66 protein-coding genes (1 of these 66 cut by a window edge) are annotated in these 56275 nt (G+C 45.0%); 51 read left to right on the forward strand and 15 right to left on the reverse strand.

Features of this window, described 5'->3' with window-relative positions:
• The first annotated feature begins 487 nt into the window (after nt 1-487).
• The 15 genes from K1F36_RS15585 to K1F36_RS15655 all read left to right on the forward strand — a co-directional run bounded on the left by K1F36_RS15585 (nt 488) and on the right by K1F36_RS15655 (nt 12385).
• The gene (locus K1F36_RS15585) at nt 488-649 is read left to right on the forward strand and encodes a LytTR family transcriptional regulator DNA-binding domain-containing protein (protein WP_258539114.1); all 162 of its coding nucleotides are present in this window, start codon (nt 488-490) and stop codon (nt 647-649) included.
• A 125-nt stretch (nt 650-774) separates the two neighbouring features.
• Nucleotides 775-1380, forward strand: coding sequence for a TetR/AcrR family transcriptional regulator (locus tag K1F36_RS15590; RefSeq protein ID WP_220114668.1), 606 nt, complete (start codon nt 775-777; stop codon nt 1378-1380).
• Nucleotides 1377-2717 carry a TolC family protein gene (locus K1F36_RS15595; protein WP_220114669.1) on the forward strand — a complete coding sequence of 447 codons (1341 nt, stop codon included), beginning with the start codon at nt 1377-1379 and terminating at the stop codon, nt 2715-2717. Before K1F36_RS15590 ends, K1F36_RS15595 begins: the two co-directional genes overlap by 4 nt.
• Nucleotides 2698-3618, forward strand: a complete 921-nt coding sequence (locus K1F36_RS15600) for an HlyD family secretion protein (protein ID WP_220114670.1) — start codon at nt 2698-2700, stop codon at nt 3616-3618. Before K1F36_RS15595 ends, K1F36_RS15600 begins: the two co-directional genes overlap by 20 nt.
• A 26-nt stretch (nt 3619-3644) precedes the next feature.
• On the forward strand, nt 3645-4514 hold the full coding sequence (locus tag K1F36_RS15605) for a hypothetical protein (RefSeq protein WP_220114671.1): 870 nt from the start codon (nt 3645-3647) through the stop codon (nt 4512-4514).
• Nucleotides 4515-4550: 36 nt separating this feature from the next.
• Nucleotides 4551-5456, forward strand: a complete 906-nt coding sequence (locus K1F36_RS15610) for an ABC transporter ATP-binding protein (RefSeq protein ID WP_220114672.1) — start codon at nt 4551-4553, stop codon at nt 5454-5456.
• A complete protein-coding gene (locus K1F36_RS15615) occupies nt 5453-6181 on the forward strand; it encodes an ABC transporter ATP-binding protein (RefSeq protein WP_067037505.1) in 729 nt (242 codons plus the stop codon). Before K1F36_RS15610 ends, K1F36_RS15615 begins: the two co-directional genes overlap by 4 nt.
• A 12-nt stretch (nt 6182-6193) precedes the next feature.
• Nucleotides 6194-7300: an ABC transporter permease gene (locus K1F36_RS15620; protein ID WP_220114673.1), complete on the forward strand. Its 1107-nt coding sequence runs from the start codon at nt 6194-6196 to the stop codon at nt 7298-7300.
• A gap of 1 nt (nt 7301) precedes the next feature.
• A complete protein-coding gene (locus K1F36_RS15625; RefSeq protein WP_220114674.1) occupies nt 7302-8423 on the forward strand; it encodes an ABC transporter permease in 1122 nt (373 codons plus the stop codon).
• Complete coding sequence (locus K1F36_RS15630) at nt 8423-9190, forward strand: LOG family protein (RefSeq protein WP_220114675.1); 768 nt, start codon at nt 8423-8425, stop codon at nt 9188-9190. Before K1F36_RS15625 ends, K1F36_RS15630 begins: the two co-directional genes overlap by 1 nt.
• Nucleotides 9187-9579, forward strand: a complete 393-nt coding sequence (locus tag K1F36_RS15635; RefSeq protein WP_220114676.1) for a hypothetical protein — start codon at nt 9187-9189, stop codon at nt 9577-9579. The genes K1F36_RS15630 and K1F36_RS15635 overlap by 4 nt, the downstream gene beginning before the upstream one ends.
• Nucleotides 9576-10028 carry a DUF2141 domain-containing protein gene (locus K1F36_RS15640; protein WP_258539111.1) on the forward strand — a complete coding sequence of 151 codons (453 nt, stop codon included), beginning with the start codon at nt 9576-9578 and terminating at the stop codon, nt 10026-10028. Before K1F36_RS15635 ends, K1F36_RS15640 begins: the two co-directional genes overlap by 4 nt.
• Nucleotides 10029-10922, forward strand: coding sequence for a hypothetical protein (locus K1F36_RS15645; RefSeq protein WP_220114677.1), 894 nt, complete (start codon nt 10029-10031; stop codon nt 10920-10922).
• 10 nt (nt 10923-10932) lie between these two features.
• Nucleotides 10933-11775: a restriction endonuclease gene (locus K1F36_RS15650; RefSeq protein ID WP_220114678.1), complete on the forward strand. Its 843-nt coding sequence runs from the start codon at nt 10933-10935 to the stop codon at nt 11773-11775.
• Between the two features lie 16 nt (nt 11776-11791).
• Nucleotides 11792-12385, forward strand: a complete 594-nt coding sequence (locus K1F36_RS15655) for a Pycsar system effector family protein (RefSeq protein ID WP_220114679.1) — start codon at nt 11792-11794, stop codon at nt 12383-12385.
• Between the two features lie 44 nt (nt 12386-12429).
• Here the strand turns inward: K1F36_RS15655 and K1F36_RS15660 are convergent, their stop codons facing one another.
• From K1F36_RS15660 to K1F36_RS15705, 10 genes are all read right to left on the reverse strand, one after another.
• Nucleotides 12430-14313: a SulP family inorganic anion transporter gene (locus K1F36_RS15660; protein ID WP_220114680.1), complete on the reverse strand. Its 1884-nt coding sequence runs from the start codon at nt 14311-14313 to the stop codon at nt 12430-12432.
• A gap of 250 nt (nt 14314-14563) precedes the next feature.
• The gene (locus K1F36_RS15665; protein WP_220114681.1) at nt 14564-14956 is read right to left on the reverse strand and encodes a hypothetical protein; all 393 of its coding nucleotides are present in this window, start codon (nt 14954-14956) and stop codon (nt 14564-14566) included.
• A complete protein-coding gene (locus K1F36_RS15670) occupies nt 14953-15372 on the reverse strand; it encodes a GreA/GreB family elongation factor (RefSeq protein ID WP_108423174.1) in 420 nt (139 codons plus the stop codon). The genes K1F36_RS15665 and K1F36_RS15670 overlap by 4 nt, the downstream gene beginning before the upstream one ends.
• Before the next feature lie 63 nt (nt 15373-15435).
• Nucleotides 15436-16728, reverse strand: coding sequence for a Glu/Leu/Phe/Val family dehydrogenase (locus K1F36_RS15675; protein WP_072880126.1), 1293 nt, complete (start codon nt 16726-16728; stop codon nt 15436-15438).
• Nucleotides 16729-16758: 30 nt separating this feature from the next.
• Nucleotides 16759-16923, reverse strand: coding sequence for a hypothetical protein (locus K1F36_RS15680; RefSeq protein ID WP_220114682.1), 165 nt, complete (start codon nt 16921-16923; stop codon nt 16759-16761).
• A gap of 34 nt (nt 16924-16957) precedes the next feature.
• Nucleotides 16958-17578 (reverse strand): MCP four helix bundle domain-containing protein, encoded by a 621-nt coding sequence (locus tag K1F36_RS15685; RefSeq protein ID WP_220114683.1) that lies wholly within the window; start codon nt 17576-17578, stop codon nt 16958-16960.
• Nucleotides 17579-17713: 135 nt separating this feature from the next.
• A complete protein-coding gene (locus K1F36_RS15690) occupies nt 17714-18076 on the reverse strand; it encodes a hypothetical protein (protein WP_108423177.1) in 363 nt (120 codons plus the stop codon).
• A 29-nt stretch (nt 18077-18105) separates the two neighbouring features.
• Nucleotides 18106-18555: a GreA/GreB family elongation factor gene (locus tag K1F36_RS15695; RefSeq protein ID WP_220114684.1), complete on the reverse strand. Its 450-nt coding sequence runs from the start codon at nt 18553-18555 to the stop codon at nt 18106-18108.
• A gap of 210 nt (nt 18556-18765) precedes the next feature.
• Nucleotides 18766-20097, reverse strand: a complete 1332-nt coding sequence (locus tag K1F36_RS15700; RefSeq protein ID WP_220114685.1) for a sigma-54-dependent transcriptional regulator — start codon at nt 20095-20097, stop codon at nt 18766-18768.
• Between the two features lie 2 nt (nt 20098-20099).
• Complete coding sequence (locus K1F36_RS15705; RefSeq protein ID WP_220114686.1) at nt 20100-21188, reverse strand: sensor histidine kinase; 1089 nt, start codon at nt 21186-21188, stop codon at nt 20100-20102.
• A gap of 286 nt (nt 21189-21474) precedes the next feature.
• On the opposite strand from K1F36_RS15705, the gene K1F36_RS15710 reads away from it, so the two are divergent.
• From K1F36_RS15710 to K1F36_RS15720, 3 genes are all read left to right on the forward strand, one after another.
• Nucleotides 21475-21852 (forward strand): hypothetical protein, encoded by a 378-nt coding sequence (locus tag K1F36_RS15710; RefSeq protein WP_083569682.1) that lies wholly within the window; start codon nt 21475-21477, stop codon nt 21850-21852.
• A gap of 88 nt (nt 21853-21940) precedes the next feature.
• Complete coding sequence (locus K1F36_RS15715; protein ID WP_220114687.1) at nt 21941-24001, forward strand: TonB-dependent receptor; 2061 nt, start codon at nt 21941-21943, stop codon at nt 23999-24001.
• A 40-nt stretch (nt 24002-24041) separates the two neighbouring features.
• Complete coding sequence (locus K1F36_RS15720; protein WP_072880138.1) at nt 24042-24896, forward strand: hypothetical protein; 855 nt, start codon at nt 24042-24044, stop codon at nt 24894-24896.
• 121 nt (nt 24897-25017) lie between these two features.
• Here K1F36_RS15720 and K1F36_RS15725 read toward each other — a convergent pair whose 3' ends face one another.
• Entirely contained in the window at nt 25018-25449 is a 432-nt protein-coding gene (locus K1F36_RS15725; protein WP_072880141.1) for an RrF2 family transcriptional regulator, read from the reverse strand.
• 115 nt (nt 25450-25564) lie between these two features.
• Between K1F36_RS15725 and K1F36_RS15730 the strand changes: the two genes are divergently transcribed.
• From K1F36_RS15730 to K1F36_RS15815, 18 genes are all read left to right on the forward strand, one after another.
• Nucleotides 25565-26077, forward strand: coding sequence for a c-type cytochrome (locus K1F36_RS15730; RefSeq protein WP_220114688.1), 513 nt, complete (start codon nt 25565-25567; stop codon nt 26075-26077).
• Between the two features lie 5 nt (nt 26078-26082).
• Entirely contained in the window at nt 26083-26664 is a 582-nt protein-coding gene (locus tag K1F36_RS15735) for a fasciclin domain-containing protein (protein WP_072880145.1), read from the forward strand.
• A 39-nt stretch (nt 26665-26703) separates the two neighbouring features.
• A complete protein-coding gene (gene nosZ, locus K1F36_RS15740; RefSeq protein ID WP_220114689.1) occupies nt 26704-28656 on the forward strand; it encodes a Sec-dependent nitrous-oxide reductase in 1953 nt (650 codons plus the stop codon).
• 131 nt (nt 28657-28787) lie between these two features.
• On the forward strand, nt 28788-29402 hold the full coding sequence (locus K1F36_RS15745) for a hypothetical protein (RefSeq protein WP_220114690.1): 615 nt from the start codon (nt 28788-28790) through the stop codon (nt 29400-29402).
• A gap of 7 nt (nt 29403-29409) precedes the next feature.
• A complete protein-coding gene (locus K1F36_RS15750) occupies nt 29410-29850 on the forward strand; it encodes a nitrous oxide reductase accessory protein NosL (protein WP_220114691.1) in 441 nt (146 codons plus the stop codon).
• Between the two features lie 10 nt (nt 29851-29860).
• Complete coding sequence (locus K1F36_RS15755; RefSeq protein WP_220114692.1) at nt 29861-30160, forward strand: cupin domain-containing protein; 300 nt, start codon at nt 29861-29863, stop codon at nt 30158-30160.
• A 5-nt stretch (nt 30161-30165) separates the two neighbouring features.
• Nucleotides 30166-30600, forward strand: coding sequence for a CopD family protein (locus K1F36_RS15760; protein ID WP_119639766.1), 435 nt, complete (start codon nt 30166-30168; stop codon nt 30598-30600).
• A 26-nt stretch (nt 30601-30626) separates the two neighbouring features.
• Nucleotides 30627-31847, forward strand: a complete 1221-nt coding sequence (locus K1F36_RS15765; RefSeq protein WP_119639811.1) for a nitrous oxide reductase family maturation protein NosD — start codon at nt 30627-30629, stop codon at nt 31845-31847.
• Complete coding sequence (locus K1F36_RS15770; protein ID WP_072880156.1) at nt 31844-32566, forward strand: ABC transporter ATP-binding protein; 723 nt, start codon at nt 31844-31846, stop codon at nt 32564-32566. Before K1F36_RS15765 ends, K1F36_RS15770 begins: the two co-directional genes overlap by 4 nt.
• The gene (locus tag K1F36_RS15775; RefSeq protein ID WP_220114693.1) at nt 32550-33332 is read left to right on the forward strand and encodes an ABC transporter permease; all 783 of its coding nucleotides are present in this window, start codon (nt 32550-32552) and stop codon (nt 33330-33332) included. Before K1F36_RS15770 ends, K1F36_RS15775 begins: the two co-directional genes overlap by 17 nt.
• A gap of 32 nt (nt 33333-33364) precedes the next feature.
• Nucleotides 33365-34567, forward strand: a complete 1203-nt coding sequence (locus tag K1F36_RS15780) for a hypothetical protein (RefSeq protein ID WP_220114694.1) — start codon at nt 33365-33367, stop codon at nt 34565-34567.
• A 140-nt stretch (nt 34568-34707) separates the two neighbouring features.
• Nucleotides 34708-35142, forward strand: a complete 435-nt coding sequence (locus tag K1F36_RS15785) for an RrF2 family transcriptional regulator (RefSeq protein WP_072880162.1) — start codon at nt 34708-34710, stop codon at nt 35140-35142.
• A 65-nt stretch (nt 35143-35207) separates the two neighbouring features.
• Entirely contained in the window at nt 35208-35936 is a 729-nt protein-coding gene (ric, locus tag K1F36_RS15790) for an iron-sulfur cluster repair di-iron protein (protein ID WP_220114695.1), read from the forward strand.
• Nucleotides 35937-35943: 7 nt separating this feature from the next.
• Nucleotides 35944-36405 carry a hemerythrin domain-containing protein gene (locus tag K1F36_RS15795; protein WP_072880166.1) on the forward strand — a complete coding sequence of 154 codons (462 nt, stop codon included), beginning with the start codon at nt 35944-35946 and terminating at the stop codon, nt 36403-36405.
• Entirely contained in the window at nt 36362-36709 is a 348-nt protein-coding gene (locus tag K1F36_RS15800; protein ID WP_258539112.1) for a hypothetical protein, read from the forward strand. Before K1F36_RS15795 ends, K1F36_RS15800 begins: the two co-directional genes overlap by 44 nt.
• A 250-nt stretch (nt 36710-36959) precedes the next feature.
• Nucleotides 36960-37409: an anaerobic ribonucleoside-triphosphate reductase activating protein gene (gene nrdG, locus K1F36_RS15805; protein WP_072880170.1), complete on the forward strand. Its 450-nt coding sequence runs from the start codon at nt 36960-36962 to the stop codon at nt 37407-37409.
• An 8-nt stretch (nt 37410-37417) separates the two neighbouring features.
• On the forward strand, nt 37418-39280 hold the full coding sequence (nrdD, locus tag K1F36_RS15810) for an anaerobic ribonucleoside-triphosphate reductase (RefSeq protein WP_220114696.1): 1863 nt from the start codon (nt 37418-37420) through the stop codon (nt 39278-39280).
• A 164-nt stretch (nt 39281-39444) separates the two neighbouring features.
• Nucleotides 39445-41253 carry a hypothetical protein gene (locus K1F36_RS15815; RefSeq protein WP_220114697.1) on the forward strand — a complete coding sequence of 603 codons (1809 nt, stop codon included), beginning with the start codon at nt 39445-39447 and terminating at the stop codon, nt 41251-41253.
• Nucleotides 41254-41370: 117 nt separating this feature from the next.
• Here K1F36_RS15815 and K1F36_RS15820 read toward each other — a convergent pair whose 3' ends face one another.
• Genes K1F36_RS15820 through nadA form a run of 3 tightly spaced genes read right to left on the reverse strand, consistent with a single transcriptional unit; the run spans nt 41371 to nt 44544 of the window.
• Nucleotides 41371-41979, reverse strand: a complete 609-nt coding sequence (locus K1F36_RS15820) for a thioredoxin family protein (RefSeq protein ID WP_220114698.1) — start codon at nt 41977-41979, stop codon at nt 41371-41373.
• Nucleotides 41976-43571 carry an L-aspartate oxidase gene (nadB, locus tag K1F36_RS15825; protein ID WP_220114699.1) on the reverse strand — a complete coding sequence of 532 codons (1596 nt, stop codon included), beginning with the start codon at nt 43569-43571 and terminating at the stop codon, nt 41976-41978. The genes K1F36_RS15820 and nadB overlap by 4 nt, the downstream gene beginning before the upstream one ends.
• A 7-nt stretch (nt 43572-43578) precedes the next feature.
• Nucleotides 43579-44544: a quinolinate synthase NadA gene (gene nadA, locus K1F36_RS15830; RefSeq protein ID WP_220114700.1), complete on the reverse strand. Its 966-nt coding sequence runs from the start codon at nt 44542-44544 to the stop codon at nt 43579-43581.
• 190 nt (nt 44545-44734) lie between these two features.
• Here nadA and K1F36_RS15835 point away from each other — a divergent pair, with 190 nt between their 5' ends.
• Nucleotides 44735-45181, forward strand: coding sequence for an RrF2 family transcriptional regulator (locus tag K1F36_RS15835; protein ID WP_220114701.1), 447 nt, complete (start codon nt 44735-44737; stop codon nt 45179-45181).
• Between the two features lie 100 nt (nt 45182-45281).
• Here K1F36_RS15835 and K1F36_RS15840 read toward each other — a convergent pair whose 3' ends face one another.
• A complete protein-coding gene (locus K1F36_RS15840; protein ID WP_220114702.1) occupies nt 45282-45860 on the reverse strand; it encodes a 5-formyltetrahydrofolate cyclo-ligase in 579 nt (192 codons plus the stop codon).
• 134 nt (nt 45861-45994) lie between these two features.
• On the opposite strand from K1F36_RS15840, the gene K1F36_RS15845 reads away from it, so the two are divergent.
• The 14 genes from K1F36_RS15845 to acnA form a co-directional block, all read left to right on the forward strand.
• Nucleotides 45995-46375 carry a group III truncated hemoglobin gene (locus K1F36_RS15845; RefSeq protein WP_220114703.1) on the forward strand — a complete coding sequence of 127 codons (381 nt, stop codon included), beginning with the start codon at nt 45995-45997 and terminating at the stop codon, nt 46373-46375.
• Nucleotides 46376-46384: 9 nt separating this feature from the next.
• Nucleotides 46385-46690 (forward strand): hypothetical protein, encoded by a 306-nt coding sequence (locus K1F36_RS15850; protein ID WP_220114704.1) that lies wholly within the window; start codon nt 46385-46387, stop codon nt 46688-46690.
• A 128-nt stretch (nt 46691-46818) separates the two neighbouring features.
• Nucleotides 46819-47499, forward strand: a complete 681-nt coding sequence (locus tag K1F36_RS15855) for an RNA polymerase sigma factor (protein ID WP_220114705.1) — start codon at nt 46819-46821, stop codon at nt 47497-47499.
• Between the two features lie 99 nt (nt 47500-47598).
• Nucleotides 47599-47961, forward strand: a complete 363-nt coding sequence (locus K1F36_RS15860; protein ID WP_220114706.1) for a hypothetical protein — start codon at nt 47599-47601, stop codon at nt 47959-47961.
• A gap of 261 nt (nt 47962-48222) precedes the next feature.
• Nucleotides 48223-48540 (forward strand): hypothetical protein, encoded by a 318-nt coding sequence (locus K1F36_RS15865; RefSeq protein WP_220114707.1) that lies wholly within the window; start codon nt 48223-48225, stop codon nt 48538-48540.
• Nucleotides 48541-48588: 48 nt separating this feature from the next.
• Entirely contained in the window at nt 48589-50394 is a 1806-nt protein-coding gene (locus tag K1F36_RS15870; RefSeq protein WP_220114708.1) for a cbb3-type cytochrome c oxidase subunit I, read from the forward strand.
• A gap of 11 nt (nt 50395-50405) precedes the next feature.
• Nucleotides 50406-51419 (forward strand): cbb3-type cytochrome c oxidase subunit II, encoded by a 1014-nt coding sequence (locus K1F36_RS15875; protein WP_220114709.1) that lies wholly within the window; start codon nt 50406-50408, stop codon nt 51417-51419.
• A gap of 3 nt (nt 51420-51422) precedes the next feature.
• Nucleotides 51423-51710, forward strand: a complete 288-nt coding sequence (locus K1F36_RS15880) for a hypothetical protein (RefSeq protein WP_220114710.1) — start codon at nt 51423-51425, stop codon at nt 51708-51710.
• The gene (locus K1F36_RS15885; protein ID WP_220114711.1) at nt 51697-52119 is read left to right on the forward strand and encodes a cytochrome C; all 423 of its coding nucleotides are present in this window, start codon (nt 51697-51699) and stop codon (nt 52117-52119) included. The genes K1F36_RS15880 and K1F36_RS15885 overlap by 14 nt, the downstream gene beginning before the upstream one ends.
• The gene (locus K1F36_RS15890) at nt 52119-52502 is read left to right on the forward strand and encodes a group III truncated hemoglobin (RefSeq protein ID WP_220114712.1); all 384 of its coding nucleotides are present in this window, start codon (nt 52119-52121) and stop codon (nt 52500-52502) included. The genes K1F36_RS15885 and K1F36_RS15890 overlap by 1 nt, the downstream gene beginning before the upstream one ends.
• 1 nt (nt 52503) lies before the next feature.
• Nucleotides 52504-52941: a hypothetical protein gene (locus K1F36_RS15895; protein WP_220114713.1), complete on the forward strand. Its 438-nt coding sequence runs from the start codon at nt 52504-52506 to the stop codon at nt 52939-52941.
• Nucleotides 52942-52944: 3 nt separating this feature from the next.
• Complete coding sequence (locus K1F36_RS15900) at nt 52945-53856, forward strand: tryptophan 2,3-dioxygenase family protein (protein WP_220114714.1); 912 nt, start codon at nt 52945-52947, stop codon at nt 53854-53856.
• 2 nt (nt 53857-53858) lie between these two features.
• A complete protein-coding gene (locus tag K1F36_RS15905) occupies nt 53859-54152 on the forward strand; it encodes a cupin domain-containing protein (protein WP_220114715.1) in 294 nt (97 codons plus the stop codon).
• Nucleotides 54153-54300: 148 nt separating this feature from the next.
• Nucleotides 54301-56275 carry the 5' portion of an aconitate hydratase AcnA gene (acnA, locus tag K1F36_RS15910; RefSeq protein ID WP_220114716.1) on the forward strand. It continues 794 nt past the right edge of the window, so the window shows 1975 of its 2769 coding nt (coding positions 1-1975); the start codon lies at nt 54301-54303; its stop codon lies beyond the right edge, outside the window.

Raw genomic sequence — 56275 nt, forward strand, 5'->3', positions numbered from 1 at the left:
TATACTATCTCCGGCGTTTCCACGTTTAGCAATGTTTAATGCATATTGAGTTGCATTGTTCGCTAATTCAGAAAAGTCGGTCAGTAGTAATATTTTGTTAATGGCTTTCATACTATATGGATTTATGTACCAAGTAATGAAGTGATCTAAAGTACTTACATAAGTTAGAGAAAAAAAGGATCTTATAATAGCCTAGTAAAAACAATTTTAAATGCCAGTAGCACATGCCTTATTAAGTTTGACTAATGCTTCAAAAAAATAACTTTTCCGATTGTTTGTGCCCATACTGCTGGAAACGCTGGACACAGTTTACCACTTTAGCTGGCAAAAAATATCAACAAACAGTTGAACAATAATCTTCTAAGACAAAACTTGCAACGGTTCAACACATCCGCTTTTAGTTGTTCTCTATATTCATCCTTTTCAGGATCCACGTCAAGATAGAAGTAAAAAAACAATACTTACCTTATTGAACTTCAAACAGCTCATGGAAAAGTTGCCGGACAATCAATTTCTCCGGGCGCACCGGTCCTTTGTCGTGAACATTGCATATATAACAGCGTCCAGCGCAACAAGATCATCATCGGGGACATTCGAATCCCCATCGGAGAGAGTTACAAGGAAACATGCCTTAAACGATTGGGTATAGACTGAACGTAGATTCAATTTCCATATAAATCCAAAAGCCCCTATTACAATGAATTGCAAAATTTATGTTAACAATTTTATATTTATTAACCATTTGGTTAAATTTACTGGTTAACATATAGTATTATGATACATACAGATACTGAAAAAGCAATATTACAAGCCGCGAAGACCGTGTTTTATAAAAAGGGTCTTGCCGCAGCACGGATGCAGGAAATAGCTGATGAGGCCAATATCAATAAGGCTATGCTCCACTATTATTTTCGAAGCAAGGAGAAACTATTTGGAGCAGTTTTTCTACAGGCCTTTGGAGAATTGGCTCCTTTTCTGAACTCCATTTTCAATTCGGACAAACCTGTTTTTGAAAAAATCAGGGAGTTTGTGGACGGCTATATCACCTTTGTGGTCGACAACCCATATTTACCCACTTTCATCATCCAAGAAATGAACATCAACCCACAGTTTGGTGAAACATTTTTCAGGAATCATGTGACTCCTGACCCATCCAAATTTGAAGAACAAATAGCTCGGGAGATCGAACATGGAAATATTAGGCCCATTGATCCCAAACAATTGGTTTTGAACCTTATTTCCCTGACCGCATTTCCATTTGTAGGCAAAGGCTTGGTCATAGGTATTCTAGACCTGGATGAAATAGCCTTTAAAACCCTCATGGAGGAACGAAAAAAATTGATTCCTGAAATGATCATTAATACAATCAAAGTACAATGAAGCATCTGATCGACAGCATACAACATGTATCATGGAAGCTGGTATTGCCTCCTCTAAACAAGGATTCATTCCTGTTAGTGGTCCTCCTTTCATTCCCATTTATAATCCAGGCCCAAGAAACGATATCTTTGGACAAATGTTTGAGACTGGTCCATATAAATTATCCGTTGGCCAAGCAAACATCGCTGTTGACCGAACAGTTGGGACTGGATATTGATGCGATCAAGAAGGACCGCTTGCCTAAATTGGATCTCAATGGCCAGGCCACCTACCAATCCGAAGTAACAAGTCTTGGGGGGCAATTGATGAATGTTACCATTGACCCCCCAAATAAAGATCAATACCGCACGACATTGGATGCCAACCAATTGATTTACCATGGAGGTCTGATCGATGCTTCGATCAAAGCTAAGGAGACCAAGGCCGCCATTGGGCAACAGGAAGTTGAGATTTCTTTATATGGGCTGAAAAACCGTGTTAACCATTTGTATTTCTCCTTGCTTTTGTTACAGGAAAACCAAGATTTGTTGCGTGCAAAGGAATCCCAATTGACCGCAAGGCTTGAAGAGGTCAGGGCCGGTGTAAAATATGGCACCTTGCTTTCCTCATCAGCGGATGCATTGGAGGTCGAACTCATCAAAATCCAACAGCGAAACACAGAATTTTCACTGTCCAAATTGGATTTGCTTCAGCAACTCTCCATTATGATAGGCACCGACCTGCAACCACAGGTTGTATTACAGCGTCCAGAGGTTTTTCCCGTGGTTCCCGACCAGACATCCAAAAGACCGGAACTTTTGCTTTTTGAGCTACAAAAATCCCAAGTCGATCTGTCATCGGATCTTTTGGAAAGGTCCAAACTTCCAAAGATCAGTGCTTTTGCACAGGGCGGGTATGGGAATCCAGGGCTCAACATGCTGGACAATACCTTCAACTCCTTTTTCGTGACCGGTGTAAAACTCCATTGGAATGTCTTTGATTGGGACAAAAACCGAAAAGAACGACAGTCTTTACAGATTGACCGAAATATTGTCGATTCCCAAAAAGAAACCTTTGAATTGAACAATGACTTGGAACTGGTCAACCTGCAATCCGAAATAGACAAAATGGAGGAGCTCATCCGATATGATGAACAGATCATTCCCCGGTTTGAAAAAATGGTCAAGACGGCAGAATCCCAACTAAAAAACGGTGTGATAACCTCCTCGGCATATATCACCGAGTTTACAAATTTATTTGAGGCCAAGAGCAACCTTGCCCTCCATAAAACCCAAAAACTACTGAACCAGATTCAATATCAAATTACGCAAGGTACTTATGAAAAGAGCAGCAACTAATGTCCCTATGACCAAAAAAGCCCTAACAATATTGTCCATTTCAGCCCTGATCGTTTCACTTACATCCTGTAATGGTGGAGGGAATCTTGCCGATGGTTATGGAAATTTTGAAGCGACGGAGACCACCATCTCCGCCGAAGCCAACGGTAAAATCCAATTTCTGGATGTGACAGAAGGAAACCTCCTTGAAAAAAATGAAGTTGTCGGGGTCATCGACACCATCCAATTATCGTTGAAACGCGATCAATTGAAGGCCGCAAAACAAACCATTTACTCAAAATCAACAAACGTGCTCTCCCAGCGGGACGTGTTACAAGAGGAATTGCAGGTAGCCCAAAACGACAAGAAGCGCATTGAAAGCTTGATCAAGGAGAATGCGGCCACCCAAAAGCAATTGGACGACATCCAGGGCAAGGTACGCATCCTCCAACAGCAGATCAAGAGTGTCGAAACCCAGAACGCCCCCATTATCAATGAAGTCAAGGGCATTGAGGTCCAGATCGAGCAGATCGAGGACCAAATTGCAAAAAGTATCGTAAAAAGTCCATTGGACGGTACGGTATTGGTCAAATATGCCGAACCTGGCGAAGTCGCTGTCTTCGGAAAGCCCTTGTTCAAAATGGCCAACCTTGATGAAATGGAACTCCGGGTATATATCAGTGAAACACAACTGCCCAACATCAAGATCGGTCAACAGGTCACGGTCAAGATCGATGATGTGGATTCAATGAGATCGTATGAAGGCACGGTATCCTGGATATCCGCATCTGCGGAGTTCACGCCCAAGATTATACAGACCAAAGAAGAACGGGTGAACTTGGTGTATGCTGTGAAGATAAAGGTCAAAAATGATGGAAGCCTCAAAATTGGCATGCCTGCCGAAATGTGGATTGCGAACTAATCTATTTAACCCATAAAAGACATCCTATGAAACTACAACATTTTATTGCAATGATCCTAGTATTCCTGTTGGGCGCCGTTTCCTTGATAATGGGAACTTTGGTACTTCTTGGCATCCACGAAGCAGGCCATGTTGTCCTAAAGGGACTGTTGGTCTATAATATCGTGCTAGGTGCCCTGTCATTACTGGTAGCTTACCTTATTTGGAATCGATCTATGTCGACCTCAAGTTCTGTACTCCTGTTACTGTTGTCCCATATCTCCGTCCTGATCTTCCTCGTATTGTTTACAAACCATGTGGCCAAAGAAAGCATTAGGGCCATGGAAATCAGGGCCATCATCTGGGTATTGGTATTCTTGCTCATCCAATGGGGCTCCTTCAAAAGGTCAAGTCTACTGACCAGGAGTTGGAGAGGCATGGCAGTGCTGTTGGGTGCATCAACCATTTTCCTCAATTCCTGCAAAAATAATCCGAACAGACAAAGTTCTGATTCGCAAAGCAACCCAGGTCAAATACAGGTAGAAGAAGTCTCCCCAAATGTATCGGTGGCCCACGATGCATGGTCCGATGAAATCCAACTGGACCATGGATCCAAATGGCTGGCGAATATAGAGACCACTCTAGGGGTATCCAAGATGCTCACTGCCCTGAACGGCTTCAACGGCGGTTCCGTATCAGCGTACCAAGCATTGGGGGATGACCTCAACGAACTTAAAAATACCATTGTAAAGGAATGTACCATGACCGGGCCTTCCCACGACAATTTGCATGTCTGGCTTCATCCCCTAATCGAAAAAATCGAAGCCCTGCAAAATACCGACAGTGAGGCATCAGGAGTTCAAAGGGTACAGGACATTGAACAGCATTTAAATGGCTATTATGAATTTTTTGAATAGCTGTCCAGATTTAAGAAACAAAAGCAACCCATACCCATGTCCATTCGTATAGATCATATCAGCAAATCCTACGGAAAGGTCAATGCCTTGGATGACATTTCCATTCAAGTCGACCCAGGGGAACTGTTTGGGCTGATCGGACCTGACGGTGCTGGTAAGACCACCCTTTTTCGGATACTGACCACCTTGCTCTTGCCCGACCACGGGTCGGCATCCGTTGCAGGGTACGATATCATTGCCGATTTTAAGGCCATTAGAAAACAGGTCGGGTACATGCCCGGGAGATTTTCACTATACCAGGACCTCACGGTCGAGGAAAACCTTCGTTTTTTCGCCACGATTTTTGGGACGACCATCGCAGAGAATTACGATTTGATCCGGGACATCTATGTTCAGATAGAACCTTTCAAAAATCGAAGGGCGGGCAAATTGTCCGGTGGTATGAAGCAAAAATTGGCACTTTCCTGTGCTTTGATCCATAAACCCAAGGTGCTGTTCCTGGACGAACCCACAACGGGTGTTGACCCGGTTTCAAGAAAAGAATTCTGGGAAATGCTCAAAAGATTACAGGCCAAGGGAATTACCATTCTCGTGTCGACCCCCTATATGGACGAGGCCGCCCTATGTGATCGGATCGCACTCATCCAAGATGGAAGGATCCTTGAAATCGACACCCCAAAAGCCATTGTGGAGCACTATCCCAAACCCATTTTCGACGTTGGGGCCCACAACACGTACCTATTGATCGAAAAATTGAACGCCTATGTCCATAAACACAGTGTATTTCCCTTTGGGGAATACATCCACTATACGGATCAACGGGATGGGTTCGATCCTTTGGAGCTCAGGGCATACTTAAAAAATGAAGGGCTGCAGAACATCCATATCGAAAGGACCAAGGCAACGATTGAGGACACATTTATGGAATTGGCAAAACAATGAAGGAAGAAACAGTAATAAAAGTAGAGGGACTCACCAAGGTTTTTGGTGATTTCACCGCGGTGAACAAGATCAGTTTCCATGTCAGGAAAGGGGAAATCTTTGGTTTTTTGGGGGCCAATGGCGCCGGGAAGACCACTGCCATGAAAATGCTGATTGGCATTTCCTCTCCCAGTTCGGGTTCGGCCAATGTGGCGGGATTCGATGTATATACCCAAACAGAGGACATCAAGAAGAGCATCGGGTACATGAGTCAAAAATTTGCCCTGTACGATGATCTGACCGTCAAGGAAAACATTCGTTTTTTTGGGGGTATCTATGGGTTGTCCAAGAATAGGATCTCTCAAAAATCGAACCTGCTCATTGAGGAGTTGGGCCTGGAGAAAGTCGCCCATAGTCTGGTGGGATCCTTACCATTGGGATGGAAACAGAAAATCGCATTTTCAGTATCCCTATTGCACGACCCAAAAATCGTTTTCTTGGATGAACCCACAGGAGGGGTGGATCCCATTACCCGAAGGCAATTTTGGGAAATGATCTATAAGGCTGCCAACAATGGCACGACCATTTTTGTGACGACCCACTACATGGATGAGGCAGAATACTGCGATCGGGTATCCATTATGGTGGATGGCAATATCGAGGCCTTGGACACCCCAAAAAACCTAAAGACCCATTTTGGTTCGGATTCCATGAACGATGTGTTCTTAAAATTGGCAAGAAGTTAAACAGGTTACCATATGAAACGCTTTATCGGGTTCGTACAAAAAGAATTTTACCATATTTTCAGGGACAGAAGATCCCTGTTCATCCTATTCGGGATGCCCGTCGCACAAATCATGCTTTTTGGGTTTGCCATCACCAATGAAATCAACAATGTTGACATCGCGATTCTAGACCGGTCCCAGGATGCCTCTACCAAAGAGATCATCTCAAAAATATCGTCGTCGGAGTATTTCAGTATCCTCCAACACATAAAGGAGGAAGCGGAGATTGAGGAAGTTTTTAAAAAAGGGAAGGTAAAGGCCGTGCTCTATTTTGAAAAGGAATTCAGTAAAAAACTGATCAAACAACACACGGCCAAGGTTCAAATTGTGACGGATGCGACCGATCCCAATGTGGCCAACACCATCAGTAACTATATCAATTCCATCCTTTCCCATTACCAAGAGGAACAGAACCGGGCCATAACGTTGGACTATCAGATCGTTCCCCAATCCCGGATGGTCTTCAACGCGGAACTGAAAAGTGTCTATATGTTCATACCGGGGGTCATGACCGTCATCCTCATGTTGGTATCGGCCATGATGACCTCGATCTCGATAACCCGGGAAAAGGAATTGGGCACTATGGAGATTTTATTGGTATCCCCTTTGAACCCCTTTCAGGTAATCATTGGAAAGGTGTTCCCCTACATCTTTCTCTCTATCATCAATGCTGCCGCCATTGTTATACTGAGCATTTTCGTCTTCCATGTCCCCGTCAATGGCAGTCTGTTCCTGTTGGGCCTGGAAAGTGTGCTGTTCATTGTCACCTCCTTGGCACTGGGGATATTGATCTCCACTATTTCGGCCACCCAGCAAACGGCCATGATGATCTCCTTGATGGGGCTGATGTTACCGGTGATCCTTTTATCGGGCTTTATATTTCCGATTTCCAGCATGCCCGTTCCCCTTCAGGTCATCAGCAATATCGTACCGGCAAAATGGTTCATCATCATTGTCAAGGGAATCATGCTCAAAGGTGTGGGCATCAGCATTGTTTGGAAAGAAACCTTGGTCCTCTTGGGGATGACCCTTCTTTTCATTGGACTTAGTGTAAGAAAATATAAAATAAGATTGGAATAGCATGCGGGTAATCCTATATATCATAAACAAAGAATTCAGGCAGATCTTTCGGAACAAGGGCATGTTGCCCATCATTTTCATACTGCCGCTACTGCAATTGGTCATTCTTTCCAATGCGGCCACCTATGAGATCAACAACATTTCCTTTGGATATGTTGACAATGACCACACCCATACCTCCCGCGCCCTGATAGATAAGTTCCGTGCATCCACCTTTTTTGATGTTTCCCAGGTATTCCCCCATCCAAAAGAAAGCGACCTGGCCATGTTACAAGGGGAGGTCGATGTGGTATTGACCATCCCCGAGCACTTTGAACGGGATTTGTGGAAGGACAAAAATATCGATCTTGGGGTGACCATCAATGCCATCGACGGAGCTGCCGCAGGGGTTGAAAATGTCTATATCACCCAGATAATCAAAACATTCAACAAGAATCTGTCGGTAGACATGGTCCAGCTGTCCAATAACACAGTACGACCCGTTCTCATCGAGGGCATCCCCCTATTTTGGTACAACAAAACCTTGAACTATAAAACCTTTATGGTCCCCGGGATCTTGGTCCTATTGGTGACCATGATCACCTTGTTCCTTTCGGGCATGAACATTGTCCGGGAAAAGGAAATAGGCACCTTGGAACAAATCAATGTCACCCCTATTAAAAAGCACCACTTTATCATTGGGAAGCTTTTTCCTTTTTGGGTCATTGGTATGGGCTTGCTGACCATTGGCCTGGTATTGGCCAAGCTCATTTTCGCCACGCCCATGCTGGGAAGTCTGGCCCTCATGTACTTTTACACCTCAATTTACATACTGGTGATTTTGGGTATGGGTCTGTTCATCTCCAATTTTACGGATACCCAACAGCAGGCGATGTTCATCGCTTGGTTTTTTGTGGTCATTTTCATCCTGATGAGCGGTCTTTTCACCCCTATCGAAAGTATGCCCGAATGGGCCCAGTTCCTGACTGAATTCAACCCTATCAAATACTTTGTTGAAATCATGCGGATGGTCATGCTCAAAGGCTCTGGTCTTACCGATATTTTGCCCCAGCTTGTCAAAACAACCCTCTATGCCGTGATCATGAATGCCATGGCCGTATGGAGCTATAAAAAAATCAGTTGATGAACACACAAAACCATCCATTGCGACGATCGGAATCCAAATTCCTTCGAGGACCTTTGTCACGGTTCAAGGAGCTTGCCTTTACCTTTCGGGTACAACGAAGTTTTATCAAGGCATTTCGGAAGATGCACTTTATGGGACCCTGTGTGACTGTGTTCGGGTCGGCCCGCTTTCAACCCGACAACCCCTACTATGTCCAAGCGGAACAAGTGGGTGCCGCCTTGGCCGATTTAGGGTTCACGGTCATGACCGGTGGAGGCCCGGGCATCATGGAAGCTGCCAACAAAGGAGCCTTTGAAACAGGGGGATATTCAGTGGGCTGCAATATTATTTTACCCTTTGAACAAAAGCCCAATCCCTATCTCCACAAGTGGATCGATATCCCTTATTTTTTTGTCCGGAAATTCCTGTTGATGAAATACTCCTACGCCTTTGTGGTCATGCCAGGGGGAATTGGAACCCTGGATGAACTTTTCGAGGCGCTCACCCTGATACAGACTAAAATGATCCAGGATTTCCCCGTGGTCATATTTGGATCGGAGTACCATAGCGAACTCTGCAACCATATCAAGCTGATGGCAGCCAACGAGAGCATTGGATCCGAGGATATGAAACTACTCTTTGTAACGGACTCCATTGAAGAGATGCAGGAACATATAAAGACCCACGCAATCAAAAAGTTCAACCTGACCCGTAAACCCCAAAGACCAAAATGGTGGTTTGGGGAACAAAAGGTCCAGGGAATCTTCAAAAGCATATCACCATGAAGCAAAAGAGCATTGTCAGAACCATTACCTTGGGCGGATTGGTCTTGTTTACGGCCATCACCCTGTTCCTCAGCACTTCCATTCTATTGGACCTTTTCGGGATCCGGGAACATCAGGGCAACTATGTCCCCCTGGTCATTTGGAGCAACTTCCAATGTGGCTGGCTCTATTGCCTATCTCTCCTTGGATTGTTTTCCCATAAAAAATGGTCCGTTGTTCCCTTAGTGGTGGCATTGTTCATCCTGATGGGGGCATTTACGGGCCTATTGATCCATATTTTGGATGGGGGTCTGTATGAGGACAAGACCATCACCGCCCTGTTCCTGAGAATCATCCTGACCCTTTTCTTTGCCTTGGGCACCTATGTTACAACAAAACCCCAGTTATGAAAAATATACTCCTCATCAGTTTCACATCATTTGTACTGTCCACATCCATGACCTTTGATCGAGCGTACTCCAATATGAACCCTTCCCTGACCGTAAACGTGGAAGGTTTGCGGAACTCAAGGGGCGTGGTCCAATATGCACTGTACGATAGGGAAGGATCACTTCCCGATCAAAAGTTCAAAAAATACCATCAAATAAGGACGTCGTCCATATCCGATGGAAAGTCCTCCATAACCTTTACCGACCTTACACTGGGTACCTATGCCATCAGTGTGCTACATGATGAGGACAAGAATGGCAAGATTGAAATGGGATTGCTATTGCCCAAAGAAGGAATCGGTTTTTCCAATTTCAAAACGATTGGCCTGTCCAATCGTCCCAATTTCAGCAAGGCAAGCTTTGTCCTGGTCAAGGACAGTACCATCGTGGTGAACATGATCTATAAATAGATGCGGCTTTCCCTTCCCATATTGGCCCTTTTTCATTGTTGCTTCCAAATCTTGTATGGACAGGACAAGGATTGGCCTGGTATGGACTTGGATAAGGTCGCTCTGGTCAACCAACGGGAAAGCTACATTACATTTCCCATGGACATTGGTAATTTGGAACCCTTGATGTTCGAGGCCAATGTCAGCCCCAGTTTTATCATACGGAAACGTATGGACTCCAAATTGATGGGGGTGCTGACCCCCCAGATCATCATCCGAATGTACAATGCCGTTTCCTACCCGGTAAAGACCCCAAGCTATATCCCACAAATTGCCGCATACTATTTGATGTCCAAAGGTACCACTGGCACTCGAATGGCCCTATTTGGAAAGTTGGCCCATCATTCCAATGGTCAAAATGGGGCCTTTTACAACACGGATGGTACCGTCAACTTGGAGTCGGGAAACTTTGCCACCAATTATTTTGAACTGGGACTGGTCCATACATCCTTTGACAAGGCCGTGAATGCGACAAAATTCCTCAAGACATCCTTGGAAATCCATCCAAAGAGCTGGATGCTGGAGGAACTACAGGGTCATTATAGCGGTTTGCGCTGGCACAATGCCTTTTACGCGTACAAGCTCCCGGTGAAAATGGGACACCGAGGTTCCATAAAGGCAGATTTCTGCCTGAAATTGGAAGCCACCTGGTTCATGGACCAAGTAAACGATTGGGACCTCCTCGCTATCAAAAGATTGCATACACGGTTGACCGTATACTACCATCCCAAATTTTTGGAGGACATTGGATTTTTTATGGAATACTACCACGGCACGGATTATTACAACATGTATTTCCAGCACCGTCTCGATGTCATCCGTTTTGGCATCATGACCGAGGTACTACGATTTTAAAGCAATAAGCATGGAGCAACAAACATTTCAGGTAAAGAAATATTCCGGGGAACTGGAAGATTTTTCAATTGCCAAATTGGAACATTCCCTTCTAAAATGTGGGGCCACACCGCAAGAAATTGCCGCAGTTGCAGCCCACATTGAGCCTTGGATCTATGATGGGATTTCGACCGATGAAATCCACAGAAGGGTTTTTTCCTTTCTAAAAAAAGCAAACCGTGTACGGGCATCCAAATACAGCTTGAAACAGGCCATCTTTGACCTTGGGCCCACGGGCTATCCCTTTGAACGGATGGTCGGTGCCCTTCTAAGGCAAAAAGGGTACAAGACGAAGGTAGGTGTTGTTCTAAAGGGTGCATGTGTGGATCATGAGATAGATGTATTGGCAGAAAAACAGGGCAATGTCTACGCCATTGAATGCAAGTTCCATTCCGACACCAAATTCTCAAGTAATGTCAAGATTCCCCTGTACATCAATTCCAGGTTTTTGGATGTCCAAAAAAAATGGAACGCCGATCCGGAAAAAAGCATCCATTTAAAACAAGGTTGGCTGGTTACCAATACCCGTTTCACCACCGATGCCATCAACTATGGAAACTGCATCGGGTTGACGCTGTTAAGCTGGGACCATCCCAAGGACAACGGTATCCCAAAGCATGTGGACCGATTCGGACTCTATCCCATCACCGCACTGACCACACTGTCCAAGCACGAAAAGCGTCAGCTTCTAGATCGGGACGTCATCCTGACCTTGGAAATCGAACAACGACCCGAAGTATTGCAACCACTACACCTTTCTTCCAGAAAAACCAGGGAGGTATTGTCAGAGGTCCATCAATTGTGCCATTTGTGAACCAACAATGAACATTATGAAAAATACCGAATCCATATCGGAGAAAGCCTCATCAGAAAACCAACGGATGGAAAAACTGAAAAAGTACGATTCCCGTGGGGTACAGACCCTTTTCAGAACACTGTCCCGGAACCATTACAATCTTCTGAAAATGATCGACAACAAGGCCAGGATCATGCTCACGGTCAATTCCATCATCTCCTCCCTATTGCTGGGAGCCCTGGTCATTGTTCCGGCAAATGGAGAATTCACCATTACCATCGGAACCCGGATTTTGGTCATCTGTAGTCTGCTCTCCATGATATTCGCCATACTCAGCATGTTGCCCCATCGGTACATTGGAAAGGAATTCAGGGCCAGCAATTATAAGGGTACCCTCTATGCGGACAATTTTGCCAACCAATCCCTTGTCGAGTTTAAGGAAGAATTGAACCGCATAATGGAAAGTGGACAGAACACCTATGATGAAATGGTGGTCGATCTTTACTTCTTGGGCAAGGCCATAGCAAAAAAACAAGGTTTGCTTTTGATATCATCCGGAATCCTTTTGATAGGCATAATAGCAACGATTGCATATTCATTGATCAAGGGCACCGTTATTTTGAACTGACAAGTCTATCCAAAAAAATCTAGTCGTTTGAACCACAGGTAGATCTAATTTTCCTTCGATACATCAACTGTTTGATCCGAGTTGCTTTTTAAATACGCCGTACATGCTTGAAAGTCGATAAATATGCGGTTCTCCGAGATCAATGAAGGAATCAACCGAACGCGTTCCATCATGTACCTAGGCTGTTCCAACAATCCAACAAACAACACTTCGATTCCTGAATTTTTGAGATCGATCAATACATCCTCCAAGGTGTAGAGTCCCGATTGGTCCAAATATTGCATACGGTCCATGCGGATAATGACCGTTGATGCAGAGCGTGGAATCTGTTTGGCCAATTGCTGAAACTCACTGGTAAATCCAAAAAACAGAGGTCCTTTCAAATGTTTGATAAATACCTTTCTTTTTAGGCTTTCCGGAAACGCAGCTTCATCCGTCCAACCCTTTTCTTGCTCCAGGGTCTTCACATCGGAGCGTTCCGCGGTCAAGTCCCCCATTTTTTTCATGAACATCAATGATGCCAATACCAAGCCAACGCCCACTGCGTACACCAAGTTCCAAACAGTGGACAACACCATAACCACGAGCATGATGATCACTTCTGAACTAACCTTAAAGGGGCCAATTTTCGTGTCCCTAGGTAGAAACGGAATGGCCTTGAGCCCCTTATAATCTATCACCCCAATTCCGACTGTTACCAAGATGCCTGCCAAAACTGCCGCTGGAATTTTGGATGCCACTGGACCCAATGCCAACAACACCGTCAACAAGAGTACTCCGGCTACCATTCCAGATAATTTGGTTTTACCTCCTGCATTGATGTTCACCACAGTCCGAATGGTGGCCCCGGCTCCAGGCAACCCACCAAAAAATGCCGCAATACTGTTTCCTATTCCCTGCCCGATCAATTCTCTGTTCGGCCTGTGCTGGGTCTTGGTCATATTGTCCGCGACCACCGAGGTCAACAAAGAGTCAATAGCTCCCAATAAAGCAAGTGTAAATGCCGTAAATACATACGGTGTTATGGAATCCAGCCTAAATTGTGTGAACATATCGAAGTGAATTATGGGAAAGCCTCCAGGTATCTGTTCGATGGGTCTATAGTCCAGTCCAAGACCATAAGCTACACCTGAAACGACCAATAAAGCTACAAGTGCACTGGGAAGGGACGTCGTTATTTTTTTAAACCCATAAATAATAACAATCGTGCCAAAGGCCAAGGCCAATTCGAGCCAATTGATATGTTGTAATGCCCTTGGAAGCATGTTGATGGCACCCATCACACCAGAAGTATCCTTTCCTGCCAGTGCCTTTGCCTCTTTCAAAATATTTTCCTCTGAAACTTCTTCAGATCGGTCGATGGTTCCTTGGAAATCCTCGAGGACAAGCATACTTTCCCTAGATTCCTCTTTAAGGATTTTTCTCAAAATTGATTCTTGGGCCATGGGCCTATACTGATCCACAAGTGCCATGTCCTCTTTGGGATAATACCCCACCAAAGGCAAAATCTGGGTTACAAGGATAATGATCCCTATGGCGGTCATAAAACCTGAAACAACAGGATAGGGAATATATCTGATATACTTTCCGATGCCTACAAGTCCCAATCCTATTTGGACAAGTCCTGCCATCAAAAAGACCATAAGTATTGCTGGCAAAGCTTTCTCAAAATCACCATCATTGAATGCCAGAATGCTTGTTACCACGACCATGCTGACGGCTGTCATAGGGGCCGTTGGACCAGAAATCTGCGTATTGGTCCCTCCAAAAAGTGCCGCAAAAAAACTGATGAAGATGGCACCATAGAGTCCTGCACTGGGACCCATCCCAGAACTGACACCGAACGCCAACGCCAAAGGGAGGGCTACAATTCCTGCTGTGAGCCCTCCAAATATATCTCCTCGTAAATTGGAAAAAAAATTCTTCATGTTGTTTGTATGGTTTTTTAAATCCAAATCCGGTACTTTTTACGCCCAGATAACTACAACCAGACATTATCGAATTTTTGTACTAACGTGCTACCGATCCTTGGGTAGGGGTCGCCAAGTAATGGCCAAGGTACTTTCAGAATGGACCATTGGCATTGGTGGCAATGGTCGTTCCCTCCCTGTTTCACCAACAAAGGGTGAAAACCGTATTCTTCATTAAATTTTAATTCTTACGTATTGATCATCCAGGTTACCTTTGATACCTTTCCAAAATTTTTGAAAGCAATATCGTCTTGATCTTGGTATAGGTCTTGATATGGTCCATATAACTATTCCTATTTTTCTCATGGGTGTTCAGATAATAGGCGTCACATTCCGTGGTATCACACTCAATGGCATTTATCATTGTCCTTTCATATCGATACAGGGTGCCCAAGCGAAGTTGGTTATCCCGCTGGATGGCCAAAAGGCTTTGGTTTACCGCAGGGTTTCCCAATAGGCGTTTTTCCAATGGAATCAAATATTGCAGTTCATTATTGATCAACTCCATGGTTTCGGTCCAATTGGAAATCTCCAACTTGTCCTTTTTAACTATGATCTGGCTTATGGACTCGTGAAAATAGGGTCTGTTCACCTGCTTCATAATACCATGTTCAGGTTTATGGGTTCATTCTCCTGTTCCACATTTTCAATGCTCAATTTTTGGTTTCCGGAAGGAAACTCCCAAACTAGGGAATCTCCTTTGGCATACCCCATGACCGCTGCTCCCATGGGGGTCAGGATTGAAATATGGTTGTTTTTCACATCACTCCGACTAGGAAGTACCAATTTGAATTTTTTGTGCCATCCATTTTCGGAAATTATGGTCACCACGGCATTGAACCGGATGACATCATCCGGCATTTCCGCTTCGTCCAATATCCGTGCTGTTTCCATTTCACCCACGAGCTTTTTTACCGAGCTCCTAAGGGTATTGTCCTTATAGTATCCTGATAGGTTCATCAACCGCTTCAAAAGGACATATTCTTTTTTTTCAATTACCAAACTACCGTATTTCATTATTTTTCGTTTTATGTTTTAGCCTCCATCACATTCAAATGGAACCCTAAATGGATTATTGGATTATGGAAAAATACCCCTTTGGACATACGTTTCCTCAAGTCGCTCAATGGCAATGATAAAGGCGGCTGTGCGCATATCCACTTTTTTGGATTTCGCCTTATGGACTACTTTGCCAAAGGATTCTCTCATCTTTTTTTCCAATTTTTCCAATACTTCATCCAAATGCCATATTTCTCCGTTGCGATTTTGCAACCATTCAAAATAACTTCCGATCACACCTCCGGAATTACAGAGGATATCAGGAATGATATCGACTCCCCTTTTCAAAAGGATTTCCTCGGCCTTTACATCGGTTGGTCCATTGGCTCCTTCAGCGATCAAACGGGCCTTTATCTTCGGGGCATTTTCAACAGTGATCTGGTTTCCCAATGCTGCCGGGATACAGATATCACAGTCCAGACCAAAAAAATCGGCACTGTCCATAGTATTTGCACCACTAAAACCAAGGATACTTCCCTTATTGGCCTGTACATATTCCAATAATTTTTCAGTGGAGATGCCATCCTCGTTATATATGCTTCCATAGGCATCCTGTACCGCTGTGAGTATTGCCCCCTCCTTTTCCAGAAAGTGTGCGGCCCAATAGCCCACATTGCCAAAACCCTGTACAATGAACCTTTTGTTTTTCAAATCGACCTTTTTGTTTTCTGCCCAAAATTTAATGGTCAGGAACACCCCGTAACCGGTCGCCCTGTCCCTGCCTTCGGAGCCTCCTGCCCCTATGGGTTTTCCAGTGACCACATGTAGGTTCTTTGAACGTTCATTGGGAGATTTGGTGGACATATACGTGTCCAAAATCCAAGCCATGGTCTGGGCGTTGGTATTCACGTCCGGAGCCGGAATATCCAATTCTGGGCCTATATTGTCCCCAAGGGCATAGGTGAACCGTCTGGTGATCCGTTGCAATTCGTCCTGTGAATACTTTGTCGGATCCAATTGGATACCCCCTTTGGCCCCCCCATAGGGCAATCCTGCCAATGAGGTCTTCCAGGTCATCCACATGGCCAGTGCCCGCGCAGCATCAATGTCCACTGTAGGATGGTAACGAAGTCCTCCCTTATAGGGGCCCAGGGCATTGTTGTGCTGAACCCGATACCCCGTGAATATTTCCACTTCACCGTTATCCATGCGGACCGGGAAATGGACAATGAACTCGTTGTTCGTCACTTCAAGGATCTTACGGATGTTCTTGTTCAGTTCAATAATGTCCGCTGCATTGTTGAACTGTCTCATGACATTGTCCAACATACCTTGTTTCAGTTGTTTTTTTTCCGATGTTATCGTTGTTGTCATTGTATAAAATTTTGGTTGCACTAGGTGTGCTTAATTACTTATCATTTCGTTTGTGACCATTATGGCCGGTCCGTCGCTTTCATCAAGTCGATGGACGTATTCATTACATAATTGGATATTGGTCCTGTCCGTACTTAAGGAACAATAGGCCACATGCCTGCACGTTGAGCATAGGCTCCGTACTAATTCTTTCATGGATTCTTTAATTTTATTAATTGAGATTAGGGTATTAATTCCAATGCACGGGGTTTAGCACCTTTACCGGATAGAACGCCAGTACCAAAATCGATATTCCGATGATGACCAGAAATACCACTTCTAAATTGGACAACATCCTATTGACCCCCAAGGTTTTTTCTGATAGCTGGGTCAGCATGTCACTTTGTTCCAATTGGATTTCCTCAAGGCCATCCAAGGTTTGTCTTATTTGTGCCAATTGTGGCAATACTTTTGCTTCGGCCAACGGTTTCCCTTCTTTTGATGCATTGGTTGTCCCACTGGGTTCCAAATCGGAAAATTGACGGTCCAATCGCTCCAACAGCCTGGCCTCGTCCCGTGTCAACTTGGTTCTGGAAAATTCAGCCAACAAAGCTTTGATTTTTTCAGACCTTTCATTACCCTGCACATACTCACCTTTCAAGAGAGCCACTTCCATCTCATGTGCCATATCCTGTAATTGATAGATATAATCCTGCACCACTATGCGATCATCATAAATGGATTTGACCGATGCTTGTATTGTGGAAAAATATTTCCGGTCCAACAGGTTGGAGCCCAGTACCAACAAAAAAGCGGTGGCCAGGACCAGACCGACCAATATTCGTTGTTTTATTGAAAATTTAGTTTTCATGTTTTAATCATTTAGGTATTACATCAAAGAATTATCCTCTGGATCGAAAATCCACCCGGCCACTACCTTGTTGAGCAAATAACAATTTTGGAAAACCGGGTGGACATCATCAACTAACCACCAATCATAAATCAACTATAAGGTTTGGAGCTCTCCGGACTCCATTGCCCCAAAAAAGTCGACGGCCACTATGCTATGACTGCCAAAGAACCTGTTACCATCAACTCGTTTGATCTTGATCTTTGTGGATCCATCCTTTTTTTCTTTGACGGAAGTCACCACCACTTTTTCCCCTTCCACACGTTTGTAGTTTGCGATACCCCCTCTTTTGATGATAAAGTTCGCCTTGGGGAAGTCAATATACTTGTACTTGTTCGTTTCAGGTTTTCCGATTTCGAATACATCTCCGACTTTGACTTTTGTGTTCGTTTGGGATGCATTGGCCTGTGCATGCAACAGGTTTATAGAAAACAAAAGGACAATTACATATTTAATCATAACCATAATATTTAGGATCAATAAATCACTTACTGTTCGGGTACCATCTTTTGCATGTCACCATCTGAAATGGAGAGTTTGACCTTTTGCCTTCCCTGCTTCACTTTTTCGATCGTAAAAGATATTTTACTACCGGGAAGGCCATAGGTAATTCGGTCACCTTTGGAGAAACCGATCAATGACGCGCCCAAACTACTGGTGACAGAAATTTGGTTTGTCATCGGATCTTCTTCACCAGGAGGTACAAGTCGGAAGGAATCCCGATGGTCCGAGGAACCAACAAGGGTAACCTCGGAATACAGTCGAACAATGTCAGAGGGCATCCGGCCCTCATCCAACACCACAGCATTGTTCAAATTCAGGTCCAAGATCTCCAATACACCTGTATGGATATAATCTTCCCATATACAATTCTGTTTCATGAACTTTCTGGTCATCAGAAAATCATTCTTTTCCAAAATGAGACTGCCATACTTCATAAGGTTCTCTTATTTTCACAAATCTGTCAACTGGTATTGTCCAGATTTGGCACGTTTGGCAATCCAAAGGGCAAAGTCCGTACCCAATGTTCAAAAAAAAGGAGGTTTGATTGTAATCAACTGATTATCAATACACAATTGAATATTAAAAATTTTGGAGTGGAAATGGAAACGGGGTATATTTCCCCGGTCGGTTATTTTATAACCGGTTCAATCCAGCTTATCACGCAAGGTTTTGCGATCTATCTGCAGTATTTCGGCGGCCTTGGTCTTATTTCCCTTTGTGTGCAAGAGTACCTTTTTGATATATTCCTTCTCCATTTCCCTAAGGGGCACAAGACCTTTTTGGGGGAAATCAATCCGGTACTTCAAGAACTCGGGTATATCTTCGATCCCTATGGGGCCATCCGACATGATCACCACGCGCTGGATTATATTTTCAAGCTCCCTGATGTTCCCTGGCCAGTGGTATCGTTCCAAAATCCCTAAGGCCTCAGGGCTAATTCTTGGCAGACGGTCTTTATATTCAACACCATATTTTCGGAGAAACTTTTCCACTAGCAAAGGAATATCGGATTTTCTATCCCGAAGTGGCGGCACATTGATTTCCACAACCGTAAGTCGATAATATAGGTCTTCCCTAAAGTTCTTGTTCTTGATCTCCTCCAAAAGATCCACATTGGTGGCCGCAACAATGCGGATTTCCACTTTTTCCAGTTTTCGGGACCCCACCCTGGTGATTTCCTTTTCTTGAAGTGCACGCAACAGCTTGGTCTGTACCGCCAAACCAGCTGCTCCTATTTCATCCAAAAAAAGGGTTCCTCCTTCGGCGGCCTGAAAGAATCCACTGCGGTTCTCATTGGCTCCTGTAAAGGCACCTTTTACATATCCGAAGAGTTCTGCCTCTTGGAGGTTTTCGGGGATGGCACCACAGTTTACTGCAATGAAAGGTCCTTTGGAAAACTTACCGGAATAATGGATGGCCCTTGCCACCAGTTCCTTTCCTGTTCCACTTTCCCCCGTGATCAGTACAGTGGCCCTATTGTCCCTCACGCGATCTATGATATTGAGGATTTTCTGAAAGGCGTCCGAACTGCCGACCATTCCTTCAAAACGATTATCACTTATGTCAGGTGTTGATTGTTTCTTTATGGACAAAGGTTGTTCCTCCTTGCTGTACAAGGCCTTTTCAACGGATTGTTTGAGTTCCTCTTTGGTAAAGGGCTTGGTCAAATAATCAATTGCGCCCGATTTGATGACTTCCAAGGCCCCGTCCACCGAAGGATAGCCCGTGACCACCAATTTGGGCATTAGGGGATAATGTTCGTTTGCATATTTCAATAACTGTAGGCCATCCACTTCGGGCATTTGGATATCGGTAATCAAAAGATCAATAACACCATCCTTTAAAATATAAAGTGCTTCCTTTACCGAGATGGCCTTATAGACATGGTAATCGAGTCCTTTCAACTGTCTGGAAAGAAGTTCCAGGATGTGAATGTCGTCATCGACAACTAAGATGTTCTCTTTGTGCAGTGCCATACCTAAATTTTGGGAAACTCTAGGGTAAAGATAGTGCCTTTGGGGGTATTGGGCCGGTGTGAGATCGTTCCTTTGTAACTACGCACAATACCGTGTACTACACTTAGACCCAGTCCTGTGCCCTCACCTGTTGGTTTTGATGTATAAAAGGGTTCGAAAATTTTATCCGCATGTTCTGTTTCTATGCCCTGTCCTTCATCCGCAATTCGGATAATGGTCCTGTCTTTTGATTTGTCAAGTTCAATATGTATAGCTCCCTTCGGCGGGGAGTAATAGGCTGCGTTCATGATAAGGTTGAACAGTACTTGGGTCAGTTGAACGGTATTGGCCCGCATTTGGATATGTTCCCGGCCAAAAGATTTGACAATGTTCAGCTGTTTGGCCTTAAGGGATGGTGCCAACAAGCGTAAAACATTTTCCACAACTGCGTTCAGTTCAATCTGTTCCATCTCTTGGGGCATTTCACAAGTAAAGAACATGAGCTTTTTAACGATCTCTCGACTGAAAATAGCATTATCGATAATTTTCTGGAGATCTCTCCTTGTGGCTTCATCTCCAGTATTTTCCACGAGCAGTTCGGCAAAACCTAAAATATTGGCCAAAGGGGTATTGAGTTCATGTGCAATTCCCGCGGTGATCTCACCCATGATGTGGAACCGATCGGCTCGTTCCATTTGTCTTTTGGTTTCCTCTTCCGAATCACGGATGTGTTTGCGTTCCATCAAATTACCGATGGCCAAACAGACATTTTTGAGCAAGGTCCTTTCCTCATCCAAAAAATCTGTTACGCTAAATTCGGCAGAAGGATAGCCCACTGTTATTCGCCCCTCTACTTTGTTGAATATCTTGACATCGGAAGAATGGGAGACCATATCGTTTCCATAATTGTTGGTCTGTACCTGGTAATCCCCGATCGTTATCTGGACCGCTGCTGCCTCAGCAAACTGCCAACCCCGTTTTAAACAATGGGCAATGGCTTCAAGGGAGGTCTCGAGTTCATCATAATTTGAATTCACAATAATGGAGGTAACCTCATAAAGACAGGTCAGTTCCTTGACACGTTCCTTTAATTTTTGTTCTGTATTTGTCATAAAGCCATATATCATTTTTACAATTTAAAAAAACAATTTCCCAATCCTAATGATGGCATACTGGGCGTGGGTAAGGTTCATAAAAACGATTTGTCCCTTTATTGACAAAAATACAACATGGTCGATCATGAAAGCCCACGCCATATATTTAAAACAATTGTCCTGTCCCCTACCCAAACATCTTTTTAACCCATTTACAAAACGAAAATAGATAAAAAAGACATTTTTATCCTCTTTATGACAATTATCATGTCCCGCCTTTTTGGTCAACCCTACATTTGTTCCTATGAAACCTTATATAATTCTTTTTGTGGCTCTCATCATGTTGGTCAAACCCCTTTGGCCGGTCATCGAATATGTGGCCAATTATGATTATATAGCAAAGGTGCTCTGCGAGAACAAGGACAGGCCCCAATTGCACTGCAACGGCAAATGCTATCTGGCCAAACAATTGGAGAAACAGCAAAAAGACCAGGACAAGAACCCCTTTGGGGAACAACGATTAAAAATGGAGATCCAACCCCTGGTTTTCTTTCAGTCCTTGTTGGTTTTTGATCTCGATACCCTTTTTCAGGTGTATCCAGACAAGAATTCCTTCCGATATCAAGGAATCCATTCCCAACTGTTCATTTCCGACATTTCCCATCCCCCAGAAGTGGTCTGAACAACTTCCCTGTACACATCCCGACGCTTTAAAATACTTGTTGGGACAGTACCCCAATCCCTTTTGAATTGATTCAAAACATTTTTCAATGAAAACCACATATCCATATGGGGCATGGTCGGGCTATTTGGGCCATTTGATTTTGGTCCTCTGTCTGGGGGTCATACCATTGTCCCCACAAAAGGCCCAAGCCCAAGAACCGATCTTGGCCCCTATCATAGACTCTATTCTCCCTATTGACTTAAAGGAAGTCATCGTCATTTCTTCCTTCAACAGGGGGATTGAACACAAATCCCAACCAAAGCCCCTATCCACATTGGACCAATATTTGGAATCCTCCAAAAAGGTTTCCATGGTCAAACGAGGGGCCTATGCCTGGGACCCCATGCTCAATGACATGACCTCCGAACGGCTGTCCATCACAATAGATGGCATGCGGATCTTTGGGGCCTGTACCGACAAAATGGATCCCATTACCTCCTATGTGGATGTGTCCAACCTTTCCGATATCCATGTGGAAAGCGGCCAACAAGGGGCACGGCACGGCAATGTGATCGGGGGCGCCCTGGACATGCGTTTGGAAAAGAGCAATTTTAGGCCCTTGGGATGGACAGGTGCAGTGGAAACTGGCTATGAGAGCAACAATACTGCCCAAATTGTGGGCGGTGAGCTCAACTTTTCGAACGAACATTTCTATGTGGATACGGATCTGATTTACCGCAAAGCGGAAAACTATACGGCCGGCGGAGGTGAAGAAGTTGCTTTTTCCCAATTTGAAAAATACAACCTCTCCACAAATGCGGGATATAAAGTTTCGGAAAACCAAAAACTGTTGGCCAGTTTCATCTTTGATGAAGCCCGGGACGTAGGGTATCCCGCACTGCCTATGGATGTGTCCCTGGCACGTGCCTTTATCGGCTCCCTGAGCTGGGTACAGGACAGTTTTATCGGTGACCTGGAGAATTGGGAGACCAAACTCTATGCGAACACCATTACGCATATCATGGACGACAGTCAACGGCCCGATGTACCCATTCGGATGGACATGCCCGGTTGGAGCGACACCTATGGGTTTTACACCCAGACCGAGCTGATCTTGGATGACCATCATCTTATAGGTAAACTCGACGGCTATTACAACCGTTCCCTGGCGGAGATGACCATGTATCCCAATGATCCCAACGAGCAGGACATGTTCATGTTGACCTGGCCCGACGTACGGACCTTGAACTCAGGCATCTATTTGGAGGACAAAATTTCGCTTAAAGAAAGTTCAGTGAAGCTATCGACACGCTTGGCACTCCAAACCTTCAACGTGGCCGATGATTTCGGCTTGAACAGCCTTCGGATCTTCTATCCTGATATGGCCCAACGGCAGACCCGGGTACTAAAGAGTGTTTCCACGCACTACCACAGACAGTTCAAGGCACTTCACCTCAGTGGTGGGCTTGCGTATGGGGACCGTGCACCATCGGTTTCGGAAGGTTTTGGATTCTACCTGTTCAACAGTTTTGACAACCATGACTATATCGGAAATCCTGACCTTAAGAATGAAAAGGCCCTAGAGGCCAATTTTAAAATGGATTGGCCCATAAAAAATCTGGACATCGCCGTGGAAGGCAATTATTTCCATACTTGGGATTACATCATCGGCGTGGTCCATCCCGAACTGGACGTTATGACCATTGGTGCCGATGGGGTCAAGGTATATACCAATCTGGAATATGCCAACCTTTACAATGTGTCTTTGGACATGGTATACCAACTCACATCGGAACTGGATTGGAGCGGATTGGTCTCCTATCACAGGGGTACGGATCAAAATGGCCGTAACTTACCCTTTATCAGTCCATTGGCCTATCGTTCCCAACTTACCTATGGACAAGGAAATTTTTCCGGCACCCTGACCCTTTCCGGGGCCTTGGACCAAAGCGATTTCAATCCGGATTTTGGTGAGGACCACACACCGGCATATGCCCTATTGTCATTATCATTGGGCAAAACCTTTTCCATAGGAGGTGACGCCCTGTATGGCAAAGTGGGTATCGAAAACATTTTTGACCGGTATTATTCCACCTATTCCGACTGGAACAACATCCCCCGCATGGGAAGGAACTTTTTCATGACCTTATCCTATGCCATCAATTGATCATAAAACTTTTTTATAAATCCCATTTAAAACCCTAACAATGAAAAATATAAAATCCATTTTCGCCCTTCTTGCCCTTTCCTTGGGAATCGCATCCTGTTCCAATGGTACGGATGACCCACTTCCCGTAGCGGACAATCCCCTTGAGGAATTCAACTTGACAGGCAGTTTCGAGGCCAATGGCCATGCCCTGGAAATCTATTCCGAACAGGAAGGGTTTACCATGGGGTACAATGAACTGTTCATCCGTATCAAGGATCTATCGACAGAGGACTATGTATCCGATGCCACAATACATTGGAACCCGGTCATGCACATGACCGATAAAGTGCACTCCTGCCCAAGATCGGAAATCTCAACAACGGGAGAGGATACCGTCTATAAGGGATTTATCGTCTTTCAAATGGCCAGTAATGATGATGAGTATTGGGAACTGAACCTGGAATACAGTTTTGGGGGCACTACCTATACCACTACCGAACAGATTACCGTCAATGCCCCTTCCAACGGAAAAAGGACGGTGAATGTGTTCACCGGAACGGACGATGTAAAATATGTACTGGCCATGATGCCCCTGACACCCGAGGTCACCGTGAACGATCTATCCGCGGTCCTCTTTAAAATGGAGACCATGATGAACTTTCCCGCAGTTGTGGATTACACGGTAGCCATAGATCCCAGAATGCCCAGTATGGGCAACCATAGTTCCCCGAACAATGAAGATCTGCTCTTTGATGCCGATACTGGAATCTATTCCGGAAAACTGTCCTTGACCATGACCGGCTATTGGAAGATCAACCTAAAACTTCTCAATGACCAAGGGGATATACTCAAAGGTGAGGACGTTACCGAAGAAAATGAAGGAAGCAGTTTATTTTTTGAAATTGAATTTTAAAGCTGTTGTTTGCGCTTTTATTCGTTTGTTTGAAAGGTCATCCCATTGTGGATGGCCTTTTTGATGACTGGTACGGCTTAAATTAAAGGAACTCCTTTGGATCAGCTTTAGAAATTTTGGCTCAGACAGGAAAAAACTCCTCAACATCCCTTTTGCCTTCGATCAAATCCAAAATGGTTGTGTTTTCCAATACTTTGATGAATTTTGATTTGTTGGCACCTACCAATTTATGGAGCACGCAGGGCTGGTCGGTATCGCAATCCTTGACGCCCAGAACACATGATTTCACCCTTTTTTCCCCATCGATTACCTTCACGATATCCATCAGGGAACGCTTTCTATCTTCTTTACTTAAAAAAAAACCTCCCCTGGGCCCCCTAGTGGACGAAATAACACCATGACGGGAAAGTTCTTGCAACAATTTGGCGAGATAGGCTTCGGGCACATGGACTACCCCATGCATATCCCGGACCATGACCTTATGGTCCTCATCGGAGTTCAATGCTAAATAGAGAACTCCCTTAATGGCATATTTTGAAGAATTGGATAGCATGATGGCAATATGCTAACAAAGATTAAAAGACATTTTTATCCTTTTTATGATTATTATCATGTTTTAGATATATAACCCTATATACATTTGAATCAAAATTTTAACCATTTATCACATGAAGACAACAATAAAAGGTATGGTCTTGTTCTTTGCACTCATCTTGTTGGGCTGCGGCAGCAAGAAAGAGGAAAAAAAAGAGGAAGGTTTCAGCGTACAACGGAAAAAGGCAGCAACGGAACAGCCTGTTGAGACCAATACTACCAATGAGGTGAAGGCTTCCGAGCGAGTGGATATGTCCACGAAGGGTGTCGGCCCCATAAAATCCGTGACCTTGGCCCCGGAAATCGATCAGGCCTTGGCCGCCAATGGTAAGGAGGTCTACGAACAAATGTGTCTGGCGTGCCACAGGATCGGCAAAAAATTCATTGGTCCACCACCCAATGGAGTATTGGAGCGAAGGAGTCCCGAGTGGGTGATGAACATGATCCTGAACCCTCAGGAAATGGTACAGCAAGACCCTTTGGCCAAAGATCTGCTCCAAGAGTTCAACGGATCGCCCATGTCCAACCAAGGGTTGACCGAAGACCAGGCCCGTGCCATCCTTGAATATTTCAGGACATTAAAATAATACATATGAAATCAACCATTAAACTCAGTACCCTGGGGCTGATCTTGCTGCTTACGCTCAATGGCGGTTGCAAGGATAGGGCCCAAAACGAAACAACCGCTGCCGAATCGAATACATCCGATGCGGTCATTGAGAGCAACAAGGGGCAGGCCTTTATCGAGGATGATGCTTCCACACCCAATGTACTCCAGATTGCCATCGGGTCACCCGACCATAGTACTTTGGTGGCTGCAGTACAAGCAGCGGAATTGGAGAACGCCCTGGTCAATGCAGGACCCCTTATGGTGTTCGCCCCCACCAATGCCGCCTTCGATGCATTACCCGCAGGTACCGTTGAAGATCTTTTAAAACCGGAGAACAAGGAAGCCCTGGCCAACATCCTCAAGTACCATGTAACCCCGGGCAATTATTCCAAGGACTTTTTGAAAAAGTTCAAGAAGTTGGGGCAGGCCAACAATCAAGATGTTCCAGTAGAAGTCAAGGGTGATGATGTCTTTATCGGAGGTGCCAAGATCATTGCCAGTGTACCAGCGGGCAATGGAATCGTCCATATCGTGGACAAGGTCATCCTACCCCCTGCCCAGTAAAAATCGTAAAACCTGTAAAAACGAATAAATCCTAATACAATGAAAATTTATAACCATTTAATTTTGACCTTAGGAGTGGCCCTGATGCTGTTTTCCTGTGGTCAACAGAACCAAAGCTCCAACGGGGCCCTGTCGTCCAGTGCCGCTGAAAAAGTGTATGTTGCCCCTGGTGAGCAAGATGAATATTACGCCTTCCTTTCAGGGGGCTACAGCGGTAACCTAACCGTTTACGGATTGCCCTCGGGAAGGATGTTCAAGGAGATTCCTGTATTCTCCCAGTTCCCAACATCGGGATATGGGTATTCCGAAGAAACCGTGCCGATGTTGAACACCTCCCATGGATTTGTACCTTGGGACGATGCGCACCACCCTGACATTTCACAGACCAATGGCGAGTTGGATGGACGATGGATTTTTATCAATGGAAACAATACGCCTCGTATCGCTAGGGTTGACCTCAGCACTTTTGAGACCGCGGAGATCATCGAGGTCCCCAACAGTGCCGGGAACCACAGTTCTTCCTTCATCACGGAGAACACCGAATATGTTGTGGCCGGTACCCGATTTTCTGTTCCCGTACCCCAACGTGATATGCCCATAAATGAATATAAGGGAAACTTTAAGGGTGCCCTGACCTTTATCAGTGTCGATCCCGAACACGGTCACATGGCCATCAAGTTTCAACTCTTGATGCCAGGTTTCAATTACGACCTCTCCCATCCCGGCCGTGGAAAGTCCCATGGTTGGTTCTTCTTTACCACCTATAATACGGAAGAGGCCAATTCCCTTTTGGAGGTGAACGCTTCCCAAAACGACAAGGATTTTATTGCTGCCATCAACTGGAAGAAAATTGAGGAATATGTGAACAACGGTGGCGGCACCAAAATGCCTGCCAATTATGCACACAATGTATATGATGAACACTCCCATACCGGGACATCCACCATGCGCAATGAGGTATTGACCATTGATCCAACAAAGGTACCAGGAGCGGTTTATTTTCTTCCCACTCCAAAATCCCCCCATGGATGTGACGTAGATCCAACAGGACAATATATCATTGGCAATGGTAAACTCTCCGCTGATTTGACCGTACACTCCTTTGATAAAATGATTGCGGCCATAGAAGGCCAGAAATTTGATGGGGAGGCCTATGGTATCCCAATCCTGAAATTTGAGGATGTATTGGCAGGACAGGTAAAAAGTGGTGGCCTTGGCCCACTGCATACCGAGTTTGATGGCAAGGGCAATGCCTATACCACATTCTTTATCTCATCCGAGGTAGTAAAATGGAAATTGGGCACTTGGGAGGTAATCGACAGAAAACCCACCTATTATTCCGTGGGCCACCTAATGATCCCAGGGGGTAATTCCAGAAAGCCTTTTGGAAAATATGTAGTGGCCATGAACAAGATCACCAAGGACCGGTATTTGCCTACCGGTCCTGAAATGGAACACTCCGCTCAATTGTATGACATCTCCGGGGATAAAATGGAATTGCTCTATGACTTCCCGACCCATGGTGAGCCCCACTATGCCGCCGGATGTCCCGCTGAATTGTTGACCTCGAATTCCAAGAAAATCTACCGCTTGGATGAAAACAGGCACCCTTATGCGGTGACCACGGCCGATGGATCCAAAGTGGTCCGTGACGGAAACGAGGTCCATGTGTACATGTCCACCATCCGAAGCCATTTTACCCCTGACAACATCGAGGGCATCAAGATCGGTGACAAAGTATATTTCCATATCACCAACCACGAACAGGACTTTGATGTGCCCCATGGTTTTGCCATCCTGGGCCAAAACTCATCCGAACTCCTCGTGATGCCAGGACAGACCAAGACCTCTGTTTGGGAACCCAAGGAGGTTGGGGTATGGCCTTTCTACTGTACCGATTTCTGTTCTGCCCTGCACCAAGAGATGCAAGGGTATGTCAGGGTCTCCCCTGCGAATTCCAATACGGAGCTCAAATGGTCCCTCGGTGAATAATTTGATGTATTGTCTTCATTGAACAAAGCGGGCTGTGTCGATGACCTGCCCGCTTTAATCCCTAATTTCAGTATATCGACATCAATCCACCAAAAATCATATTCAATTTGGAACCTCTAAATCAAAGAAAAATGAAAAAGGCTGGTATTTTAATGATCCTTGGCCCGCTCTTCCTATTGGGATTGTATGTCTTCCCCCTTTGGAACATTATGTTGGGTGCCCCCCAATATCCCGATCCGTTGGGATTGAACATCCACATCAATGGTCTACGGGGCGTGAGCGAATTTGATATACAGAACATCGATGGCCTGAACCACTATATCGGTATGCACACCTTGCCCAAGGCTGAGGAAATGTGGGAATTTGGCACTTTTCCCATGGTCATAGGAATCATGGTAGGTATTGGAGTATTGATCGGTGTTTTGGGATATCTGGGCAAAGTAAACTATAAATGGTTCCTCGGGTGGTTCCTATTGATGTCCATATTGGGAATATTGGGCATGTACGATTTCAATGAGTGGCTGGTGGACTATGGTACCAACTTGGATCCCAATGCCATCATGAAATTGACCAATCCCGATGGAAGTCCGATGACCTACAAGCCCCCCCTATTAGGCCATGTAAAAATGCTCAATTTTGACGTCACCTCTTTGCCATCCACAGGTGCCTGGCTCATGTTCATGGGTATGATGCTCACCTTGGTGGCTGCATTCATGGGCTGGAAAAGCACAAAAAACCAAAATTGACGATCCAATGAAAAAACTATTTTTCTCTTTATTTTTGGTCGGGGTCCTGTCCTTGGGCTGCCAAGTCCGTCCAAAGCCCATTGATTACGGGCATGTCGGCTGCCACTATTGTAGTATGACCATTGTTGACCAACAACATGCCGCCCAATTGGTGACCAAAAAGGGCAAGGTCTTCAACTTTGATGCCGTTGAATGCATGATGAACCAGTTGAAAGATGAGGACGGAACCGCCATGGCCCTATTTCTGGTAAATGATTTTGATCGACCGGGAGAACTGACCGATGCCACCAAGGCCACCTATTTGATCAGTGAGAACATTCCAAGTCCCATGGGGGCATTTTTAAGTGCCTTTTCAGAAGAAGCCGCCGCCCTACATATAAAGGACGTCAATGGAGGGGAACTCTTGACTTGGAACGCACTGAAACAACAATTTAAATTGGACTTCTAACCTTTGAACCATGTATGCCATAGCCATCGACAATACCATTGCCCAGCAACCATTCGACGGTCTACAGATCGAACATCTGGTCAAAACACCTTCATTGGAAATTTTGAGCATCAGTTTGGCCAGGGATGCCGTCTTTCCAAAGCATATATCTCCCAAAGATGTCCATTTGGTCGTTTTGGAGGGCTCTATCGATTTTTATATCGAGAACCAAATCGTTACTTTAACGGTACAACAACATTTTGGCTTTTCCAAAGGGGTAGAACACTGGGTGAAGGCCAATACAGATGCTAAATTCTTGATAATCCGGTAGTGGATATGGTACCCAAGGCAATAATCTTCATTCATTTGTTGGCTGCCACGATATGGACAGGGGGACATTTGATCCTTGCCCTTGGCATTTTGCCCAGGGCACTGAAAAAGAATGATTTTTCCATTATCGCCCAATTTGAGGAGCGGTATGAGAAAATAGGCATCCCTTCCCTATTGATCTTGGTGGTTACCGGTATCTATATGGCCACAGTGTACGCCCCATCCTTTTTCGATTGGGATTTAGGGGACCATTATACCCGACATATTGCCTTAAAATTGATGTTGTTGCTGATTACGATAGGATTGGCCATCCATGCCCGGTTCTTCTTGATACCTAAAGAGAAATTACAGCCTTTGGCATGGCATATCATCGGGGTCACCATCACTGCTGTCCTATTTGTTTTGGTCGGGTTCAGTGCACGAAGTGGAGGAATTTTATGAGAACGGACACACAACATAACGCCTATATGCTAGTATGCATCCTGCTGGTGCTCACCCAAACCGTCATGGCCAAGACCTGGACCGTTTGCACTTCTTGTGAGCACAGCTCGATCAAGGGGACCATCGAACGTGCCGAAGCCCATGACACCCTATTGGTACAAAAGGGCACATACCGGGAATATGAGATCCTGGTGGATAAACCTTTATATATCAAGGGTATTGGATACCCCATTGTCGATGGGGAGAAAAAAGGGGAGATTTTTCAGGTTCGATCGGACCACGTGACCTTGGATGGTCTTTTCATTATCAATGTCGGGGTCAGCTACACCAAGGACAATGCTGCCATTCGGGTGATACAGAGCAAGGATTTCCTCATCCAGAATATGGTCCTGGAACAGTTGTTCTTCGGTATCTATCTGGAAAAGTCCTCCCATGGCAAAGTGTACCACAATAGGATTATCGGGGAGGCCGTGGATGAATACAATTCGGGCAATGGCATACAACTTTGGTATTCATCGGATATAGAAGTACGTAAAAACCATGTCCAGGGAACGCGGGACGGCATTTATCTGGAGTTTTCCGATCAGATTACCATTACAGGAAACACCAGTATGGACAATCTTCGATACGGGCTCCATTTTATGTTTTCCAACCATGATGTCTACACCCATAATACCTTTGAGAACAATGGTGCTGGGGTAGCGGTGATGTTCTCCAAGTTCATCACCATGAAAAACAATACTTTTCGAAAGAACTGGGGCACCGCGGCCTATGGCATGCTGTTGAAAGAGATCAATGATGCGGAAATCAGCAACAACACCTTTGAGGAAAACACCATTGGCATCAATATCGAGGGATCGAACCGGATAGACTATACCGATAATGACTTTATAGGCAACGGTTGGGCCATTCGGGTGATAGGAGCCTGTTATACCAACACATTCAAAGGGAATAATTTCTTGTACAATTCCTTTGACATCTCTTATAACAGTAAACTTAACGACAACATTTTCGAAAGTAATTATTGGAGCAGTTATACCGGCTACGATCTGGATAGGAATGGCATTGGCGATGTGCCCTATCGTCCTGTCAAACTGTTTTCCTATGTGGTGAACCGTACCCCGGAGACGATTGTCCTTTTACGGAGCCTGTTCATGGATATCATCGATTTCTCCGAAAGGGTCTCTCCTGTATTCACTCCGGACAATCTGCAAGATGCCCAACCTCTAATGAAGATACGACCATGACCATAGAAATAAACAATTTATACAAAAAATTTGGCAAGAACCAAGTGTTAAAAGGTGTGGATCTGAACATTGGCAAAGGTCATATTTATGCAGTGTTGGGACCTAATGGTTCTGGCAAGACCACCTTGATCAAAAGTATCTTGGGGATGGTCATTCCTGACAAAGGGGACATCTCCATTCTGGAAAAGTCCATAAAAAAAGATTGGAGGTATCGCAAGCAGATCAATTATCTTCCACAGATTGCCAACTTTCCGCCAAATATCAAGGTCAAAGAACTGCTTCATATGATCAAAGACCTGAGGAACAGTCCCAGCGAAGAAGAAACACTGATTGCTTTATTCGGTCTGGAACCCTTTCTAAGCAAAAAACTATCCACCCTATCGGGAGGTACCAAACAAAAGGTGAACATTGTCCTGACCTTTATGTTCGACAGTCCCTTGATCATCCTCGATGAACCTACCACGGGCCTCGATCCAAAGGCCTTGATATGCTTAAAAGGATTGATACTAAATGAAAAAGCAAAAGGAAAGACCATTCTGATCACTTCCCATATCATGCAATTTGTAGAGGAAATGGCCGATGAGGTCTTGTATCTTCTTGAGGGGGAGATTTATTTTAAAGGAACCATCGGGCAATTGATGGAACAGACCGGGCAACATGATTTTGAACATGCCATCGCGGCCCTAACAACCACAGAAAGCCATGCTGAAAATTCTTAAATATAGTTTTTATGACCTTATCCGTAGCCGTTGGAGTTACGTTTATTTTTTGTTCTACCTCACTTTGGGTTTCGTGCTGTTGTTCCTGAACAATGATGTCTCCAAGGCCGTGATCACCCTGATGAACGTGATCATTGTCCTTATTCCCTTGATAGGGACCATTTTCGGGGTGATGTACTACTACAATTCCCGGGAGTTCACGGAACTCCTCTTGGCGCAACCCATTAAACGCAGTTCCATTTTTATGGGACAATATTTTGGTGTTGCCGGTTCATTGACCTTGAGCCTGGTTCTAGGCTTGGGCATTCCCTTTGTCCTATATGGCCTTTTGCGGAGCAATGCCATCTTTGATTTCTCCCTCCTATTGGTAACAGGTGCATTTTTGACCTTTATTTTTGTGGGGCTGTCCTTCGTCATTGCCATATCCAATGAAAACAAGATCAAGGGATTCGGGTACGCCGTACTGTTATGGCTCTTTTTGGCCGTGGTGTATGATGGGCTGTTCCTGATGTCACTCATCGTGTTCGAGGAATATCCCTTGGACACCTTTTCCTTGGTGGCGACCATGCTCAACCCCATTGACCTTTCGAGGATCTTGATCCTCCTCAAATTGGATATTTCAGCCCTATTGGGGTATACCGGGGCCATATTTAAAAAGTTCTTTGGTACCGACCTCGGCTTTCTGGTCTCCATGGCCGTTCTATTTTTATGGACAGTTTTACCCATTTTAGGACTGCGCCATAAGGCCAAAAGAAAGGATTTTTAAGACTTATCCCAGGTTTTTATAAATTATAAGGCGTGAAGGACAGTATACATCAACGGCATATTCGGGTGGCAATTTCTTATTTCGCCATGGCCGCCCTGTTGGGAGTTTTACTGCGCTTCTATCCTATTTTCTCCTTTGGTTTCAACTACAGATATATGGTCCATGCCCATTCACACATTGCATTGCTTGGATGGGTATATGTAGCCTTGACCACACTGATCCATTACTGTTTTGTGGAAAAGGGTACCTCGGATAAAAAATATACACGTATCTTTTGGTTTACCCAGGTTTCATTGGTCGGCATGTTGCTCACCTTTCCGTTCCAAGGGTATGCGTTGTTTTCCATATTTTTTTCCACCTTGTTCCTCATCATGTCCTATGTGTTCTTCCATTATTTTTCCAGAAACAGCGACCCAAAATTCAGGCATGGTAACAGTCTACGATGTATAAAGGCAGCACTTTGGTATATGGTCATCTCCAGTTTGGGGCCTTGGGCACTGGGGATCATCATGGGTACTTTGGGGGCCCAATCCATTTGGTATCGGTTGGCCATCTATTTTTATCTCCATTTTCAATACAATGGATGGATGCTCCTGGCCTTGATCGGGCTGTTTCTCTTTGCGATGGAACGGCGCGACATGGTGATACCCAAAAAAAGTTTTATGTGGTTTTTTTGGATATTGAACGCAGGGGTCGTGCTCACCTTTTTTCTATCCACATTGTGGATAGAACCATCACCCTTGTTATATGTCCTTGCAGGAATTGGAGCGATTGCACAGGGCTGTGGCCTTGTCCTATTGTGGGCCATGGCCAAAAATGACATTAAAGTACTGCCCCTTTCAAAACTACAGGCTTTGCTAATGAAGACCGCAGTGTTTCTCGTATTTATCAAAATAGCCTTACAATTGCTGACCGCCCTACCCTATTTTGCACGGATCGCGACCATGTATCTTGACCTTACCATTGGTTATCTACATATGACTTTTCTGGGGATGATCAGTATTGGGCTTTTCTTTTTGGTGGATTATTTTGGTCTGTTCGTGATATCAAAGAAAGCATACCAATGGTATTTTTGGGGATTCCTTGTAACTGAAATCCTTATTTTTTATAAAGGATTTGCTGCTTGGGTACAATGGCCCATCTTCAATGGCTATATGGAAATCCTTGCCTTGGTGAGTTTATCCATACTATGCGGCCTACTTTTATTGATGGACTTAAACCGAAATCGAACATAAGTTTCTGAGTATGCCGCCCTACTTTGACATAAAGTGTATATTTGAGACCGATTGGCATTCCCGATGCGGAAAAATAATAAGGGACATTTTTGTCCGAATTATAATAAATGTTATCTTTGTAACGAATAAATTTAGCAATGATGTTTTCAAAAGCCTGTGAGTATGGTATTCGCGCTGCGGTCTATGTTGCGCTGCAATCCTTGGATGGAAGACGTGTCAGTGTCAATGAAATTGCTGAAGAAATTGATTCCCCGATTGCTTTCACGGCCAAAATCCTGCAACAGCTCTCGAGGAGCAAGGTCATCCATTCTGTCAAGGGGCCCACAGGTGGCTTTGAGTTGGACCGAACCGAGATGGATACCGTAAAATTAAGTATGATCGTCCATGCCATCGATGGGGATGATATCTATGTTGGCTGTGGCCTTGGACTCAAGGAGTGCAACGCAAACCAGCCATGTCCTCTCCACGACAAGTTTGTCGATATCAGGACCGATCTAAAGAATATGTTGGAAAATACCAGTTTGTACGAACTGGCAACGGGACTGGAAGTTGGACTGACCTATTTGAAGCGTTAAAAAAATTTAAACCAATAAAGGACATTTTTGTCCTATTTATTAAAATAACATTTAATTCTAATATCATGAACGATACCATCGAAAAAACAGTGGGCCAGATGGTGGCCGAGGATTACCGTACCGCCCAGGTCTTTAAAAACCACAAGATCGATTTTTGCTGCAAAGGCAATCGGACCTTACAGGAAGTTGCCGACAAAAATGGTCTGGACAAGGAAGTGTTATTGCAAGAACTGGATGAAGTCCAGCGGAACAGTCAAACGGATCAGCCCGATTTCAATACATGGCCTTTGGACCTTTTGATCGACTATATCGAAAAAAAGCACCATCGGTACGTAGAGGAACGTATCCCGATATTAAAACAATATCTTAACAAGCTATGTCAAGTACACGGCAACAAACACCCTGAACTGTTTGGTATTTTTGAACATTTCACCGGTTCTGCCGGCGAACTGTCCATGCACATGAAGAAGGAAGAACTGGTCCTGTTTCCCTGGATCCGTAAAATGGTGGCGGGAACGGCAGATGGAAAGACCTTGGGACCACCACAATTTGGTACAGTCCATAACCCTATTCAAATGATGATGGAGGAGCATGACAATGAAGGGGAGCGATTCCGAAAAATCGCCGCCCTGAGCGGCGATTACACCCCCCCTGCCGATGCCTGCAATACGTACAGGGTTACCTTTTCCCTTCTTCAGGAATTTGAGGAAGACCTTCATCGACATATCCATTTGGAGAACAATATCCTGTTCCCAAAAGCAGAAATATTGGAAAAAGAAGTGCTTAGCAACTAAAGCCCTTATGGCTGGAACACCCATCAAACGTCACAAGGCCCTACAGGGAGTAAGCCGTGAACACCATCACGGCCTGCTCCTATGTTGGAAGATTCGTACGGGACTTTCAAAAAAGGTAGCACCGGAACGCATAAAGACCTATGTGGATTGGTTCTTTAAGACCCATTTGATCCCACATTTTGAATTGGAAGAAACTTACATCTTTCCCATCCTGGGTATGGGCAACCCAAAAATTAAAAAAGCGTTAAGGGAACATCGAAGGTTGGTCAGGCTATTTACATCCAATGTTGACCTGATCAGAAGGTTGGTACAGATTGAAGAGGAACTGGAACAACATATACGCTATGAGGAACGCCAGCTCTTCAATGAAATTCAAAAAATTGCCAGTGACGCCCAATTGGACCTAATAGAAAAATATCACAATCATGAAAAATTCAAAGACAATACCTATGACCCATTCTGGAACTAAAAGCAAAGGCAATGTCCTTACCAACCTTCACAAGCGTCTGTTCTTGGAATACAAGAGAGGTGAGATGGGCTACGCCACCATAGCGATCATAGGGCAAAGCTGTTTGGGCTCTGCAGCAGCAATGGTACTGTTGATGGGAGCATTGGATACCGCGGTAAAAATGACCTTATTGTTTTTTGTCACCATCTTCTGCATGGCGTTCAACGGGGCCGTATTGGCACAATTGAAACCTTTGACCACATTCAATATATTAATTTTGAGTGTGCTATTCAGTACAGGAATCATTATTTTACATTTGGGTTAGTTCTTCCACGCGGATGGGATAGCACCTTCCTACCATACCTCCTACAGGCGTATTTATAAAAATCCCCCAGCCTTCCAATTAGGATATTAAGTTGTACCACTTAATCAAAGGTTAAATTGATCGTATATATAAATGATAAAAAGGTCATTTTATTGTTAATAAGTCTCTTTATAACTTTTGCCCTACCCCGATTATCCCCTAAACCCTTGGTCTAATTTTATACAATGAACTTAAATGAATTGCACCATATATGTTTTATCATCATTTTCAGGTAGTGCTCCAAGAGGTTCCAGGAGAGGTCAGTCTTTGCTTTTCCATCTCAGGGTGTCCTTTGCGCTGCAAGGGCTGCCACTCCCCTTTTTTGTGGAAGGAAGGTAGTGGCTCTGAGTTGACCTCCAAGGACTATCAAAAGTACCTCGACCAATATGCAGGACTTGCAAGCTGCGTACTCTTTATGGGGGGTGAATGGCACCCGGGAGCATTGGTAAGGTATTTGAAACAAGCCCAAGAACTGGGATATAGGACATGCCTGTATACCGGAGCCGATCGGGTATCCCCTGATATCCTTGAACATCTGACCTATATCAAGACGGGAAATTGGGACAAAGCCCTTGGGGGATTGGACAGTCCGACCACCAATCAGGTCTTCCGGGAAGTGAGGACCAATAAATCGCTCAACCATTTATTCATCTCTAAATAATATTCCATATGATACGGCTTACCGACAAACAGATTGCCAAAAAAATTGCTTTCATCGATCATTACCTGCATTCCGACAATGCTGCTGACGGCTCCAAGGTTGACGCCAATGCCAATGTCACCTCCAAGAACATTGCCACCATGGAAGCCGAGCTCAATAAGGATATCAATATCCAGGTGAACCGGGCCTTGGTCCAACAGAAGATCGCCTCACTGTTCGGGAAGGACCTGGCTGATGAATATGTGAGGCAGATAGAATCGCACGAGATCTACGTCCATGATGAGACCTCGTTAAAACCCTACTGCGCCTCCATAAGCATGTATCCCTTCCTATTGGACGGGCTGACCAAACTGGGTGGGGAAAGCTTGGCCCCAAAACACTTGGAAAGCTTTTGCGGGGAATTCGTCAATTTGGTCTTTGCGGTAAGTTCACAATTCGCAGGGGCCTTGGCCACCGTGGAGTTCTTGATGTATTTTGACCACTTCGCGGCCAAGGACTATGGGCCCGACTATCTGGTGACCCACAAGAACATCATTGCCAACCATTTGCAGCATGTCGTCTACGCCATCAACCAACCTGCCGCGGCCAGGGGCTACCAATCCGTGTTCTGGAACATTTCCATTTATGACAGACCCTACTTTGACAATATGTTCGGGGATTTTGTCTTTCCTGATATGGGCAGGCCCCAATGGGAAAGTGTCAAAAGGCTTCAGGCCTTCTTTATGGACTGGTTCAACGAAGAGCGAACCAAGGCCATCCTTACCTTCCCTGTGGTCACCGCCGCCATGTTGATCAAGGACGGGGCTCCGGTCGATACGGAGTTTACGGACCTATGTGCCCATGAACTGGGCAAGGGGAACTCCTTTTTCATCTACCAATCCGAAAACGCCGACAGCCTGGCTTCCTGCTGTCGCCTGCGCAATGAGATCAGCGACCATACTTTTAGCTATTCCCTGGGGGCCGGAGGGGTCGCCACAGGTTCCATCAATGTCATCACCCTGAACATGAACCGCTTGGTGCAGCAAGGGGCGGATATTGTGGAAGAGGTCCAAAAGGTACACAAATATCAGGTCGCTTTTAGAAAGCTCATCGATGACTACGAAAAGGCGGGCATGTTGCCGGTGTACCATGCCGGTTTGATCTCCCTGGACAAGCAGTTCCTGACCGTGGGCATCAACGGGATGGTCGAGGCTGCGGAAAGCCAAGGCATCCAAGTGGGCAACAATGAAAAGTACAAGGACTTCGTCAACTGTTATCTCAAGGCCATCTATCAGGAAAACAGAAAGGCCAGGGAAACCTATGGGTACATGTTCAACACCGAATTCGTCCCCGCCGAGAACCTGGGTGTCAAAAATGCCAAATGGGATCGGGAAGACGGCCTTTTCGTCCCCCGGGACTGCTACAATTCCTATTTCTATATCGTAGAGGATGAACAGACCAATGCCTTGGACAAAATTGTATTGCATGGCAAGGAGACCATTCAATATTTGGACGGGGGTTCGGCGCTCCACCTCAATCTCGAGGAAACCCCGAACCAAGAAGGATTCAAAAAATTGATCCATGCCACGGCCAACGCTGGATGCAATTATTTTTGCTTCAATATCCGAATCACCATTTGCAATGTCTGTTCCCATATCGACAAACGCACCCTTTGGGAATGCAGCGCATGCCATTCACAGGATGTGGACCATGCCACCAGGGTCATCGGATACCTCAAACGGGTCTCCAACTTTAGTTCGGGCCGGCAAAAGGAACATGGATTGCGGCACTATCATTTGAAACAGGCCAAAAGCACTGTGATGGATAAAAGAGCTGAAATCCTTTTGGCAGGTCAAAAAGCAAGTAATACTCAAGAAACCATAAAAATATAATCCCCGCCAAATAGTGCCAGCGTTCCTCGACCCGTATATGGTTTATGCTCTTTGAACCGTTTCCTTATCGATTTACATGCATGGAATGCGTGGTTCGCAAAAAAATAGGAATTCAATATGATCAACTGGACAAGGCCTTTGGACAATCAACATAAATACGACATATGACAGCACATTCATTCCATATACCGGTAATGGGAATAGCATTTACCATTGACACCCCGTTGAAAGTGGCACACTTTGGCATAGATTCGACGATTTCACTGGTAGATGATATTCTTTTGGAAAAAATGCGAAAGATGTATTGTGAAAGATTTGAAATACCCTATCAGGAGATCACTGAAAATAGCATCGACTTCAGGGCCAAAAGAATCAGTTCCTATCTCAATCTCATCAAGGATCTGGCAGAAAAAAAATTCGAACAGCTAAAGGACGTCACACACGGTTTAAGCGATGGGCTAAAACAATATTTCGATATGTTGCCGAACACCTCATCGCTTAAGAAGAAGTTTGAAAATGTAAGTCTGGGCAGCCATAATCCGAAGTTGTCCAAAAATTTTCTTGATTCAAATCTTGCCATGGGAAACATTGAAGTGAACATCATGACGAAACTGGATCGGGAGAATTATCGAAAAAAGGTTCCTTTGGGCCAGATATACAATGATGCCCATGCAGCACTTAGGGGCTTTGCAGAAAGTAATCTGAACTCTTCGGTTGTTTTTTCAGCGGGCATGAACCCTCGATTGTATGGGTACATCGAGGAGTTTGAAGATTTTTATCCCGACGATTTCGGGTTCATTAAAAAGAAAATCATCCTAAAGGTGAGTGACTATAGATCGGCCATGATCCAAGGCAAGTTCCTGGCCAAAAAAGGGCTTTGGGTCTCGGAATACAGGATCGAATCGGGATTGAATTGCGGTGGGCATGCCTTCGCGACCGAAGGTCATCTGATGGGACCGATATTGGCAGAGTTCCGAGATCGGAAAAAAGAACTCGTGGCCGAAATCCATTCCATTCTTGCAAAGGCCCTTATGCATAAAAAGCGCTATGTCCCCCAATCTCCCCTACCCATCAAAATCTCGGCACAAGGTGGGGTGGGGACAGCGGAAGAACACAATTTTCTATTGGAGCACTATAAATTGGATTCCGTAGGTTGGGGAACCCCGTTCCTGTTGGTGCCCGAAGTCACCACGGTTGATGACTCCACAATGGAAAAATTGTCCAAGGCCAAAGAACAGGATCTTTATCTGAGCAATATCTCGCCCTTGGGTGTCCCTTTTAATAGTCTGAAAGGAAATACGAAAGATTTGGAAAAGAGGGTCAACATTGAAAAAGGTAGGCCAGGAAGTGCCTGTCCAAAAAAATATGTTGCCATGAACAAAGAATTCACCAATGAAGGCATTTGTACAGCGTCACGACAATACCAACATTTGAAATTAAAAGCGTTGGACGGCATGAACCTTACTCCGGAAAAACATCAAGAGGCATATGACAAAATTGTTGAGAAATCCTGTGCCTGTGTAGGATTGGGAACCGCAGCGTTATTAAAATATGGATTGGACACCAAGGCAGAAGGAAAAGGTGTTTCCATTTGTCCCGGCCCCAACATGGCCTACTTTTCGAAAATCACAGGTCTTAGGGAAATGACACAACATATTTATGGCACATCCAATTTGATCGAACGTACCGATCGACCGAATATGTTCATCAAGGAGCTTACTATTTATATTGATTATCTCAAAATCAAGATCGAAGAAACCAGAGGTTCCACAACCCCGAGGCAATTGGCGTATCTAACCACTTTCACCAACAACTTAAACGATGGGATATCCTACTATCAGACCCTGTTGGGGAACATCAGCAAAGCCTTTTTGGACAACTCCCAAATGGTAAGGGCCTTGGATCGTTTCAGGACCGTTCTGGGCAATTTCTCGGTTGAGATCCATGATTTGAAAACCATCAACGCCCAATAGGGACACCACCTCACCATCACATGAGCTTTTCAGTCCATGGACATGGTCTGGGTGAAACCTCTTACCCTCTTTTATGGAGGGGTGGATATTATATTTTCCTAAACCAAGAAACCCATATCAATGGGACTGGACCATTTCTATAAGTTCTTCCAACATGGTGTTGCCCCTATCCCTATGATACCACATCTGTAGCTCCTTTTTGAGGTTGTCGTCCACTTTTCCGTTTCGTTCTTTATATTCAGCTACCATTTTGGAAGCCGTTTTCGGCCTTGGTCCCCACTCCTGTATTACCGTTCCGGCACTATTGGTGACAATCAGCTTGGGAATGGAACGGGTCCCGTTGGTCAAAAAACAGTCCATGAGCCGTGGATTTTCATCCCTTAACACCAATCGTAGTTCAATTTTCGAGGATGCCTTGGCAATCTTATGAAGAAGGGGTATGGCCTGTGCCCCATCCGAGCACCAACTTTCCAGCAATACCAGCCAAACTTGCTTTTCTGGGAGCTTGCGGAACACATCAAGTCTTTCATCTGGAATGGTGATTGTTTTTTCGATCCTTCGTAATCTATGGGCATTTAATTTTATGTTGGCAATCCTTTCTTCGCTTTGCTCGGTTCCTGTCGCTTTACCTTTAGCGACAAGGTCGTTCATCATTGAAATGTACCCGGCGTAGTCCATCCCCTTGCGGATACCTTCTTGAACCAAATGATGTACCTGCTTTGTCATAGGCCGTCTGTATTTTTTAGGTATTGACTATTTTTGATAGGTTCAAGATCAATGTTGTAGAACCCACCTATATTTTCTTTTCTTTTCAAGCACTGCCCGATGATAAGATGTGCCACATTGATCATATTTCGCAATTCACAAATACCCACGTCCACTTTCATGGTCCGGTATAGTACCTCAATTTCACTATATATCACATCCAGATGTTTGATGGCTTTATGCAAACGGTCGGTACTTCGTACAATCCCCACATAATCTTGCATAAGTGCCTGTAAATGGGCCGTGTTGTGTTTGATAAGGATGTTTTCCTTGGCAAACCGTGTTCCCGTATCGTCCCATTGGGGTATGGTAAGGGCTTCCGGGAATGTTTCTTGGTGGTCCAAATACTCAAAAATATTGTGGGCATATACCAGAGCTTCCAATAAAGAGTTGGATGCCAATCTATTGGCGCCATGCAAACCTGTCCGCGAGCATTCCCCACAGGCGAATAGGTTATTTATGGTTGTCCTTCCGTTTGGATCCACGACAATTCCTCCACAGAGGTAATGCGCTGCTGGGACAATGGGAATCCAATCTGTTTCAATAGTGATATGTCTAGTCCGGCATTCGTCATAAATGTTGGGGAAATGTGCCTTGAAAGCTTTTATATCAAGGTGTGTACAATCGAGAAAAACGCAAGGGTCCCCAAATTTTTTCAACTCTTGGTCAATGCATCGGGAAACGATATCACGGGGTGCCAGTTCAGCCCTAGTGTCATAGTCCGGCATAAATCTATGTCCTTTTTTGTTTCTTAAATATGCTCCGAAGCCCCTCACGGCCTCTGAAATCAAAAATGACCGGCCTGCCTTACCATCGTAGAGAACCGTGGGATGAAATTGGACAAACTCCATATCCTGGATCCGTGCCCCTGCCCGATACGCCATGGCAATGCCATCGCCAGTGGCGATGATAGGATTTGTAGTGTGGCCATAGACCATGCCCACTCCTCCTGTGGCCAAGACAGTGTACTTTGCGAGGAAAGTTTCCACAATACCGGATTTTTGGTCTAGTACATAGGCCCCATAACATGTCGTTGGGGCCGGATTGGCCCCATGGAGTTGGTGTTCCGTAATGAGGTCTATGGCAAAATGGTGTTGAAAAATTCTGATGTTGGGTCGCTGACGCACCTGATTCAGAAGGGCCTGTTCAATCTCATACCCCGCATAGTCCTTGTGATGTAGGATACGATGCACCGAATGGCCTCCTTCACGACCCAATGCCAACCGACCATTCTTGCCCGTATCAAAACGGACCCCCCAGGACATCAGTTCCCTTACCCGTTCCGGGCCTTCCTTGACAACCATCTCCACTATGGCCGCATCACAAAGACCGTCTCCCGCGATCAAGGTGTCGGATATATGCTTTTGATAGGAGTCCTCCCCTAAATCAGAAACGGATGCAACACCACCTTGGGCATATTTGGTATTGGATTCGTCTTCATCGGCCTTGGAAACGATAAAGACGGTCCGATCTGGACATTTATGCGCCATCTTAAGGGCAAAGGAAAGTCCGGCAATTCCCGAACCGATCACTAGATAATCCAATGAAACCATTTCTGTCCTATTTGGAAAGTTTCAACATTCGCTCAATGGGAACCCACGCTTTTTCCGCAATGGCCCGTGAAACTTCTATTTCGGGGGTTTCATCCCTAAGACAACGGTATGTTTTTAGAAGGGTGTTTGACTTCATGAAGGCACATTCACTGCAGGCACAACTGTTATCTTCCACTACCGGGGCCGGGAGCAGTATGGTGTCCGGAACTTCCTTTTGCATTTCATGAAGGATACCGACCTCCGTGGCAACTATATATTTTTTATTGGGATGCCGTTTCACATAGGTTATCATGCCAGAGGTGGAACCGATGAAGCTTGCGGTCCTTAAAATATGTTCCTCCGATTCAGGGTGGGCAATGATCATTGCATCAGGATGTTCCTTACATAGATCTAGCAATTTATCGATACAAAAAGCTTCATGGACAAGACAACTGCCCTCCCAAAGTAACATATCCCTACCTGTTTTCCCAATCAGATAGTTACCCAAATTTTTGTCCGGTGCAAAAATAATGGGAGTGGTTTCAGGAATATCCGAAATGACTTGTAGCGCATTGGACGAAGTACATACATAGTCGCTCAAGGCCTTGATTTCTGCCGAGCAGTTGATATAGGTCACTACAAAATGTTCCGGATGGGCCTTCACAAAGGGTTCAAAATCAGCTATCGGACAGGAATCAGCCAACGAACAACCTGCATTCAGGTCGGGCAACAGCACCTTTTTTGTCGGATTTAAGATCTTGGCCGTTTCTGCCATGAAATACACTCCTGCAAATACAATGATATCTGCATCGGTCTGGGCTGCAGCCTGTGAAAGCGCCAAGCTATCTCCGACATGATCGGCGACTTCTTGGATTTCTGGACGTTGATAGTAATGGGAAAGTATAATGGCATTTTTTTCTTTTTTGAGCCTTAGGATTTCATGTTGAAGGTCCATTCCTGGCATAAAAAAATTCATTTCTTGTCCACCTTTCATAGTTTAGCTATTTCATGATCCGTTCCCTTTTTACTGAATTTTGTGGCAAGGGCACATTGTGGCAGGGACTTGGTGGAGCGAAACTAGATGCGTTGACTGTCACAAAAAATGATAAAAATCATAATTAAAGATAAAATTATCTTTTTATTATCTTTTTATTATCTTTGAATACTTCAAATATGGGAATCCTATGTTGTCAAATGCTTGCAAATATGCAATTCGTGCAGTAGTTTATTTAGCCATCCATGGTAACGTAAACAATAAGTTAGGTGCAAAAATAATTGCAGAGGAGCTGGAAGTACCACAACCATTTTTGGCGCAACTGCTCCGCAAACTGACCACGAACAAATTGGTTTCTTCAAGTAAGGGCCCGGGAGGTGGCTTTTTCTTGGACCAAAAAAATATGGAAAATACGCTTTGGGAGGTTGTTTCCAGTATAGATGGGGAATACAAATTTGATGACTGTTTTTTGGGACTTTCCAAGTGCAATAATGAAAACCCCTGTCCCGTACACCATATCGTTTCTCCGTTCAAGGAAGAAATCCTCAGCAGTTTCAAGGATAAGTCCATAGCTGTTCTCGTAACGGAAATCGAACAGAACGGTACGATCATTTCCCTAAAAGGGGTTGATGTGTAAATTGGTTTTAAATCAAGTTTCCGACCTATTATCCTTTTACTTTTACTTTTACTTTTGGATTAATCCCATGATCCAGCCACTATCACTCCTCGCATAAAGTTCACTTGCCGGCATCATCTCCAAAGGTTATGTCGCACAATACTTCATCCAATTGAACATCATGGGGCTCTTTTGGTAACTGATCCATTTTTTGGAAAGGATAAAACAGTCCAATTTTAAAGGATGTGCTCAAATCCACCAAAAAAGTGTCATAGTAGCCTGCCCCATACCCCAACCGATATCGATTCCCATCACAGGCCAGCCCGGGGACCACGACTAGATCATAAGTCCCTTCAAAAACCCTTTCCCCTGCCGGATGAACAGTTCCAAAAATACCAGGTTCCAAATCCTGTAGGGAGGTAAGCACTAAATTTTTGAAACTCCTTTTAGGTAAGGACCGGGGAGAAATTACAGTTTTTTTATGGGCCAGACATTGTTCGATAAATGGAAAAATATCAATCTCGGAACCCATGGGCAGATAGGTGTGGACCGTTTGGCATCCCCGCTGTTCCATAAGTTGCCATAAGGTCTTACAGACATATCGATCATAGAGGGTCTTGGTGGTCATAGACATAAGGTTGCGCTGATGCAGCATCCGTTTCCTAATTTCCTTTTTTTGTGTTTTGATAGGGGTATTCATGCCAACAATATTTCGGACAAAAATATCCGTTATTTTTTAATTCTACGTATCTTTACACCAATTTCAAGTCCTGCTCAGATAAAGATCCAAAAAAGATAAGTGGAACTTGGTGTATGGTTATTGTAATGTAAAAGATGGGACAAAAAAAGGAAATCGCAACCCTGGGGGAAGTACGGCAACTGGTGGATATCTTCTATGGCAAGGTTCGCAAGGATGATATATTGTCGGATATTTTCAATGGAGTGATCCAAGACAATTGGCCTGCACATTTGGAAAAAATGTACCGTTTTTGGCAAACAGTGCTATTGGGTGAACACACCTATTATGGTAGTCCCCTAGCCCCTCATATCAAACTACCGGTCCAAGGAACACATTTTGACCGATGGAAGCAGCTCTTTATGGAAACGGTGGATGAGAACTTTACCGGTGAAAAAGCCGCTGAGGCCAAGTTTCGGGCGGAAAAGATGGCGGAGATGTTCCAATTGAAAATTGAATATTTTAAGCATATTGAATAACAAGGACTCATGAAGGTCAAACTTTCAGAAATTTTTGGGAATACCGCCAACCGATCTATGTACTCAAGGGACGAACTCCTGTCCTTGGATGTAAAAATGGAATTTGTAAAACGTTTGGCCCAGTTTTATGACATCCCTTATATGTCGGATGGCAACAATGAACATAACCTATGCTTTGCCAACAGCGGTGCTGTCCGTTTTGAATATAAATCGACCTTTTCAAAAAAGGACATCATCACCTATCTCCTCTCCACCCTAAAACAGGATACGTTCCATATGGGAACGGATGAAGTAATTTTTTCAAAATCGGTATGATCCATATCGGAACCGATATAATAACTTTTTCCAAACCCATCCTGACCTAAAGGAACCACTATTCAATTTTGTAACCGAAAAGACATTAATGCATCCAATGGATGTAGCCCAACTAAAAATGGAACATCATGGTGGCAAGCAAAAACGATTTTATCCAATCCGAAAAAATACTACCGGACCATGTGGTAGTGGAAAAAGTATTGAATGGGGAGACCGAACTATTTGAAATCTTAATGAGGAGATACAATGAGTTATTGTTTCGTACCGTACGGAGCTATTTCAATCAGGATACCGATGTCGAGGACATCATGCAGGATGCCTATGTAAAGGCCTATCAAAAATTATATCAATTCAAAAATGAATCTACTTTTTCGACTTGGTTGGTACGGATAGGGATCAATGAGGCACTACAGCGAAAGAGAAAACTGAAAAATTATAGATCGACCGCCCTTGAATACGAGACGGGTGTTTTTCAAATTGCAGATACTTCAGTCATGAACCCAGAAAACAATACCATTTACAAAGAGTCGACTGCCTTTATAGAAAAGGCGGTCGATACCCTCCCCCAAAAGTATAAGATCATCTTTATCCTTAGGGAGGTGGAAGGCATGGAGATTCCTGAGATATCGAAAAGTCTTGATCTGACCGTCAGCAATGTAAAAGTACGATTGTTCAGGGCGAGGAACATGATCAAGGATTATATCTTCACGGCCACAAACACCAAGAATATATTTGAATTTGGCAACCACAAATGCGACCACCTTGTGGAATTGGTCCTTAAAAGGATTCAGCATATGGAACTGGGTTAATGTTTAATACAATAGATAAAAAGCGAAGACTTATATCATACTTTTTGTAACCCGTCCATGACATCTGCATCTAAAGGGTTCACCATAAATAGTAAAAATATGATACTTGCCAATGTACAAAAAGTGCAAAATTTATTGAAATATACGTTTGGAATTGTTCCAATCGTAGCTGGACTGGACAAGTTCACGAATCTATTGACGGATTGGTCCCAATATATGTCAACCGGTCTTATTGAAGCATTGCCCGTGGATATAGGAATTTTTATGGGTATTATCGGGGTTATCGAGATTACCGCCGGGGTAGTTGTTTTTGTACGGACTATAATCGGTGGTTATATAGTCGCCCTCTGGTTGACCTTGATAGCATTGGTTTTGATTTTTACCGGCAATCATTTCGATGTGGCCGTGAGGGACTTGGTCATGGCCATTGCGGCCCTGTCTTTGGTAAAATTATCCGAATAGGTTTACCATGGGAATTGTTGACCATCCAAATATGAGGTAAAATCATTGAACAACGATACAGGCACAATTTTTTACTCATGATGCCTCCAAAGGGCCATGCTTTTTTAGTATGGTCCTTTATTTTTCAGCCCTATACGACCTTATCCTTCCATCTTTCCCAACCAAGCAATGGTGCATCAAATATTTTCATGGATATTTATTTAAGACATTTTTGTCCGATTTATTTTTAGTGTTATCTTTGTCCAAAATCCTTTTCCAACCATGCAAAACGGATCGATTACAAATGAACTTAGGGTCAAGGTGCCCCAATGGTGCAAACCGAAAGAGGTACCGTTTGGATCATTACGGCCGCACATGGGTCAAGGGAATCCCACCGCCCAAGGATGTGGCGTGGATTGCCCGATCAAGGGGATGACCAGGAAGTTCCGGTTGGGGACTCCCTGGGAGATGAACGATTTCTTTCAAAACATTTCTGCGCAAAGGGAAGGCCAGTACCAAGTCGGTGAGAACCCATATCGGGATGCTTCATACCAACGATTGAACAGGTTGTTTGCAGTAACAAGCCGTTCAAAGGGGTAAAAAAAATTAAACAAAAAACGGACAAATTTGTCCTATTTAAGATGTACAATGGATTATAGTAGGCAGATCTTTATTTTATCACTCTTTTTTCTACCCTTTACAGCGGTGGCACAAACTACAACGGTGAATTCGGAAAATTGGATAACGAGTCCTGGAATAATCGGCACTTTGGTCCTGGTCTTCATTGTTATTTTTATTGCGGTCCTCATTTTCATGTCGAGGCTCAACTCCTATGTAAAGCTGTTGAAACATCGACAGATCGAAAAGAAGAACCTTGCCTTCAACGAAGAACTATTGGCACTCCAGGAGGAAGATATCGATATTATCCTCCAACAACGTAAAAGTGGATTGAAGTATCGACTGAAAGGCACAGAACTTGGTAGTGACCAGGGAGCGGTGGATGAAAAGGGCCTGATAGGTAGGGTGACCCATGAACCCGAAAATCCCCTGTTCGACGAAAAGAAAAAAACACCTCTGGGCATCGAAACGCCAGATGAACTCAAAAAGATCGTTACCTATTATTTGGGGGCGTCCGTGTTCTGGTTGGTATTTGGGACTTTGGTGGGCCAATACGTGGGAATGAAGTTCTTGTGGCCGGAAATGGACCATTTTTCCTGGCTATCCTTTGGAAGGTTGCGCCCTGTCCATACGAACGCGGTATTTTGGGGGTGGGCCTCCTTGGCCATGATCGGCCTTGGTTATTTTGTGATCGCCCGTACCTCCAATGCCAAGGTCTATAGTTATGGAAGTGCATGGTGGACTTGGCGGTTGATCAATCTCACTGTGTTCTTGGGCACCCTCTCCCTGATGTCGGGAATCAACAATGGCGGTGGCGAGTACCGGGAATACACCTGGCCTGTGATGCTGATCTTTGCCATTGGCCTGATCATTACATTTTGGAATTTCTACAAAACCATTGCCTCCCGGAAAATAGCGGATATCTATGTATCCAATTGGTACATGCTGGCCGCATTGATATGGACCACGGTATTGGCCATTATAGGGTATATGCCCTTTTTCTCCGACGGCTTGGGCGAGACCGTTATACAGGGATATTATATGCACCAAGGGGTGGGCATGTGGTTTATGACCTTTACCTTGGGACTGATCTATTATTACCTGCCCTCTTCATTGAACAAGCCCATTTATTCCTATTCCCTGGGGGTATTGGCGTTTTGGACCCAGATGCTGTTCTATACCATGATCGGTACGCATCACTTCGTGTTCAGCCCCCTCCCCTGGTGGTTGCAGACCACCGCCATTGTCTTCAGTGCGGGGATGTTCATTCCCGTGGTGGCCGGCACAACGAATTTTCTGATGACCATGAGGGGAAGTTGGAGCCATATATCAAAGAGTTATGTCCTTCCCTTCTTCCTGGTCGGGGTCATCTTTTATTTTGTCGGTTCCACCCAAGGCAGTGTACAAGCGTTCAGGTTTACCAATTACGTGTGGCACTTTACCGATTTCAATGTGGCCCATTCACATATGACCATGTATGGCATCATCACCTTCATCCTTTGGGCCTGTATCTATACGATCTTGCCCAAGCTTACCGGCAAGGAACCACCACAGGTCCTGGTAGGGGCACATTTCTGGATGGCCTTTATAGGACTCTTTGCCTACATGGTGTCCCTAATGGTGGGCGGGACCTACAAGGGCTTGAGCTGGATTGAGGGCAATGCATTTCTGAATTCCGTCATATTGATGAAACCCTATTGGTTATGGCGTGCCATCGGTGGGTCTTTGATGTTCACCTCGCACCTCGTCTTTGCCTATAACTTTTACATTATGGTAAACAAAAGGAAGTCGGTTGAACCTATGCGTGTATCCCAAGTGGGACAGGTTAACAATTAAGTCAAAATATTATGTTCGATTTTCATAAAAATCATAAAGTACTGGTCATAGCAGCCCTAGTGGGATTTGTAACCCTCAGTTTTATTGTCGCGGTGTTCCCCGCCTATCAAATGCAGGATGTACAGCCCTTGCCACAGCAACCCGCAATGACAGAAAATGAAAGGGAGGGATTGAATATCTACATTCGGGAAGGCTGTGTCTCCTGCCATACCCAACAGGTGCGCAATATTGAAATGGACAATATGTGGGGAGACCGTCCCTCCATCCCTTCCGATTATTATTACAGCAAGGAACGCATGGGTGTTTGGCGGCAATCCCCTTCCCTTTTGGGCAGTGAACGTACTGGCCCGGATCTGACCAATATCGGCAAACGCCAGCCAAGCATTGATTGGCACTTGCTCCACTTGTACAATCCACGTTCGGTCGTTGGACAATCGATCATGCCTTCGTATCCATGGCTGTTTGATATAAGGGATACCAATACCGTCACTGGTGATGAGAAGGTGGTCAATCTTCCGGATGCTTTTGCCCCACCCTCGGGCAAGACCGTTATTGCCAAGGAGGAGGCTTTACAACTGGTTGCCTACCTTCAATCACTGCAACAGACGAGCTTGCCTGATGGACGGGAAGAAAAGTTCATCCCGGCCCTGGAATCCAAACAAACGTCCGGCGCACCGGAGGGCAACGATACCAACTCCCTGAACGGTGAAAATCTGTATTTGCAGACCTGTGCGGTTTGCCATCAGGACAATGGCAAGGGAGTGGTCGGTGCATTCCCTCCCTTGGCCGGAAGTGAGATTGTCAATAATAAGGACCCTGAGCTGATGATCAAGATCATTTTGCAGGGCTATGATGCACGTTCGGAATTTGCGACCATGCAGGCCTTTGCCGATCAGCTTTCCGATGCCGAGATCGCAGCCATTGCGACCCATGAACGGACCAGCTGGGGCAATACCGGATCCAAGGTAACCGAAGAAGAGGTCCGTAAGATACGTGAATACATAAACAAAGATCTAAACCCTTAGGAAATGAAACGATTGATTCCCATTTACGGTATACTTTTTGGTCTGGGCCACCAAGTGGCATGGGCATGTGACCTATGCAAAAAAAATCAGCCCAAAGGTTTTGAGAATATTACACATGGCCAGGGACCTACTGGCAATATGGATTACATTATAACATGGTCCGCCATCCTATTGGTGGTCGTCACCTTATTTTTCAGTATCAAGTTTTTGGTACGGCCCCGGGAGCATGAACCTGACCATATCAAGAACATTGTCTGGGACCATAATTTGAGGGAACATGGAGGACAATAGGATCATTAAGGTTTATTTGGACGCGGAACCCAGACCATTTGCCGAGTTTTCCCCTCCCGTAAAATTTGTTCTGGATACCACCAAGATACCCGATGGGAAACACAGTCTGCGCATTGTGGCCCGATCATCCAACAATGTGGAGGGGATACGGACCATTCCCTTTGAGGTGCGCAATGGTCCTGAAATTGCCGTTGTTGGCCTGAAGGATAATGAAGTGGTCGATACGCAGGTTTCCATTACCATAAATGCCTACGGTAGTGAGACGAACGATTCATTCGTCATCCGTGGATCGGAAACCCCAAAGGCCATTCCGGCTTGGGTATGGGCCCTCTTGGTCATCTTTGTTGGTTTTGCCCTTTTCTATGCCATCATGTACTGGAATCCTGAACTCTACAAATCCTTTTTCTGATGAAATGTGATATACGGCCAACGGATGATGTTGAACTTCTCGTGGATGTCTTTTATGACCGGGTGCGTAACGATGATCTTTTAGATCCCGTGTTCGAAGAGGCCTTGCAGGGGGATTGGCCCGGTCATTTGAATAAAATGTACAGATTCTGGCACTCCATACTGCTCGATGATCCCATATATTTTGGCAATCCTTTTTTGCCCCATGTGGATCTCCCCCATGGAAAGGATTATTTTGATCACTGGGTAACATTGTTCCAGGGCACCTTGGATCAATTGTTTGAAGGCCAAAAAACCGAGGAATTCAAAATACAGGTCGCTAAAATGGCGGAAACGTTCCATCGCAACATTGTGGCCTGCTCCAACCTTAATGAAAATAGATGAAATGAGGACACATGTACGATATCCCATTGCATTGGCCACTTCCTTTCTTTGGATAGGTTTTATCGGGGCCATCAGTTTTATGGAGGCTTGGCTCAAGTTCCAGGCCCCCGGCATAACGGTACCCCTTGGATTGGGCATAGGCCGCTTGGTGTTCAGCGCCCTGAACAAAGTGGAATGGGTACTTGCCCTTATCATACTGGGCAATTTTGTAGTGGGCAAGGCCCATTTTTCTTCACCCAGAACCATTCTATACGCCATACCGTTGACCTTATTGGTCCTCCAGACCGTTTGGCTGTTACCGGCATTGAATGTTCGGGTGGAACTATTGCTCCAAGGACAGGAGCCTGAAAATTCATACCTGCATCTGTATTATGAGGGTATTGAAATCTGTAAGGTGGTCTGCCTGTCCCTATTGGGGACCAAACTTTTTAAAAGATAGCATATGTCCGATACGATTGATCAGATCATTGGCAAGTACCAAGAAATGGGTGAGAACCCGGAAACCCATCTACAAGGACTCCTTCATGCAGCGCCCATTACCTATTGGGATTATATAGGGGTCGATACCTTGCTGAGCCTGCAAAGGCCCCGAACCCCGTTCAAGGATGAAACCATCTTCATCCTGTATCACCAAGTTACCGAACTCCTATTGAAAATGATGCGGCATGAACTGGAGCAGCTTGTATACAGGGAGGGGGTTGATGGGGACCAGATGGTCACAAAGATCAAACGCTGCATACGCTACACCAAAATGCTGATCGATTCCTTTGCTATTATGAAGGATGGGATGGATTATGGGGAATACCAGGAATTTCGTAAGACACTGACCCCTGCCAGTGGTTTTCAGAGCGCCCAGTTCCGATACATCGAGCTCCTTTGTACCCCTTTGGAAAACCTCATAAATGCGGAAGGTAGGAAAAGGCTCCCCAAAGACCCATCCATACAGGATTATTTTGACCATATCTATTGGAGGGATGCCGGGTATGATCGCAATACGGGCAAAAAGACCTTGACCTTGGCACGGTTCGAGGAAAGATACCTTGAGGATTTCACGGTTTTGGCCAAAAAGGTACGGGGGCAGACCTTACAGGATAAACTAGAGGGTATACAGCACCCATCAACCCTACTTTTGGATGTCCTCAAGGAATTCGACCATCTCTACAATGTGGAGTGGCCCTTGGTACACCTAAGGACGGCCACCCATTATTTGGAAAGTAAAGACGGAAAGAAAACTGCCACTGGGGGTTCCCAGTGGAAAAAGTATCTACATCCGAGACACCAACAGCGCAAATTCTTCCCAGCGCTATGGACTGAAAGCGAAAAGGAACAGTGGGGAGAAACAAAAAGTAGTTGATTATGGAAACAATGAACAGGCCCCGATTACAGGTTATGGTCAAAGGTAAGACCTACAAGGTATTGGAAGTCATAGGGTTACCGGGCATGGTAATGCCCCACCACCATAGTACCGGGGAAGCAGTGGTAATGGTCAAAAAGGGGGAGGCCCTTTTAAAAATGTGTGATGGCGAACATAAACTGGGAAAGGACAGTGTGTTCATCATCCCAGCAAAAAAGGAACATACCCTCACCGTATTGAAAGAATTCAAGGCTGTTGTCACCATGCCCGTGAATGCTGAAATCCGATTTATCTGACCAGAAATAAAGCACTGGAACAACGGTCGGATATAATAGGCGCGGTGATTTCCCAATATGGGGCATTTTACTTTTAAGGGGCAAGGACATTTTCTTACCTTACTGAAAGATGGATATGATATAAACAGGAACAAAAAAAGATGAACCGATGGCAAATACACCTTACATTACAAAAAAGAAGATTACGGTAAATGGGAAAGATTATGGATATTATAGCCTTGGGGAACTCAAAAAACAGGGCCATGATATTGATCGATTACCATTTTCCATCCGTATCCTATTGGAAAATGCCCTACGGAACCATGATGGGTTCTCGGTAACCCAGGAAAATATTGAAACCCTTTTGCATTGGGGGTCCAAACCCTCCAACAAGGATATTCCCTTTAAGCCGGCCCGGGTATTGATGCAGGACTTTACCGGTGTTCCCGCGGTCGTCGACATAGCATCGTTACGTGCCGAGTTGGCTCGAAAGGGCAAGGATCCGAAAACGATCAATCCCTTGGTCCCCGTTGATCTGGTCATTGACCATTCCGTTCAGGTGGATTTTTTTGGCACGGCCTATTCCTATGATCGAAACATCGAAAAGGAATACCAACGGAACCAAGAGCGCTATGCGTTTTTGAAGTGGGCACAGAAATCCTTTTCCAATTTTAGGGTGGTCCCCCCGGGAATGGGAATTTGTCACCAAGTCAATTTGGAATATTTCTCAAAAGGTGTCATTGAAAGGGACGGTGAACTTTTTCCGGATACCTTGGTCGGAACGGATAGTCACACACCCATGGTCAATGGAATCGGTGTATTGGCCTGGGGGGTCGGGGGCATCGAGGCCGAGGCTGCCGTATTGGGGCAACCTCTTTACTTTATCATGCCGGAGGTCATTGGCCTTAGGCTCAAGGGCAGACTTCCTTTGGGGTCCACGGCCACCGATTTGGTATTGACCGTGGCCAACCTGTTGAGGCAAGAGGGGGTCGTGGGAAAATTTGTGGAAGTCTTTGGCCCAGGATTGGATCACCTTTCCGTGCCGGATCGGGCCACCATTGGCAATATGTCGCCAGAATTTGGGTGCACCGTCACCTACTTCCCCATTGATGACAAGACCCTTGAATATATGAGGGCGAGCAATCGTCCTGAAGAACAACTGGCATTGGTGGAATCCTATTGTAGGACCAATATGCTCTGGAGGGAGCATGAGGACCGTATCGCCTATACCAAGGTCCTTGAGCTGGACATCTCGACCATAGAACCCACGGTGGCGGGCCCCAAGAGACCTCAGGACAAAATCTTACTGAAAAATCTAAAATCCACGTTTATAGATTTCCTCTCCCAATCCCATCACAGGGATTATATATCCCCTGACCATAGGACAATGCCCACCTTAGGATCCCTATCCCATAAACAAGATCACCAATCTCCTCCTTCCGGTTCGGAGCATTTGGGCACCAAGGAAAGGAAAGCGCTCAGAACGGCTTGGATCGACCAGGGTAATGATGGGTTCATGCTTGCGGATGGTTCGGTCGTCATTGCGGCCATTACCTCCTGCACCAACACCTCCAACCCCTACGTGATGATCGGAGCGGGCCTTGTGGCCAAAAAGGCCCGGGAGCGAGGCATTGATGTCAGGCCATGGGTAAAGACTTCCCTTGCCCCCGGTTCCAAAGTGGTCACCGATTATTTGGAAAGAGCGGATTTGATGAAGGATCTGGAGGCCCTACAATTCCATTTGGTCGGTTATGGGTGTACTTCATGCATTGGAAATTCGGGGCCCTTGCCCCCTCCCATTGCCCAAGCGATCGACCAACACCAATTGGTGGCCGCCTCGGTATTGTCAGGCAATCGAAATTTTGAGGCCAGGGTACACCCCCAGGTAAAAATGAACTTTCTAATGTCCCCCATGCTGGTGGTCGCCTATGCCCTGGCGGGAAGGGTCGATATTGATTTGACCCAGGAGCCCGTAAGCCATGATAGGAACGGACAAGCCGTATATCTCAAGGACATCTGGCCAACGGATTCCGAGATCAATTCCATTTTGGCCGATGTGCTTTCCCCTAAGGACTTTGCCAAAAACTACGGGGAAATCTTTGTGGGCAACAAGAGCTGGAAGACCCTAGAGGTCCCAACCGGAG

Origin of the sequence: Flagellimonas abyssi, assembly GCF_019457905.1 — a bacterium.
GTDB classification, from domain to species: Bacteria; Bacteroidota; Bacteroidia; order Flavobacteriales; family Flavobacteriaceae; genus Flagellimonas; species Flagellimonas abyssi.

What these genes read in the sequence shown, in the direction of transcription:
- K1F36_RS15585 (WP_258539114.1), top strand. Translation starts at nt 488, where the DNA reads ATGGAAAAGTTGCCGGACAATCAATTTCTCCGGGCGCACCGGTCCTTT.
- K1F36_RS15590 (WP_220114668.1), top strand. Translation starts at nt 775, where the DNA reads ATGATACATACAGATACTGAAAAAGCAATATTACAAGCCGCGAAGACC.
- K1F36_RS15595 (WP_220114669.1), top strand. Translation starts at nt 1,377, where the DNA reads ATGAAGCATCTGATCGACAGCATACAACATGTATCATGGAAGCTGGTA.
- K1F36_RS15600 (WP_220114670.1), top strand. Translation starts at nt 2,698, where the DNA reads ATGAAAAGAGCAGCAACTAATGTCCCTATGACCAAAAAAGCCCTAACA.
- K1F36_RS15605 (WP_220114671.1), top strand. Translation starts at nt 3,645, where the DNA reads ATGAAACTACAACATTTTATTGCAATGATCCTAGTATTCCTGTTGGGC.
- K1F36_RS15610 (WP_220114672.1), top strand. Translation starts at nt 4,551, where the DNA reads ATGTCCATTCGTATAGATCATATCAGCAAATCCTACGGAAAGGTCAAT.
- K1F36_RS15615 (WP_067037505.1), top strand. Translation starts at nt 5,453, where the DNA reads ATGAAGGAAGAAACAGTAATAAAAGTAGAGGGACTCACCAAGGTTTTT.
- K1F36_RS15620 (WP_220114673.1), top strand. Translation starts at nt 6,194, where the DNA reads ATGAAACGCTTTATCGGGTTCGTACAAAAAGAATTTTACCATATTTTC.
- K1F36_RS15625 (WP_220114674.1), top strand. Translation starts at nt 7,302, where the DNA reads ATGCGGGTAATCCTATATATCATAAACAAAGAATTCAGGCAGATCTTT.
- K1F36_RS15630 (WP_220114675.1), top strand. Translation starts at nt 8,423, where the DNA reads ATGAACACACAAAACCATCCATTGCGACGATCGGAATCCAAATTCCTT.
- K1F36_RS15635 (WP_220114676.1), top strand. Translation starts at nt 9,187, where the DNA reads ATGAAGCAAAAGAGCATTGTCAGAACCATTACCTTGGGCGGATTGGTC.
- K1F36_RS15640 (WP_258539111.1), top strand. Translation starts at nt 9,576, where the DNA reads ATGAAAAATATACTCCTCATCAGTTTCACATCATTTGTACTGTCCACA.
- K1F36_RS15645 (WP_220114677.1), top strand. Translation starts at nt 10,029, where the DNA reads ATGCGGCTTTCCCTTCCCATATTGGCCCTTTTTCATTGTTGCTTCCAA.
- K1F36_RS15650 (WP_220114678.1), top strand. Translation starts at nt 10,933, where the DNA reads ATGGAGCAACAAACATTTCAGGTAAAGAAATATTCCGGGGAACTGGAA.
- K1F36_RS15655 (WP_220114679.1), top strand. Translation starts at nt 11,792, where the DNA reads ATGAAAAATACCGAATCCATATCGGAGAAAGCCTCATCAGAAAACCAA.
- K1F36_RS15660 (WP_220114680.1), bottom strand. Translation starts at nt 14,313, where the DNA reads ATGAAGAATTTTTTTTCCAATTTACGAGGAGATATATTTGGAGGGCTC.
- K1F36_RS15665 (WP_220114681.1), bottom strand. Translation starts at nt 14,956, where the DNA reads ATGAAGCAGGTGAACAGACCCTATTTTCACGAGTCCATAAGCCAGATC.
- K1F36_RS15670 (WP_108423174.1), bottom strand. Translation starts at nt 15,372, where the DNA reads ATGAAATACGGTAGTTTGGTAATTGAAAAAAAAGAATATGTCCTTTTG.
- K1F36_RS15675 (WP_072880126.1), bottom strand. Translation starts at nt 16,728, where the DNA reads ATGACAACAACGATAACATCGGAAAAAAAACAACTGAAACAAGGTATG.
- K1F36_RS15680 (WP_220114682.1), bottom strand. Translation starts at nt 16,923, where the DNA reads ATGAAAGAATTAGTACGGAGCCTATGCTCAACGTGCAGGCATGTGGCC.
- K1F36_RS15685 (WP_220114683.1), bottom strand. Translation starts at nt 17,578, where the DNA reads ATGAAAACTAAATTTTCAATAAAACAACGAATATTGGTCGGTCTGGTC.
- K1F36_RS15690 (WP_108423177.1), bottom strand. Translation starts at nt 18,076, where the DNA reads ATGATTAAATATGTAATTGTCCTTTTGTTTTCTATAAACCTGTTGCAT.
- K1F36_RS15695 (WP_220114684.1), bottom strand. Translation starts at nt 18,555, where the DNA reads ATGAAGTATGGCAGTCTCATTTTGGAAAAGAATGATTTTCTGATGACC.
- K1F36_RS15700 (WP_220114685.1), bottom strand. Translation starts at nt 20,097, where the DNA reads ATGGCACTGCACAAAGAGAACATCTTAGTTGTCGATGACGACATTCAC.
- K1F36_RS15705 (WP_220114686.1), bottom strand. Translation starts at nt 21,188, where the DNA reads ATGACAAATACAGAACAAAAATTAAAGGAACGTGTCAAGGAACTGACC.
- K1F36_RS15710 (WP_083569682.1), top strand. Translation starts at nt 21,475, where the DNA reads ATGAAACCTTATATAATTCTTTTTGTGGCTCTCATCATGTTGGTCAAA.
- K1F36_RS15715 (WP_220114687.1), top strand. Translation starts at nt 21,941, where the DNA reads ATGAAAACCACATATCCATATGGGGCATGGTCGGGCTATTTGGGCCAT.
- K1F36_RS15720 (WP_072880138.1), top strand. Translation starts at nt 24,042, where the DNA reads ATGAAAAATATAAAATCCATTTTCGCCCTTCTTGCCCTTTCCTTGGGA.
- K1F36_RS15725 (WP_072880141.1), bottom strand. Translation starts at nt 25,449, where the DNA reads ATGCTATCCAATTCTTCAAAATATGCCATTAAGGGAGTTCTCTATTTA.
- K1F36_RS15730 (WP_220114688.1), top strand. Translation starts at nt 25,565, where the DNA reads ATGAAGACAACAATAAAAGGTATGGTCTTGTTCTTTGCACTCATCTTG.
- K1F36_RS15735 (WP_072880145.1), top strand. Translation starts at nt 26,083, where the DNA reads ATGAAATCAACCATTAAACTCAGTACCCTGGGGCTGATCTTGCTGCTT.
- nosZ (WP_220114689.1), top strand. Translation starts at nt 26,704, where the DNA reads ATGAAAATTTATAACCATTTAATTTTGACCTTAGGAGTGGCCCTGATG.
- K1F36_RS15745 (WP_220114690.1), top strand. Translation starts at nt 28,788, where the DNA reads ATGAAAAAGGCTGGTATTTTAATGATCCTTGGCCCGCTCTTCCTATTG.
- K1F36_RS15750 (WP_220114691.1), top strand. Translation starts at nt 29,410, where the DNA reads ATGAAAAAACTATTTTTCTCTTTATTTTTGGTCGGGGTCCTGTCCTTG.
- K1F36_RS15755 (WP_220114692.1), top strand. Translation starts at nt 29,861, where the DNA reads ATGTATGCCATAGCCATCGACAATACCATTGCCCAGCAACCATTCGAC.
- K1F36_RS15760 (WP_119639766.1), top strand. Translation starts at nt 30,166, where the DNA reads ATGGTACCCAAGGCAATAATCTTCATTCATTTGTTGGCTGCCACGATA.
- K1F36_RS15765 (WP_119639811.1), top strand. Translation starts at nt 30,627, where the DNA reads ATGCTAGTATGCATCCTGCTGGTGCTCACCCAAACCGTCATGGCCAAG.
- K1F36_RS15770 (WP_072880156.1), top strand. Translation starts at nt 31,844, where the DNA reads ATGACCATAGAAATAAACAATTTATACAAAAAATTTGGCAAGAACCAA.
- K1F36_RS15775 (WP_220114693.1), top strand. Translation starts at nt 32,550, where the DNA reads ATGCTGAAAATTCTTAAATATAGTTTTTATGACCTTATCCGTAGCCGT.
- K1F36_RS15785 (WP_072880162.1), top strand. Translation starts at nt 34,708, where the DNA reads ATGTTTTCAAAAGCCTGTGAGTATGGTATTCGCGCTGCGGTCTATGTT.
- ric (WP_220114695.1), top strand. Translation starts at nt 35,208, where the DNA reads ATGAACGATACCATCGAAAAAACAGTGGGCCAGATGGTGGCCGAGGAT.
- K1F36_RS15795 (WP_072880166.1), top strand. Translation starts at nt 35,944, where the DNA reads ATGGCTGGAACACCCATCAAACGTCACAAGGCCCTACAGGGAGTAAGC.
- K1F36_RS15800 (WP_258539112.1), top strand. Translation starts at nt 36,362, where the DNA reads ATGAAAAATTCAAAGACAATACCTATGACCCATTCTGGAACTAAAAGC.
- nrdG (WP_072880170.1), top strand. Translation starts at nt 36,960, where the DNA reads ATGTTTTATCATCATTTTCAGGTAGTGCTCCAAGAGGTTCCAGGAGAG.
- nrdD (WP_220114696.1), top strand. Translation starts at nt 37,418, where the DNA reads ATGATACGGCTTACCGACAAACAGATTGCCAAAAAAATTGCTTTCATC.
- K1F36_RS15815 (WP_220114697.1), top strand. Translation starts at nt 39,445, where the DNA reads ATGACAGCACATTCATTCCATATACCGGTAATGGGAATAGCATTTACC.
- K1F36_RS15820 (WP_220114698.1), bottom strand. Translation starts at nt 41,979, where the DNA reads ATGACAAAGCAGGTACATCATTTGGTTCAAGAAGGTATCCGCAAGGGG.
- nadB (WP_220114699.1), bottom strand. Translation starts at nt 43,571, where the DNA reads ATGGTTTCATTGGATTATCTAGTGATCGGTTCGGGAATTGCCGGACTT.
- nadA (WP_220114700.1), bottom strand. Translation starts at nt 44,544, where the DNA reads ATGAAAGGTGGACAAGAAATGAATTTTTTTATGCCAGGAATGGACCTT.
- K1F36_RS15835 (WP_220114701.1), top strand. Translation starts at nt 44,735, where the DNA reads ATGTTGTCAAATGCTTGCAAATATGCAATTCGTGCAGTAGTTTATTTA.
- K1F36_RS15840 (WP_220114702.1), bottom strand. Translation starts at nt 45,860, where the DNA reads ATGAATACCCCTATCAAAACACAAAAAAAGGAAATTAGGAAACGGATG.
- K1F36_RS15845 (WP_220114703.1), top strand. Translation starts at nt 45,995, where the DNA reads ATGGGACAAAAAAAGGAAATCGCAACCCTGGGGGAAGTACGGCAACTG.
- K1F36_RS15850 (WP_220114704.1), top strand. Translation starts at nt 46,385, where the DNA reads ATGAAGGTCAAACTTTCAGAAATTTTTGGGAATACCGCCAACCGATCT.
- K1F36_RS15855 (WP_220114705.1), top strand. Translation starts at nt 46,819, where the DNA reads ATGGTGGCAAGCAAAAACGATTTTATCCAATCCGAAAAAATACTACCG.
- K1F36_RS15860 (WP_220114706.1), top strand. Translation starts at nt 47,599, where the DNA reads ATGATACTTGCCAATGTACAAAAAGTGCAAAATTTATTGAAATATACG.
- K1F36_RS15865 (WP_220114707.1), top strand. Translation starts at nt 48,223, where the DNA reads ATGCAAAACGGATCGATTACAAATGAACTTAGGGTCAAGGTGCCCCAA.
- K1F36_RS15870 (WP_220114708.1), top strand. Translation starts at nt 48,589, where the DNA reads ATGGATTATAGTAGGCAGATCTTTATTTTATCACTCTTTTTTCTACCC.
- K1F36_RS15875 (WP_220114709.1), top strand. Translation starts at nt 50,406, where the DNA reads ATGTTCGATTTTCATAAAAATCATAAAGTACTGGTCATAGCAGCCCTA.
- K1F36_RS15880 (WP_220114710.1), top strand. Translation starts at nt 51,423, where the DNA reads ATGAAACGATTGATTCCCATTTACGGTATACTTTTTGGTCTGGGCCAC.
- K1F36_RS15885 (WP_220114711.1), top strand. Translation starts at nt 51,697, where the DNA reads ATGGAGGACAATAGGATCATTAAGGTTTATTTGGACGCGGAACCCAGA.
- K1F36_RS15890 (WP_220114712.1), top strand. Translation starts at nt 52,119, where the DNA reads ATGAAATGTGATATACGGCCAACGGATGATGTTGAACTTCTCGTGGAT.
- K1F36_RS15895 (WP_220114713.1), top strand. Translation starts at nt 52,504, where the DNA reads ATGAGGACACATGTACGATATCCCATTGCATTGGCCACTTCCTTTCTT.
- K1F36_RS15900 (WP_220114714.1), top strand. Translation starts at nt 52,945, where the DNA reads ATGTCCGATACGATTGATCAGATCATTGGCAAGTACCAAGAAATGGGT.
- K1F36_RS15905 (WP_220114715.1), top strand. Translation starts at nt 53,859, where the DNA reads ATGGAAACAATGAACAGGCCCCGATTACAGGTTATGGTCAAAGGTAAG.